Origin of the sequence: Streptomyces sp. NPDC048248 (assembly GCF_043201875.1) — a bacterium.
Classification (GTDB): Bacteria; Actinomycetota; Actinomycetes; order Streptomycetales; family Streptomycetaceae; genus Streptomyces.
Genome location: NZ_JBICZL010000009.1, coordinates 133,631 through 191,301, shown reverse-complemented (window position 1 = coordinate 191,301; position 57,671 = coordinate 133,631). Strand labels below are relative to the sequence as shown.

The following is a 57,671-nucleotide window of genomic DNA, read 5'->3' as shown; positions in this document are numbered from 1 at the left end:
TCGCGGGGTATTCGGCGGGGGCTCACTGCGCCACGAAGCTCGCGCTGGCCCACCCGGACCGCTACCGCGCCGCGGTTGCCATGTCCGGCTACAACGACCCGGCGATCGAGCGTGATTCGCTGGCCGGCAAGGACCCGAAGCTGCGCGTCGAATCCAACCCGATGAACATCCTGAGGTCGGCCAACGCGGCGGGTAAGCCGCCGCGTACGGCCCTGTACGTCTCGGGGGCGTCGGGCGACGGCTACCAGGCGGGCCTCGGGCTCCAGCAGATCGCGAGGAAGCCGACGACGGTGACCGTCCAGCAGATCCCGGCGGGCGCGGGCGGGCACTCCACGGCGGTGTGGAAGCAGCAAGTGCCGGTCACCTTCGCGTGGTTGGGCCGTCAGATCACCGCTTCGAACGGAACTCTCAGCCCATGAGCACCGCCGTGACGGGGGAGCGCAGCTGACGGTCGGTGGTCGTGGAGCGCACCGGGCCGGGGGCGCCCCGTGGGACTCCCACAGGTGGTCGCCGGAACCCCAAAGGCGCCCGCCCGGCCTCGAGCACCTCTCCGCCTGACCTCGACATGCAGGTCAGGCAGGGCGGGCGGCTCCAGCGAACGGCATCTGGTCGATCGGTGCGATGCGCACCGGCGCACCGGGATGCGGGGCGTGGATCATCTTGCCGTCGCCGATGTAGAGACCGACGTGGCTGATCCCGGAGTAGAAGAACACCAGGTCACCAGGGGCGAGTTGGGACCGCTCGATCCGGGAGCCCGCGTTGATCTGGGTGTAGGTCGTACGGGGCAGGGAGATCCCGCCGGCCTGCCACGCGGCCTGCGTCAGGCCCGAGCAGTCGTACGCGGAGGGGCCGGTCGCGCCCCAGACGTAGGGCTTTCCCAGTGCGGTATACGCATACGAAACTGCCTGCGCCGCACGGGGGTTGGGCGCCTGGGAGGCCGCCTCCCCACCTGAGGCGGCGGCGCCGCTCCCGCCGGAGCCGTCCTCGTTCGCCATCCGCTGCCGCTGCTCCTCGGTCAGCCGGTCGAGCAGGCGCTCCGCGGAGTCCAGCTTCCGCACCACCGTCACCCGGTGCTTCTTCAGCGCGGCCTCGGTGTCGGCCAGCCGTTCCGCGGTTTCCTCCGCCCGCTCGCGGACCTGTCGGATGCTGCCGAGCCGGCGCGCGTAACCGGCCACCGCGTTCGCCTGGTGGCTGCCGGCGCGCTCCAGGACGGTGGCGCCGTCGAGGTAGCGCTGGGGGTCCGCGGACAGCAGCAGGCGGACGGTGGGGTCGATCCCACCGGAGCGGTACTGGCCGGCGGCCATGGTTCCCAGGCCGGCCTTCGCGGCGTTCAGTTTCAACGTCCTGCGCGCGGCCTCGTCCTGGAGTTCGCTCAGTTCCTCGCGCGCGGCGTCGGCCTGCTCCTTCGCGCCGTTGTACTTCTGTGTCGCCACCTCTGCCTCCTGGTACAGCGTGTCGACCCGGTCCTGCACCTGGGCGGGGGTGAGTTCGGGTGCGGCCTGGCCGGTGCCGTCGAAGGCGGTGGCGGTGGCGGCTCCGGCGAGGGCCAGAACGGTGGCCGTACGGGCGGTGCGCGCGCCGCGCGCCGTGCTGCCGGTGAGGGCGAGCGGGGCGAGCGGGTGGTGCCTGGTCCTGCGGTGCGACGCCACTGTGGCCGTCACTTCCTTCCCTTCGGGCCGTGCGTGGCCCGGGTGGTCCGGGCGGGATCCGGTGGGTCAGGCGGCGGCCCGTGAAGAGGGGGAGCGGGCCGCCGCCATTCCTTCGGGCGGGGCGGTCGACGCGTCGCCGGGGCGGAGACCGGCGACAGCGGGGAGTCGACCGCCTGGAGGAGGACGCTAAACCTGCGCCTCCCCGGGGCGAGCCCGCTTGCCCGGCATTGCTCGCTTTCGACCGCCGATTGTCCGTAGCTGACCGCCCGGTCGCCGTGGCTGCGGTCGGCTGCCTGCCTGCCCTGACCGATGCGGCGATCGGGGGTGCCCTGCCCGAAGGCGCGTGCTATGCGGCGGATACGATCCAGCACTATGGACGTAGTAATCAATATCTTCGTCGGCCTGCACATCATCGGCATCGCCTCCCTGCTGGGCGGCTTCCTGACCCAGATGAAGGCGATGAGCGCAGGCGGGGCCCGGTTCGTGCCGGCCATGCTGCACGGCGCGCTGACGATGCTGGTCACCGGCATCGTGCTGGTCGGCCTGAACCAGGCGCAGGACCAGGACCTCAACAACATCAAGATCGGCATCAAGATGGCCGTCCTGGTGGTGATCCTGGCGCTGGTCTACGTCAAGAGGGACGAGGAGACCGTCGCCAAGCCGCTGTTCGGCGCGGTCGGCCTGCTCACGGTCGCCAACATCTTCATCGCGGTGCTCTGGACCTGATCCGGCCCCGTACGCCGCTCGCGCGCTCACGGCGTCATCCGCGCAAGGTCCGGCGGACGGCCCAGCAGACGGCTCACCGCGCGGTCCCCGCCTCCGGAGTCCGGTTCGGACTTCCGGGGCGGTGACCGCGCGGTGGCGTGTGGGGGGTGGCCGTGGGGGGTGGCCTTGGAAGAGCGGCGCCGGCGTCAGGCCGGGCGGACGCTCCCGTAGATCGGCATGTAGTAGATCGACTCCTCGCGGACGTTGGCGCCCGGTTTCGGTGCGTGGATCATCTTGCCGCCGCCTATGTACATCCCGACGTGGCTGATGTCGTCGTAGAAGAAGACCAGGTCACCGGGTTGAAGATCCTTGGTGGCCACCCGCTCGCCCACCTTCACCTGGTCCCAGGTCGTGCGCGGCAGGTCGACCCCGGCCGCCTTCCACGCCGCCTGGGTCAGCCCCGAGCAGTCGTAGGACGTGGGGCCGGTCGCGCCCCAGACGTACGGCTTGCCCATCTGTGCGCGGGCGAAGGCGAGCGCCTTGTCGGCCTTGGTCGAGTACGAACCGCCGGTGTCGCTGCCGCCGCCGGTCGAGCCGTCCGAGGTGCCGTCGCCGGGCTGCTTCTGCTCCTCGCGCTGCCGGCGCTCCTCCTCCGCCTGCTTGCGTGCCAGCTCCTCGGCCTTGCGCTCGGCCGCTGCCTCCCGCTTCCGCTCCAGCTCGGCCAGCCGCGCCTTCTCCTGGGCGGTCAGCCGGGACAGCAGTTGCCGGGCCTCGGCCAGCTTGCCCTGGACCGACTGCTTGGACTCCTTCAGTGACGTCTGGGACTCCTGCAGCCGCTCCAGACTGCGGGTCGCCTCCGCGCGCTGCCGGGTGGCCTCGGCCTGCTGCTCCTGGTAGTCGGTGACCGCCTGCTTCTGCCGGCCGGTCAGCCGCTCCATGAGGTGGCTGCGGTCGACGAACTGCTGCGGGTCCTTCGCGAGCATCAGCTGCGCGGTCGGGTTCATGCCGCCGGTGCGGTACTGGGCCGACGCGAACGTGCCCAGCGTGCGCCGGGACTCGTTCATCCGCTCCGCGCGCTTGGCGGCGGCGTCGAGGAGCTTGTCGACGGTCTCGCGCTGCTCCTCCGCCTTCTCCTTGGCGGCGTTGTACTTCTGGGTGGCGACCTCGGCCTGGCGGTAGAGGCCGTCGACCTTCTGCTTGACCTCTTCGATGGTGGGCTTGGGCGCCCGGGGCGCCGCTTCGGCGGACTGCGAGAGCAGCGTGACCGAGGCGAGGGCGGCGGTGGTGAGCCCGGCTGCCGTGCGGCGGCTTCCGGGCGAACTGAGCACGCGGGTGCGCGGCTTGCGATGCGACGCCAAGGCCGGCGACTCCTTCCGTGGACCGCCTACCGGGTTAGCTGTCGGGTTCGGGCGGGTGTCGCTGACGGAAGGCTTGCCCTACGGTCGCCGCGTCCGCCTCGGGCGGCCGCGCCGATCGATTCACCCCGGTGGTGCTGGTGGGTCCCCGGCTCCGGATGCCTTCGTGGCAGGGCCGGACTCGGCGGAGGCGGCCCGTGCTGACGCTGTCGTCTGCGGGGATGCGGGCTGCCCGAGCGAGCACGGTAGCCAACTCGTGTGGCTCCTGTGAAGGCTGATGTTCGATTTGCCCGAAACCTTTTCGTGACCTGAACGTGTGCCAGGCGTTGTTGCGACAGATGTCGGCTTCGTGCTGGTGGCGAGGGCCCGCTCCATGGCTCCGGGCTGTGACGATCCGGTGCACGACGGTGACGAAACGGGCCGAGGTGCCCCGTCGTCGACAACCGGCGCCGTCCCCGTCGCCCGCCGGCTCCCGGTTTCGGCGCCCCACGGCCCCGCCCGTCCCATTTCGGCCCCTGCGCGACCCGTCACCGGCTCCCGTTCAGCCGCTTCCCGGTCTCCTCCGGCGCCGCCCGGGCCGATTCGGACCCCACTATCGGCTACTCCGGGGCGGGCTGTCGGTGGGGCCGCCTAGACTCGGTGGGCGATGAGCAGCCTCTTTGACGACAGCTTCCTGGCGGACCTCGGCCCGAAGGGCGAGGAACCCCCGCCGCCTCCCGAGGACGAGGACGGTCCCGCACAGGAGGAGATCCCCGCCGACCTGTTCGGTGGCCGCTTCGACGTGCCCGGCGGGATCCCGCACGCCATCGGCCCGGGGCGCGACCTCTACTACCGCGACGGCGCCGCGCGCCCCGCGGTCGATCCGGACGCCCTCCTGGAGGGACTCAACGACCAGCAGAAGGCCGCCGTGGCGCACACCGGCGGACCGCTGCTGATCGTCGCGGGCGCCGGTTCCGGCAAGACCCGCGTCCTGACGCACCGCATCGCGCATCTGCTCGGCGCGCGCGGTGTGCACCCGGGCCAGATCCTCGCCATCACCTTCACCAACAAGGCCGCGGGCGAGATGAAGGAGCGCGTCGAGGAGCTGGTCGGCCCGCGTGCCCACGCCATGTGGGTCTCCACCTTCCACAGCGCCTGCGTCCGGATCCTGCGCCGGGAGAGCAAGAAGCTGGGCTTCACGTCCTCCTTCTCGATCTACGACGCGGCCGACTCCAAGCGGCTGATGGCGCTGGTGTGCCGGGACCTCGATCTCGACCCCAAGCGCTTCCCGCCCAAGTCCTTCAGCGCCAAGGTCTCCAACCTCAAGAACGAGCTCATCGACGAGGAGACCTTCGCCCAGCAGGCTGCCGACGGGTTCGAGAAGTCCGTCGCCGAGGCGTACTCGATGTATCAAGCACGCCTGCGCGAGGCCAACGCCCTCGACTTCGACGACATCATCATGACGACGGTCAACCTCCTCCAGGCCTTCCCGGATGTCTCCGACCACTACCGCCGCCGCTTCCGGCACGTGCTGGTCGACGAGTACCAGGACACCAACCACGCCCAGTACACCCTCGTACGCGAACTGGTCGGCCCCGCGGAGGACGCCGGCGAACTGTGCGTCGTCGGCGACGCCGACCAGTCCATCTACGCCTTCCGCGGCGCCACGATCCGCAACATCCTCCAGTTCGAGGAGGACTACCCGGACGCCACGACGATCCTGCTGGAGCAGAACTACCGCTCGAGTCAGACGATCCTCAGCGCCGCCAACGCCGTCATCGAGCGCAACGAGAACCGCCGCCCCAAGAACCTCTGGACGGACGCCGGAGCCGGCCCCAAGATCACCGGCTATGTCGCCGACACCGAGCACGACGAGGCCCAGTTCGTCGCCGACGAGATCGACCGGCTCACCGACGCGGGCGACGCCAAGGCCGGCGACGTCGCGATCTTCTACCGCACCAACGCACAGTCCCGTGTCTTCGAAGAGATCTTCATCCGGGTGGGGCTCCCCTACAAGGTCGTCGGCGGCGTGCGCTTCTACGAGCGCAAGGAGGTCCGCGACGTCCTCGCGTATCTGCGGGTGCTCGCCAACCCCGAGGACACCGTCCCGCTGCGCCGGATCCTGAACGTCCCCAAGCGCGGCATCGGCGACCGCGCCGAGGCGATGATCGACGCCCTGTCCCTCCGCGAGAAGATCACCTTCCCGCAGGCGCTGCGCCGGGTCGACGAGGCGTACGGCATGGCCGCCCGCTCCGCCAACGCCGTCCGCCGGTTCAACGTCCTCATGGAGGAGCTGCGCACCATCGTCGAGTCCGGCGCCGGCCCGGCGACCGTCCTGGAGGCGGTCCTGGAACGCACCGGCTACCTCGCCGAACTCCAGGCCTCAACCGACCCGCAGGACGAGACCCGGATCGAAAACCTCCAGGAACTCGCCGCGGTGGCCCTGGAGTTCGAGCAGGACCGCGGCGAGGAGAACCCCGGCACCCTCTCCGACTTCCTGGAGCAGGTCGCGCTGGTCGCCGACTCCGACCAGATCCCGGACGAGGACGAGGACGGCAGCGGCGTCATCACCCTCATGACCCTGCACACCGCCAAGGGCCTGGAATTCCCGGTGGTCTTCCTCACCGGCATGGAGGACGGCGTCTTCCCGCACATGCGCTCGCTGGGCCAGACCAAGGAGCTGGAGGAGGAGCGCCGGCTGGCGTATGTGGGCATCACCCGCGCCCGTGAGCGGCTCTACCTCACCCGCTCGACGATGCGCAGCGCCTGGGGCCAGCCGTCGTACAACCCCGCCTCCCGGTTCCTGGAAGAGATCCCGGACGACTACGTCGAATGGAAGCGGACCGGGCCCGCGACGCCGTCCGCCTCGATGGGCGGGCTCTCGTCGGGCGGCGGTTTCGGGAGCGGCATCGGCTCCGCGCTGTCGTCATCGGCGCGGGCGAAGGGCCCGAGCGGCTTCGCGACCCGCCGGTCGAAGGACCGCACGGTGGTCGCGCTGACCATCGGCGACCGTGTCACCCACGACAGCTTCGGGCTCGGCACCGTCGTGGGCGTCAAGGGCAGTGGCGACAACGCCGAGGCGACGATTGATTTCGGCGGCGAGAAGCCCAAGCGGCTGCTGCTGCGGTACGCGCCGGTGCAGAAGCTGTAGCGGCGGGGGCGGCGGAGACGTCGGAGTCATCGGGCCGGGGGCGCCGCCCTCGGCCCTCCGACGGGCCGGGATCCGGTCAGTTGGGGTCGAGGCCGTGGCTGCGCAGCCACGGCAGCGGGTCGACCGCCTCGCCGCCGCCGGGGCGCACCTCGAAGTGCAGATGCGGCCCGGTGGAGTTACCGGAGTTGCCCGAGTAGGCGATCTGGTCACCGGCCTTGACCGAACCGGAGCGGATCTTGGTGCTGCTGAGGTGGCAGTACCAGGTCTCGGTGCCGTCGGGCGCCGTCACGATCGCCATGTTGCCGTACGCGGAGTTCCACTGGGTGCGCACGGTGCCGTCGGTGGCGGCCATGACGGAAGTGCCGTAGCTGACCGGGAAGTCGATGCCGCTGTGCACGGACATCCAGTTGACGCCGGCCTGGCCGTAGAGCGCGCTCAGTCCGTGCTGCTTGACCGGCAGCAGGAACTTGGGACGGGCGGCCTCCTTGCGGGCCGCCTCCTCCGCGGCGCGCTTGCGCTCCAGGGCCTGGCGCTCCTTGAGGTCGATGCGCTCCTGGGTACGGCTGGCCCGGTCGCGGAAGTCGTCGGCGCCCCTGCTGAGTCCTTCGAGCTGGGTGTCGAGCTTGCTGTTGGCCAGGGCCGGTTTGATGCCGCCGGTGTCCGGCGCGGCCTGCGCGGTCGCCTCTTCCTTGTCGTCGCCCGTGAAGCCGCTGACGGACGCGGCGGCCACGGCGCAGACTCCCATGGCGGCGACCGAGGGGACGGCGACGGTCAGCAGGGCCGACCGCTTCACCGGCCGTCGGCGGCCACGGCCGCGTACCGACTTGCCGGCCTCCCGGCCGACGACGCGGGTGGCGACCGGAGGGGTGACGGGCATGGCCTGCGTCATCGCGTCGGCGACGGCCGCGGCGTCCTGGGAGACGGACGTCGACGCGGTGTGGGCGCCGGCCTCCGGCTCGTACGTCTCGTGCGCCTGCGCGGTGAACTCGTGGCCCGGGGTCTCCGGGGCTGCGTCGTGCCCGAAGGTCTCGTGCCCGAGAGCGTCGAGCCCGGGGGTGGCGTCGGGGGCCGCCCCGTAAAGGGCGCCCTCGTGGGACGTCGTCTCGAACTGGCCGGTCGCGTAGGGATCGGAGTCGTAGTGTCCGGCCCCGGACTGCCCGGCCTCGAACTGGGCGGCCTCGAACTGGCCGGTCCCGTAGCCCGTCGCCTCGCCCCAGGTGGTGGTGTCCCACTGGCCGGTGTCGGGCGGCGGGGGCCCTGCCTGGGCCGGGATGCTCGCGATCAGGCCCTGGTCCTCGGTCGACCAGACGGCGGTGGCGTCGAAGCTGCCGGTCTCCTGGAGCGCGTCGGCGTGATAGCCGGCGGGGTCGTAGCCGCTGGTGGGGTAACTCCCGCTGTCGTAGGCGCCGGTGGGGTAGCTGCCGGTGTCCCACCCGCCGTCGGACTGTGCGGGGACCCCGTAGCCGGTGTCGTACCCGGGGTGGCCGTAGGCGCCGGTGTCCTGCGCCAGGTCGTGCCCGGCGGTGTCGTACGCGGGAGCCCCGTAGGAGGTGTGTGCGTACGGGTCGTGTTCCGCGGCCTGCTGCTGCGTGCCGTAGGAGGCGTAGGCGCCGACGTCGTAGGCGCCGGTCTCGTGGCCGCCGGAGTCGTACTGGCCCGGGACGAAGGCGTCGGGATGGCCACTGGCGTCGTACCCGCCCTGGCCGTAGCCGGCCTGCCCGTATGCGCCGGTGTCGTACATGCCGGTGTCGTAAGTCCCGGTGGCATAAGGGTCCGTGGCATACGCGCCGGTGTCGTACTGGCCCGTTTCGTACGAGCCGGGAAGCGAACCGAAGAGGGGGTCGCCGCCGCCGTACTCGGCCACGGCATCCTGGGAGTGCTGCGGGGCGTAGACGTCGTAGCCCGGATAGTGCGCATGCGAGGCGTCGGAAGCGGGGCCTGTCGGAAGCGGAGCCCCCGATGGGTGACGGTCGTTCACCAACTTCTCTTTCGCCTCGGCAGCAGGAGAATTAGCGGCGACTGTACCCGGCGGTACGCGACGGCGACAATCTTCCACAGGTTTCAGGCTCGACGAGACCGGGCATTTGGCCGCCTTTCGCCAATCCACATGCGAGATATTGGCGCCACGTTCGATGTTTGTTCGATGTCGAGCCATGATCGCGTCGCGAATGCGGGGGCAATGCGACGCGGTGAGGGATCGGTTCAAGCCACCGAAAAGGCGCGCCCTGTCCCTTCCGCCTCCTCGACCGAGGTGAGTGCCTCGCGGATGCCCGCCGCGACCGTGCCGTTGACCGGTAGCGCGAGATGTCCGACACCGGTGACATGCACGTTGTGCGCACTCAAATCGGGGTGTTCGACGCAGGCCGTCCGGGGTGGCGCCATCACCTGGTCGTCCTCGCTCCAGAACGCGACGAAATGCGTCCGGCAATGCGGGGCCGGAAGTGCCAACTCGGCGATCACATCGGAATCCGGCCGCATCTGCCGGATGACGGGGTGCGCCGACATCAGCGGCGCCACTCTCGTGCCGGAGTGCGGTGTGCCGAGAGTGATTACCGTGCGCACCCGGGAGTCACCACCCAGTCGCTGTACGTAATACCGCGCGATCAGCCCGCCGAGACTGTGCCCGACGATGTCCACTCGGGTGTGCCCGGTCCGCAGGCACACCTCTTCCACATGCTTGCCCAGCAAATCGGCGGCCTTTCGGAGGTCGCAGGTCAGCGGGGAGTAGTTGAGCGCCTCGACATGGCGCCAGCCGTGCCGCCGCAGCGATCGGCGAAGCAGCACGAAGACGGAGCGGTTGTCGATGAAGCCGTGCAGCATGAGAACGGGCGGATGGGCGCGCCCTTCCGTCGGCAGCACCGCGGGCGCGTCGGGGTCGGTGGCGGTGCCGGTCTCCTGCCCCGCGCGACGGGGAGCGTGGCCCGGTGCGGGCTGCTCCTGGGAGATGCCCGTCGGGTAGAGGATCAGATGCCCGGCGAGGACCGCGAGGTCCATGAACATGCTGAGCGGGAGCAGCGAGGAGACGCGCGTGGAGAGCATGCGCGTGCATTCGAGCGGCGCGAAGCGGAGGTGCGCGAGAAGAGCGGCTGCGGAGAGAAGGGGCATGGCCGACATGGCGGACCTCCCGAACGGCATCCGGGAGGCGTCTCTGACTCCCGGTCGCCCTCGTGGGAAGCCGTAGTCGGCCTGGAGCGTGCTGCTCCGGCCTTGGCGCGCGCCCTGCGGCGTGGAGGCCCGGCTGCGGCTCCCCATGCGCCGGGCCCGCGCGGCGACTCCCGCCACTGGGCCGCGACGGTGCGACACGCGGGACGCGACGCTTAGCGAACGTGTCCCATGTGTGATTTCCCCCTCCCTGCATGTCACGAAACAGCTGGGTACGGGATGCTGGCGATAACGTTCGTTCACACTCGTGGCCGCCGGATCGCGGTCGCGCGATCGATTGTCGGCTCTGCGGCATCGCTACAGCGCGTGCCGTGCATGGCTTGGAGGCAGTGATGGGTGTGGCGCGGCAAGACGGAGCGCAGGCGAAGAGCCCGAGCGCGACGGGCAGGTCGGGGCCGATCCGGGTGGTGGTGGCCAAGCCGGGGTTGGACGGCCACGACCGGGGTGCCAAGGTCATCGCGCGGGCGCTGCGCGACGCCGGTATGGAGGTCATCTACACCGGTCTGCACCAGACCCCTGAGCAGATCGTCGACACGGCCATCCAGGAGGACGCCGACGCGATCGGGCTGTCCATCCTCTCGGGCGCCCACAACACCCTCTTCGCGAAGGTGATCGCCCTGCTGGAGGAGCGCGACGCGGCGGACATCAAGGTCTTCGGGGGCGGCATCATCCCCGAGGCGGACATCGCGCCTCTGAAGGAACAGGGCGTCGCGGAAATCTTCACGCCGGGCGCGACGACCGCCTCCATCGTGGAGTGGGTCAACGCGAACGTCCGATCGCTGGCGGTCTGAGGCAGAGGGATCTCCGAGCCCGAGCCCGAGTCCGGACTCTGAGGCTTAGGGGTCTCTGAGGCAGAGGGGTCTCAGAGCCTGAGTCCGGTCCTGAAGCTGATGGGGCTTCTGGCGCTGAGGGGCCTCTGAGGTTGAGCGGGGCTCTGACGCTGAGCGGGGCTCTGAGGCTGAGGGGCAGTGGAGTGGGCCGCCGGCCCGAGCGGAGGGGGCTGCGCGGCGGCGCGGCGGCGGGCCGAGCGGTCCTGCGTGCGGCCGGGGTCTGGCCTGCGTGCAACCGGGGCCTGGCCTGCGGTCGGAGGTGGCGCGTGGGCCTGCTGCCGGAGGCGCGGCCCGATCCTGGATCCCGGGTCCCGACCCGGGCTTCCACCCCAGCTGCCAGGCGCCAGCCGCCAGCTGCCAGGCGTCAACGCCAGACCTCGGCCCCGCGCCGATCAGCGACTCCGGAGCCCCGGAAGACGCTCAGGCCTCGGCCTCAGCCACGTCGGCTGCTCAGGCACGGCGGCTTCAGCCTCCGGGTTCAGCGCTTGTCCCTAAATCCCTCCGTCCGAGCTTCAGCCTCTGCGGCCCCGCAGCTGCCGAGCTTCGGACCCGTACTCCCCAGACAGGTGCGCCTGCGCTCAGGCCGCTCGGTCTCAGACCCGTGCTCGCGCCCAGGCCGCTCGGTCTCAGTACCCGTGCTCCTCAGCCCCGGGCCGCTCGGACTCAGCCCAGGGGCCTGGGAAGACCTTTCGCGACGGCCGGGTCACTCGGCCGAGGCGGGCGCAGTCCTGGAGCAGGTGGGTGAGCCAGGGCTTCGCCTCTGTCGGTGACCTCATCGCCTCGATGCAGCGGTGGGGGCGGTGTGGGCGCGGTGTGGGCGCGGTGGGGGCGCGGTGGGGCCCTTCGGGCCGGGCTCGATCCCGGCCTCGCGATTCCGACCCCAGCCCCTACCTCGATCCCCACCCCCACCTCGATCCCCACCCCACCCCACCCCGATCCCCACCCCACCCCGATCTCGATCCTGGTCCCGGCCCCGATCCCTGGGCTGCGGCGCGGATGGATACGGCGTGCCTGGGCTCGGCGTGGGGTGGCGCGTGCCCGGGGCGTGTGATGCCGGCCCGTCCGGGGCGTCTGACCTGTCGGTGATGGCGGCTGGCGCGGTCGCGTCTGCCGGGGCAGCGATCGCGACGACGTGGCGGCGTCGGCCGCGCGTGTTGGGTCGGCCTAGTCGGTGTGTTCCGTGAGTGGGGCGTGGGTGTTGGGTGGCTGCTGGGGGTGCACAGGGGCGGTGGGGTGGCGGAGTTCCGCGTGCATGGTGGCGCGCAGGCGCAGGGTTCCTACCAAGCGCTGGAACGCCTCGGACCAGTAGCCCCCGGAGCCGGGCGAGGCGCCTTCCGGCTCGTCCGTGAGCGCGGTGAGCTTGTCGAGGTGGTCCGCAGCCGCCGGGTCCAGGCAGCGTTCCGCCAGGCCCATCACCCCGCTGAAGCTCCAGGGGTAGCTGCCCGCGTCCCGGGCGATGTCCAGCGCGTCCACGACCGACCGGCCCAACGGCTCGGACCAGGGCACCCCGCACACGCCGAGCAGCCGGAACGCCTCCGAGAGGCCGTGTGCCGCGATGAACTCCGCCACCCAGCCGGCGCGTTCGTCCTCCGGCAGCACGGTGAGCAGCTTCGCCAGATCGCGGGAAGAGCCGCTCGGTGAGACCTCGGCGGCCTGCGACGGAGCCGCGGGGGCGCCCAGCAGCGCCCGCGCCCAGTCGGCGTTCCGCTGGCGCACGGCGGCGCGGCACCACGCGTCGTGCAGCTCCGTACGCCAGTCGTCGGCCACCGGCAGCGCGACTACCGCCGCCGGGTCCAGGCCGCCGAAGCGTTCGCGCCAGCCGTCGAGGGGCGCCGCCTCCACCAACTGGCCCAGCCACCAGGAGCGTTCGCCGCGCCCGGACGGCGGTTTGGCGGCCACGCCGTCCCGCTGCATGCCGGCGTCGCACTCGTGCGGAGCCTCGACGTGGATGGCCGGGCCGACCGGTTCCGGCGTGGTGCCCGTAGGAGGGCTGGGAGTTCCGGCCGGGGCTGCCAGCCGGTCCAGGCTGACGCAGGTGCGGGCGCGCTGTGCCATCCGGGCCGCCAGTGCGGAGCCGGGCAGCGCGGACAGCAACTCGGCGGCCGTCGCACGAACGTTACGGCTGCGGTCGGACAGCGCTTGTTCAAGGAACGGCTCGTCGCCCGCCGAAAGGCCCTCGCGCAAGGAGTCCAGGAACATCAGCCGGTCCTCGGCCCGCTCGGTGCCCCAGGTCGAGGCGAGCAGGTCGAGACCCGCCTGCGGGTCGCGGCGGCGCAGCGCCGTCAGCACCGCGACCCGCTCCGCGAACAGGCCCTCTTCCCACAGTGCCCGGACGCTCTCCGGGTCCTCGGCGCCGGGCAACGCGGGGCCGCCGATGCCGCGGAGGGCGTACTTCCAGTCGTCGTTGAACCGCGCCAGCCACAGGGCGCGCGGCCCGGCCAGGGAGAGGGCGGCGGACCGCAGATCCGTCCGGGCGCGGGCGGCGTCGAGCAGCGCGGGCAGCAGCGCCTCGGGGGCGCGGTAGCCGAGCTCGCCTGCTGCGGCGAGCCACTGGGGCAGCAGTTCGGTGAGATCGGGCGCCGGGCCGCGCCGACTGCCGCCTGCGCCGCCGCGGTCGGCGAGCAGCAGGGAGAGCCTGCGCCGGGCGGCGGTCGGCAGTGGGGGGCGGGGGTCGGCGGGGGCCGGGACGGGTCGCTCACCGGCCGGTGCGGGGCGCAGCGCGGCGCGGCGGCGCACCGTGCTCACCGCGGCGGCGTCGAGCAGAGCGGTGGCACTTCCCTGGCCGGGCCGTATGGCAACCGGGGGGTCGCGCCGCTCCGTACCGAGCAGCGCGGCGCTGACCAAGTCGGACCAGGCGGCGTGGGAGGCCCCGGCGGGGGAGGCGGTCCCGGTCGCTCCCTCAGGTGCGCCCAGATGCTCGGGCGACGGGCCGTTGGTCGGTTGCGCGCGGGCGTCGCCGGTCGCACCGGACGGTGTGGTGGTCAGGGGGCTGCGGGTGCTTGGCATGGCGTTCCTCCAGGGGTGGGGCGGCGCGCGGGAGAAGGCGGCGTCACGGCAGGGCCGGGACGGGGCGCACGGGCACGGTCATGGGGGGCACGGTCACAGGGACACCGGGGACGTGTCCCCGTCGGTGGCCGTGCCCCAGGCGGTGAGCGGCAGGAAACCGCGGTGCCCGCATTCCCCGAAGACGGTGATCGGAGCGCCACCGGACAGGGAGGCCAGCTGCCACAGGCCCGTACGGCCCACGAAGCGCGGGTCGAGCGGGAGCGCCGACTCGCCATCTGCGTCGGCCAGTTGCCAGCCGGAGCCCTCGCGCCCCGGTATCGGGGTGACGTCCGCGAGCACCACCGGCCAGGAGTCGAGCCAGGGGTCGTCGCGCAGCGCGTCGCCGTACGAGGCGAGGGCGGCGTCGATGCCGTTGCCCGGTGGGACCGGGCCTGGCGTCGCCGGGGCGAGCCGTTCACCCAGGGTGGCGCGCAGCGGGCGGGCGCCCGGGTAGTAGGCCAGCTCGGCGTCGAGGACGAGGCCGGGCGGGAGGGCCGTTTCCAGGGGCCGGTGAGCGCCGCCGAAGGAGAGGTGCAGGGCCATGCGTCCGGTGCGCTCGCCACGCAGGAAGATCCGGCGGGCGACCAGCTTGCCGTCGTCGGAGTCCTGTTGGGCCAGCACCAGCCAGCGGTCGCGGACCGTGGTCGCGTCGGGGCCGGTCAGCAGGTCCGCCGCTTCCGTGGTCAGTCCGACGCGGGAGCGCACCGTCGCCGCGAGCGGGGCGGGCAGTCGCTCGATCCCCAGGAAGCTCCGGTCGAGGAGGTGGAGCAGCGCACACTCCTCCAGCAGCCGGGCGGGCCAGTCGGGGCCGGAGGCCGCGACCGACCCCAACTCGCGCACCCGAGCGGCGAGTCCGGGCGCCTGGGCGTCCACCATGCGGGCGGCCGTCTCGTCCCAGGAGCCGTAGCCGGCACGGTCGGCCGCGGCCAGGCCGGTATGCAGCAGGTCCTCCAGTCGCTGCTCCAGCTCCGAGGCGCCGGCGCCGATCCGCTGCAGCCGGCGCTCGGCGCGCCGCCTGGCGGCCTCCGGATCGGCCGGTGCACGCGAGGCACCGCCGCCTTCGCCGCGTGCCTCGGCGGACCGCTCGGCGCGCGCCCGCCGCCCGGCCAGCCATTCATCCGCCCACTGCGGCGGATCCCCGACCGCCACCACGTCGTCACCGCCGGCCCAGAGCAGCAGCAGCCCCAACGCGTGCTTGCACGGGAACTTGCGACTCGGGCAGCTGCACTTGAAGGCCGGCCCTGTGATGTCGATGACCGCTTCGTAGGGCTTCTTTCCACTGCCCTTGCACTGCCCCCACACCGCGCCCCCGGCCGCCCCCGCCTCCGACCACGGACCGGGCGCCGCGAGCTTGCCGCCCGCCTTGCGTGATGCCTCGTCAGGTGCCAGTGCGAGCACCTGATCCGCCGTCCAGCGTTCCCCCTGCGAATTCATGTCCTCGAAGCTACGACCCCCCACTGACAACGACCGCAAGTCGAGGTGAAGTGGCAGGTCACAGGCGGTATTTCGGGCGTTGTCAGTGGGGTGGTGCAGGCTTGGTTCTGCAAGCGGCCGACGGGATTTCGGGGTGCCGGCCGCACATCTTGCGACGAGGGGGAGCGATGTACGCGAACAGCGCAGGGACGACGGATGACACGGCAGCGACGGCAGGTCCCGGAGAGGCGCTGCGGCCGCACGCGGAGGACACTTTCGCGGCGGAACTGAAGGCCCTCGCGGCGGCCGACGACCGGCCACGGCCGGAGCGCTGGCGACTCTCGCCCTGGGCGGTCGCGACCTACCTGCTCGGCGGCACGCTCGCCGACGGCACTCTCATCACACCGAAGTACGTCGGCCCGCGCCGGATCGTCGAGGTCGCCGTGACGACCCTCGCGACGGACCGCGCCCTGCTGCTGCTCGGGGTGCCCGGCACGGCGAAGACCTGGGTCTCCGAGCATCTGGCGGCGGCCGTCAGCGGCGATTCCACCCTGCTCGTGCAGGGCACCGCGGGCACCCCCGAAGAGGCGATCCGCTACGGCTGGAACTACGCCCAGCTGCTCGCCAACGGCCCCAGCCGTGAGGCGCTGGTGCCCAGCCCGGTGATGCGCGCGATGGCGCAGGGCATGACCGCGCGGGTCGAGGAGCTGACCCGCATCCCGGCCGACGTCCAGGACACACTCATCACCGTCCTGTCGGAGAAGACCCTGCCCATCCCCGAGCTGGGGCAAGAGGTGCAGGCCGTCCGCGGCTTCAACCTGATCGCCACCGCCAACGACCGCGACCGCGGCGTCAATGAGCTCTCCAGCGCGCTCCGCCGCCGCTTCAACACCGTCGTCCTGCCCCTGCCCGCGACGCCGGACGAAGAGGTGGACATCGTCTCGCGCCGGGTCGAGCAGATCGGCCGCTCGCTGGACCTGCCGGCCGCGCCCGAGGGCATGGACGAGATCCGCCGGGTCGTGACGGTCTTCCGTGAGCTGCGCGACGGCATCACCGCCGACGGCCGCACCAAGCTCAAGTCGCCCTCCGGCACCCTGTCCACGGCCGAGGCCATCTCGGTGGTGACCAACGGTCTGGCCCTGGCGGCTCACTTCGGGGACGGCGTGCTGCGTTCCGGAGATGTGGCCGCCGGCATCCTGGGCGCGGTCGTCCGTGATCCGGCAGCGGACCGCGTCGTCTGGCAGGAGTACCTGGAGGCGGTCGTGCGCGAGCGCGACGGCTGGAAGGACTTCTACCGCGCCTGCCGTGAGGCGAGCGCATGACCGGGGGACGCGAGGCCGCCCCGGAGCGGGCGGCCGAGAAGCCCTCGTCCGGCGGTGAGCCGGTGCTGCTCGGGGTGCGGCACCACGGCCCGGGCTCCGCGCGGGCCGTGCGGGCGGCACTGGAGCAGTGCGCGCCCCGCGCCGTACTGATCGAAGGGCCGCCCGAGGCAGACGAGTTGGTGCCGCTTGCGGCGCAGGACGGTATGCGGCCGCCCGTCGCGCTGCTCGCCCATGTGCTGGACGATCCGGGCCGGGCGGCGTTCTGGCCGCTGGCCGAGTTCTCCCCGGAGTGGGTGGCACTGCGTTGGGCCCTGGAGCACGGCGTCCCGGTCCGCTTCATCGACCTGCCGGCGGCGCACTCCCTGGCCATGGCCGAGGAAGAGCGCCCCGAAGAGGGCGAGAGGGCTGAGGGGCACGGGAGGCCCGGGGCGCCGGAGGGACCGGGGAGGCCCGAAGAGCCGGCGAAGGCGGAAGCGGCGGCGAAGGACGGGCGCCCAGGAGAGGCTCCGGGGCGCCCGGGAGCGCCCGAGCCGGACGACAGCGATCCGGACAGCCCCGCCGACGTACGCGTCGATCCGCTCCGTGTGCTGGCCAGGGCCGCGGGCTACGACGACCCCGAGCGCTGGTGGGAGGACGTCGTCGAGCACCGCGGGACGAGCGGGCCGGAGGCCGACGCGCTCGCGCCCTTCCACGCACTGGCCGAGGCGATGGCCGCGCTCCGCGAGGTGTACGGCGACGGCGGGCACGACCGCGACCCGGTGCGCGAAGCCCATATGCGGCTCCGGCTGCGGGCCGCGCGCAAGGAGTTCGGGGACGACATCGCCGTGGTGTGCGGGGCTTGGCACGTACCGGCGCTGGCACGCCGCAGCACCGTGACCGCCGACCGGGCACTGCTCAAGGGCCTGCCGAAGGCCAAGGCGGCGCTGACCTGGGTGCCGTGGACACACCGGCGGCTCTCCCGCCGCAGCGGCTACGGCGCCGGTATCGCCTCGCCCGGTTGGTACGGCCACCTCTTCAATGCCCCCGACCGCCCCATCGAGCGCTGGATGACCAAGGTCGCGGGCCTGCTGCGGGAGGAGGACTACGCCGTCTCCTCCGCGCATGTCATCGAGGCCGTACGGCTCGCCGAGGGACTGGCCACGGTGCGCGGTCGGCCGCTGGCGGGGCTGGCCGAGACGGACGACGCGATCCGGGCCGTCATGGGCGACGGCTCCGAGGCGCCGTCCTCCCTCATCCACGACCGGCTGGTGGTCGGTGACGTGCTCGGCGAGGTGCCGGAGGACGCACCCGCCGTCCCGCTGGAACGGGACATCGCCCGCATCCGGCGGGCGCTGCGCCTCAAGCCGGAGGCGCTGGAGCGGGAGATGGAGCTGGATCTGCGGAAGGAGACGGACGCCGGGCGCAGCCGGCTGCTGCACCGGCTGCGGTTGCTCGGCATCCCCTGGGGTGAGCCGATCCGCTCCCGCGGCAGCACCGGCACCTTCCGGGAGACCTGGCGGCTTCGTTGGGAGCCCGAGCTGTCCGTGCGGGTCGCCGAGGCCGGCATCTGGGGCACGACCGTGCTCTCCGCCGCCACCGCCAGGGCCGCGTCCGACGCGGTGGGCGCCGGCGATCTGGCCGCGGTGACGGCGCTGGCCGAGCAGTGCCTGCTCGCCGAACTCCCCGACGCCCTGCCGGTGGTGATGCGGGTCCTCTCGGACCGTGCCGCCCTGGATGCGGACGTCGGCCATCTCGCCCAGGCGCTGCCCGCCCTCGTGCGGTCGGTGCGGTACGGCGACGTGCGCGGCACGGACGGTGCGGCGCTCCGTGAGGTGGCCATGGGCCTGGCCGAGCGCGTCTTCGTCGGACTGCCTCCGGCGTGCGCGGGGCTGGACGCGGACGGAGCGTCGGAAATGCGCGGCCATCTCGACGCCACCCAGCGGGCCGTCGCCCTCCTCGGCCGATTCGAGGCCGATGCCGCCCCGGCTTCCGATGCGGCTGCCGGGTCGGCGACGGACGCAGCTGCCGAACGGACTGCAGAACGGGCTGCCGGGTCGGCGACGGGCTCGATACCCGAGCCCGCCACCGGCCGGGGCTCGGGACCGGCTTCCGGGTCGGTTCCTGGACCGACCTCAGGGGAGGGTCCCGGAGGGGCTTCCTCCCCCGATCCTGGGCCGGCTTCCGTAACGGCAGGCGGACCAGCCTCGCAACCGGACCGTGGGTCGACCGTGACTGCACCGGCCGGGTCCGCGCCGACCGGCACTGCGCCGGCCGGCCCCGCTCCAGGCGGGGGCGGGCAGGGCTCGGCGACCGGCGCGGTCGGGGGCACGGGGCTGCGGGCGCGGTGGGCAGGGGTGCTGCGGGCGGTATCGGGGCGGGACGCCGTTCCCGGGCTGATCCGGGGGCGAGCGGCCCGACTGCTGCTCGACGAGGGTCAGTTGGGCGAGGGCGGCGCGGAGCAGCTTATGGGCTTGGCTCTGTCGCCCGGTACTCCGCCCGCGGACGCCGCGGGGTGGATCGAAGGCTTCGTCGGTGGCGGGGACGGCGGCATGCTCCTGGTCCACGACGAACGGCTGCTCGCGCTGGTGGACGGGTGGCTGAAGCGGGTGCCGGGTGCCGCCTTCACGGACGTACTGCCGCTGCTGCGGAGGACGTTCGCTGAGTACGAAGCGGGGGTCCGCCGCACGCTCGGTGAGCTGGTCCGGCGTGGTCCCACAACCGGCCCCCGCCGTCCTGCCGACACCGGCGAGGAGGCGGCGGCCCCGGGCTTCGGCCCCGGCCTGGACCGTGACCGCGCCGCGGCCGTCCTCCCCACCCTGCGCCTGCTGCTGGGCCTCGAGGAACCGGGCTTCGGTGAGCCGGGCCTTGGCGAGCCGGGCACCAGCGAGCCGGGCCTCGGCGGGGCGGAGCTCGACCGGCACGGCTTCTGGCCGGGGAGCGGTGGGAGTGCGTTCGGTGAAGGGTCGTGGGAACAGCGCGGTACAGGCAATGACCGCAACCCGGACGAGCCACAGCCGGCGGACGCAGCGAGCACGGCAGGCACGGGAGGAAGGGCAAGCACGGCCGGACCGACAGCTGCGACAAGCACGGCAGGACCGACAGGCGGACCGACCGGCACGGCACACGCAGCATTCGGCAGACGAGACAACGAGCACGCGGGGGCGGCCGGATGACGACTAGCAAGACCCACACGACGGCGGCCGGAACGACGGCGGCCGGAACGACGGCGCCCGGATCGACGGAGACCGTCGCGACGGCGGCCGGAACGACGGCGACCGCGGCCGGATCGACGGAGCCCGCCGCGACCGCGGCCCCCGACGCCTCCGAGCCCCCCGCCTCCGGTGTCGTCCTCTCAGAGGAGGAGCGGTTGCGGCGTTGGCGGTTGGTGCTCGGTGGGGGAGAGGCGGACGGTACGGGGTGCGCGTTGCAGGGACGGGACGTCGAGATGGATGGTGCGCTCGCCTCGCTCTACGGACGCGGCAAGGGCGAGCAAGGGGCGGGCGGCAGGCAGCGTTCGGCGGGGCTCGGGGCGTCGGCGCCCGCGGTGGCGCGCTGGCTCGGGGACATCCGTACGTACTTCCCCTCCTCCGTCGTGCAGGTCATGCAGCGGGACGCGATCGACCGGCTCGGCCTGTCCGCGCTGCTGCTGGAGCCGGAGATGCTGGAGGCCGTAGAGGCGGATGTGCACCTGGTGGGCACCCTGCTCTCGCTCAACAAGGTCATGCCGGAGACGACCAAGGAGACCGCTCGCGCCGTCGTCCGCAAGGTCGTCGAGCAACTGGAGAAACGGCTCGCGACCCGCACCCGGGCCACCCTCACCGGCGCGCTGGACCGTTCCGCACGGATCAGCCGGCCACGCCACCGTGACATCGACTGGGACCGCACGATCCGGGCCAACCTGAAGAACTACCTCCCCGAGTACCGCACCGTCGTGCCCGAGCGGTTGATCGGATACGGCCGGGCCGCGCAGTCGGTGAAGAAGGAAGTGGTGCTCTGCATCGACCAGTCCGGCTCGATGGCCGCCTCCGTCGTCTACGCCTCGGTCTTCGGCGCGGTGTTGGCCTCCTTGCGGGCCATCGACACCCGCCTGGTCGTCTTCGACACCGCGGTGGTCGATCTGACGGACCAGATCGACGACCCCGTCGATGTCCTCTTCGGCACCCAGCTCGGCGGAGGCACGGACATCAACCGCGCGCTCGCCTACTGCCAGTCCCGGATCACCCGGCCCGCCGAGACCGTCGTCGTGCTCATCAGCGACCTCTACGAGGGCGGTATCCGCAACGAGATGCTCAAGCGCGTCGCCGCGATGAAGGCGTCCGGGGTGCAGTTCGTGACGCTGCTCGCACTCTCCGACGAGGGAGCGCCCGCCTACGACCGTGACCACGCCGCGGCCCTCGGTGCCCTGGGCGCACCTGCGTTCGCGTGCACACCCGACCTCTTTCCGGAGGTGATGGCGGCCGCGCTGGAGAAACGGCCGCTGCCCATACCGGACATGGCGGAGCAACGGTGACAGGAACGCCGGCAGGACTTGCGCGGCACCTGGCTCGTCGTGCAAGTATCAGCACCATCGCTCGATCCATCGCTTGATCGCCCGTGACGCGAGTGACACCGAGGCCGTACGCCCGAGTGTCCCCGTCCGACTGGGAAGGTCCCCTCCGTGTCCGCTGTGTCCGTGCTGCCTGCCGCCGTGCGCTTGCCGCGCTCGGTGGCCGTGCGGCGCGCACTGCTCGCGGGGCTCTTCCTGGTGGGCTTCGTCGCCCTCGGCTTCGCCTTCGGCCCCGGCGCCCACGCCGAAGACCGCACGGCGACGCGGGACCTCCCCGGGGCTACAGCCCCGGTCGAGGGCCGGGCCGTCGATGAGAGCGCATCCCTCTCGACCGGGGCTCCTGCCACGGGCGAGACGTCCACCCCGGCCCGGGCCGCCACCCGGGGCGGGGCGACGGACCGACTGTCCCGCTCCGAGACCGAGTTCGCGCAGCACCGCGAGACCGCCCGGACGGAGGTGGCGGCGCACAAGGACGCCGCGGACGGCGCGCTCGCCGAAGCCGTGCGGCCCGCCGCCGAGCAGGCCGCCCGGGCCACCGACCCGGTCGCCGCGCCGGTGGCCGGTGTCGTGGGCGAGCTGCGGGAAACGGCCGATCCGGAGCTGCCCGTTCAGCTTCCGACCTGCGAAACCCCCGGTCAGCCCGGCGGTGTCGGTAACCCCGGCCAGGGCAGCGCCCCGTACGGCGAGCAGTCGGCCGGTTCGCGGGCCGATGGGGTAGCCGGTTCCGCCGCGCAGGCGTACGCCGATGCGGCCCACGGCCTGCGCACCCCGGCTGATCAGGCCCGTCCCGCCGTGCAGGAACAGCGGGACCAGGGGCCCCACGGCCTGCCGGGGCAGCTCCCGCAGAGCCCCGTGGCGCCGTCCCCGCACACCGCGGGCGATGGCCACAGTCCCCGTGGTGGGGACCAGAACGCCGTATCGACGGCGGATTCCCCGCGCTTCCGGCTGCTGCCGGGTGGCGTGCGCACGGCCGATGGCGCTCCGACGCGTCGGCGTGCCGAAGAAATCCTCGAATTCCCGGGCTAGGGCAGACCGCTCCGCGTCTGTAACCGACCTGCCGCGCGGGGGCGGGACAGGTCTGCCCGTCAACACCCTCTGAATTCGAAGGACTTCCTCATCATGCGCACCAACATTCGCCGTTCCATCGTTGTCGCCGCCGCTGCCACGGGTCTGTGGGCCCTGGGTTCCGTCACCGCGAACGCGGCCGAGCTGCCCGTCAGCCCGGATCTGTCGGCCACCGACACGGTGACGGACGCCGCGAAGCGGCTGCCCGCCGGTGACCTGGCCGGTACCGCGGAGGAGACCGTGGGCGGGGCCGCCGACAAGGCGACCGGTGCCGTCGACGGCGCGTCGACGGACGCTCTGCCCACCGGCGCACTGCCCGCCGCCCCGCAGCTGCCCTCGGCCGACCGCCTCGGCTCCCTGACCGGCGCGCCGGCCGGTGCGCAGGACCTGCGGAAGGCCGCCGACCTGAAGAAGGCCAAGCACGCTGCCAAGGCCGCCAAGGCCGAGAAGGCGGCGAAGGCCGCCCTGAAGCGGGCCGGCAAGCTGACGGACGGCAAGCTGCCCGCCGTCCCGTCGCTGCCCGCCACCCCGGGCCTGCCGTCCGCCGGTCTGCCCGCCGCCCCGAAGCTGCCCGCGACGCCTGAGGTGCCCAAGGCTCCCGCGCTGCCGAAGGCTCCCGGCTCGGTCGAGAACCTGCTCGCCGGTCTCGCCGGTGCCGGTGTCCGCCCCGAGCAGCTGACGGGCCCGGCCCAGGGTGGCCTGAGCACCGTCCGTCCGGCTGTCGACAAGGCGGCCGCCGATGTGCTGCCGCCCGTCGCCCGCCGTGTCGTCGTCAAGGTGGTGCCCGTCGCCCAGGGGACCGTCGGTGGTGCAGGTCAGCTCGTCGGTGACGCCGCTGCCCACACCACCCCCTTCGTGACCACCGTCGGTGGCCGCGCGCAGGTGTTCGTGCAGGGTGTGACGGCGGATGCCACTCCGTACGTGCAGGGTGTGGCTGCGGATGCGGTTCCGTTCGTGCAGGGCGTGGCTGCGGATGCCGCCCCGTTCGCGCAGGGTGTCGCCGCTGATGCCGCTCCCTTCGCACAGGGGCTGGTCACCGTTGTGGTGACCGACGCGCAGGGCGTCGCCGCCACCGCTGCCACCGGCGCGCAGGACCTGGCGCCTGCTCAGGTGCCCGCGCACCTGACCGACCTCACCGCCCTCCCGGCCGTGCCCGCCACGCCCGCCGTCCCGGCCAACCTGACCGACGTCACCGCCCTCCCGGCCACCCCGGCCCTCCCGGCCGTGCCCGCGGCCCCCGCCGTCCCGGCCCACCTGGTGGCTCTCCCGGCCGTGCCCGCCGACCTGACCGACGCCGCCAACATCCCGGCTCTCCCGGTCCTCCCGGCCGTCCCGAGCCGTCCGGCCCTGCCGACCCTGCCGGCCCTCCCGGTCCAGGGCGTCTGAGACCGAGCCCGCGGGCACCGGTCGGGTAGGGCGCGGCTGTCAGCCGTGGCGCCCCGGACGGTGACCTTCCATCAGCCGTAGCTCCTCGGGCGGTCACCTTCCGTCCGGCGAGCCCCGGCCGTACCACCGGCAGTACCGGAACGCTCCAGGTCGGGCCGACCCCACGCGGGGCCGGCCGACCGGCTGCGGCGGCAGCCATCCGGGACGCTCACGCTTCGATGCGGAGTCCCGCGGAGTCCGGTCATGCCGTACACCCATGAACAGCCGGGCGGTCCTCTGTGGGGGAGGACCGCCCGGCCTTGTGTTTTCCCGGAGCCGGAGCCGGAGCCGGAGCCGGGGCCGGGACCGGCCGGGACGGGCAGGGCTCCCCCGCGGAGGTCCGCCCGACCCGGCTGGTCCCCCCCCGAGCGGCCCGATCGGCTGGTCCGACCGGTCCGGCTCGTCCTCCCGGTCCGCCGGTGCCCGCTAGGAGTGCGGCACCTGCAGCCGGTCCCAACTGACCCTGCCCGGTACCCCGTCCGCGTCCCGGCCGGAGAAACCGAGCTTGCGCTGCCAGGCCGCGTACGACTTGCGGTCCGCCTCGGTCCACTCAGGGCCGGGGCCGCTCCTGTAATGACCGCAGTCCTCCGCGACCAGCCGCTTGCCCATGGCCGTGATCACCGCGCTGCGTGCGCCCGCGTGGAAGAAGCCGCTGCCGGGGAACGGCTCGTACGGCGGGTGCTGCGGCTTCGGCGGCGGCGGGGAGCCTGCGGTGTCCTCGCCCTTGCCGCCCGGATCGGCGCTGCCTTCCGCGGCCTTTGCCAACCGCTTCTTGATGCGCCCACGCATCGAGTCCATGGTGAAGCCGCGCGGGTCGACCTTCCCCGGCTGCCACTCCTTGTGGCCGATCACCGAGCGCTCGGTCCAGTCGTGCGCCCGGCAGATCGCTGCCGAGACCTTCTCGATCGCGAGCTTCTGCGCCTCCGGCCACGGGTCCTTTCCGTCACCGAGGTTGATGCACTCGAAGCCGTAGAAATGGCGGTTGCCGTCGGTGTCGGCGGAGTTGTCGTTCGGCAGCTCGGACTCATTGATCACCGCCCGCAGGACATCGCGGTCGCCGAGCCCCGCGTGGTTGGCGCGGCCGTTGCCGACGAGGTGGATCTCGCCCTTCTTGTCGATCACGCCGTGGCACAGCGGGCCCGGCAGATTCGAGTGCCCGTCGTAGCAGAGGTCCACCGAGCCGGCGGTGCCCGAGGTGACGGTGTGGTGGATCATCACGCCGTTCACCGGGCCCCACGGGCCCTTGGAGTTGCGGTTGTGCGTGCGCCAGTTGCGGACCTCGTGCACGACCAGGCCCTCGTCGCGCAGGGCCTTGAGCAGCCGGGTCGCGGTCAGCGGAGTGGCCATCAGCCAGCACCTCCCTCGTCCGCCGCCGCCTCGGCGGCGGCGGTCGTCTGGGACCTGCTGACCGCGGGGCCCGCGGCCTCGGTCGCCGTCGGGGCGCCGTCCGTCTCCTCCGCCCGCGCCTCGGCCTCGGCGGCGAGCGCCGCCTCGTCCGCGGCCGGAATGCCAGCGGACAGCGGCCGGAAGGCCAGCCGCAGGTCGGGGGCGGCCTGTTCACCTTGTACCCACGCCAGCGGCGCGTAGTGCACCTCGATGCCCGCGGGTGCCTGCAGCAGCGGCCGGCGGGCCGGGTCCGTCGGCCACTCGACGCCGCCGGTGGCGGTACGGGCCGGGATCAGCCAGAAGTCGCCGGTGCGGTAGGTGCCGCCGGCCGCGAAGTACACCTCGACGCCGTCCTCCAGCGGCAGCCAGCGGCCCTCCTCGATGCGCAGCGCGCCGTGCCGGAGTCCGCCGGTCCGCGAGCTGTCCTTGGTCCGGCGGGCGCTCTCGTGGTGGTCCCAGCGGCGCAGGAAGGGGTGCAGCTCGGGGCGTCGTCCGACGCCCGGTACCGGCTCGTCCGAGAGCCGTACCCGCCGCCCCGGGAGGTCGAGCTCCTCCACCCGCAGCAGCGGCTCCGCCTCGCCCCGGCTGGTGTACGCGGTGTCCACGAACTCGACCCGGTCGCCGACGTTCAGGTCCAGCTTGTCGTCGCTGCCCAGCGTGGCCAGTTCCACCCAGGTGCCGTCCAGGGCGTCGACCGGGAAGGTCACCGAGCCGTTCTCCCGTGACCATTTGAAGGTGGCGTCCTTCGAGGTGCCCGCTTCGTGCACCTCGACCCGGTAGAGCTGGTTCTCCGGCCCCCGGTAGCGGGCGTCCGGCATGACCAGGCACGGCTCGTCGTCGGCCTGGTCGGGGCGTTCGCTGCGCGCCGCGAGCCGGGAGGCCGGGGTGCCGGCCTTCTTCGCCCAGCGTGCGAACGCCGCGCGCACGTCGTCGACCGGCGGGCTGTCGTCCTCCAGGTCCAGCTCGGAGGCGGGCAGCGGCAGCACCTGCCACACCACCTTGGTGCGGGCCGCGGTGTCCGGCATGGCCGAGCCCAGCGCGACCTCGCGCAGCGCCGGGTCCTCGGCAGCGGTGACGGTGCGCTCCCACACCTTGAGGTAGGCCAGGTACGGGAACCGGGTGGGCAGCCGGTCACCGGGCCTCTCGGGGTCCCGGAAGCCGTCGGGCTGGTCCCAGTACGTCCAGGTGGCGGGTGTGGCGGCGGGCTCGTCATCATCCGCGCCCGCGCCGTCCTTGCCGCCCGCTTCGGCGGCGCCGTCCGCGGGCACCGGCACGCCGGGCTCCGGGCGGGTCGCGTCGCACAGGATGCCGTCCACGTAGTAGCGGCCGCCGCTGATGATCAAGTCGTCCAGCTCTCGGCTGCCGCCCTGCATCTCGATCTTGAAGCCGGTGGCGCCGCGCGGCCCGCCGTGCTGCCCGATCAGGTCGGCGGCGAGGGTCCTGGCCTGGAACAGCTGGATCGCGGTCTGCTCATTGGCGTCCGCGTCCAGCTGGACGCGGCCCTGCTGGGCGACGACCGCGGAGTAGTGACGCTCCGGCCGGTGGGTGATGCGGGAGAGATCGGCGTGCATGGAAGGGGTCCCCCTCGTACGGGATGCTCAGAAGGTCGGGAGTCGGGTGGTCGCGGGCGGTGGGCGGATCGGGTCCTCCGGGCGGGGAGTTCACCTCACGAACGAATCGGTGCGTCACGTCACGAACACGATTCCGGCGTCGGTGCCGGCGGGTGTGTACTCGGCGAGCCTGGCCCGCAGGCTGTCCTCGCGTTGTGGCTGGTAGAGGTCGTGCCAGGCGCCCATCTCCGCGCCGTCCTCCGCCCCGCGCCGGATCTCATCGGCGCAGCCGTCCGCCAACTGCGCGTATTCCGGCGTTCCGTAGCGCTCGCTGCGCAGCAGCGGCCGCACCCGGGCGGCTCCCCCACTCTCGGCTCCGCCCGAGCGGGAGGTACCCCCATCCGGGCCCGCCAGGTCGGGTTGGCAGCGGTAGCGGCGCGGGGTGCGCGAGCCCGGCGGGACGTAGGAGAACCGGACGCAGCCGATGCCCCGCCGGGCGACATGCATCCGCCCGGTGAAGATGCTGTTCTCGGCGATCTGCACGGCGTGGGTGTGCACCTCTCCGATGACGGTGCTGCGGTGCGCGTGCAGCACGGCGTGCGAATGCCGGCAGTCCGGCGCGGACAGCGCCTCGCGGTCGTGCCCGGTGGCGTCCAGGATGCTGTCGCGCAGGTGGATCGGCAGCGGATCGGTGCTCACCTCCTCGCCGATCACCTCGATGGTGCCGAGGATGCTGCGGTCGATCTCGACGCAGGCGGTGGTGCGGTCCAGGACCAGGCTCGGCTCCTCGGGGGACGCCGGGTCGCACTCGGGCTCCAGCGACCAGCCCGGCACCAGCGTGCAGTGCCGCAGCACCAGTGCGCCCATGGGCCCGCTGACGTGCAGTCCCCGGCCGGTGACCAGCAGCCCGTCGAGCACCATCCGCGGCCGCTCGCCCGGCGGGCAGTCGCCGTCCGCCGAATCGGCCGTCCTGGCACGGATGTTGAGCGCGTCGGGCCGGTTGCTGTACCAGTCGAGGAGCCGGATGACGGGCCTGGTGCCTTCGGCGGCGCGCAGCTCCAGCCGGTCGCCCGGGTCCAGGTCGAAGTCCAGCTGCTCCTGGTAGGCCCCGCTGTGGGTGATCTCGATGAGGCCGTCGGGGCCGCAGCGCCCGGCCCGGCGGTCGTGCTGCCACGCCCCGTACGCGTCCATGATCCGCTGGTAGGTCTGGCCGGGCCCGACGCGGTAGACCGCCGTGTCCGGTGGCGGCGCGTGGCGTTCGCGGTCCGCACGGTCCTCGCGAAGGTACTCGCCGCCGCCCAGGTCGTCCGCGAACGCGTAGTGGTAGTCCACCCACACGCCCTGCCGCGGCGCGGACCGCGAGCCGAAGGCCATCCGACCCAGCTCCGGGTCGACGGCGACCTGGCCGTGCTTGGGCCGGTAGCGCCAGTCGCTGAGGTCGGCGACGACGACGTCGGACAGCGGGATCGGGGTGTCGTGGCCGTCCCGCCGGATGGTGAAGCTCTTGCCGGGGCCGTAGTAGTCCGCGAGCCGGTCGTGCAGCTGGCGGCGCCGGATCGCGGCCGGCACGTTGTCGATGGCCGCGATGTGCGTCGCGGACGGCTCCGGCTCCGGCCGGGTCACCAGCGGGGTGTCGTTGCCCAGGATCGAGAAGGTGTAGAGGTGGCGGGCCCGGTCGATGCAGTACGCGGGAGCGTGCGTCACCGCGTACGGCTTCAGCCTCCAGACGAAGAGACCGACGCCGGCCGGGGTGTAACCGCCCTGCGTACGGCGGGAGTTGACGCTGCGCACATCGACCGACCTGGCGACGGTCCCGAACGGGCCGCCCGCCAGGTCGAGCGCCGAGCTGTCCCGCAGGTCCACCAGCCGCCCGCGCCCGCGCCGCCGCGCGTTGCCGGCCTCGGTGCCGGACCCGTACAGCTTCACCGGCTGCTGGTGTGCCACCAGCCGGGAGAACTCCACGGCCCTGGCCGGCCAGCCCGCGACGCCCTCGGACAGCTCCTCCAACAGTGCGAGGGTGCCCTTGCGTCGGCGGTTGCCGACGGTGGCCGCCACGTCCCGGCGCGGCGCCAGCGCCTCGGCGAGCCGCCGCCGCGAGGAGTCCGGCAGTCCGCCGTCCCGCAGCCCGGTCGCCAGTACCCGTTCGTAGCCGGGCAGCGGCCGGTAGCCCACCAGGTCGCCGAGGTAGGGCAGCACCCACTCGGCGGCGCTCTCCACGAACCAGTCGTCGTACTGCTGGGCGACGCCGTCGCGCACCAGATCCACCTGCTCGGCGATCACCGCCAGCAGTGCCCGCAGGGGTTCCCCGGCCTCCGCGTCGCGCAGCCGGTGCCACTGCGGCAGCAGCTCCGCGAGTCCGTCCGGCTCCCTCGTCGCACTCATGCCGCCACCTCGCTTCGCTCGGCCCCGCATGCGCGAGGCGTGCACCTCCCGATGATCCACTCATGACGTTCGCTCATCGGGTTACCTCCGTGAGGATCAGCGTGTCCGCGACCTGCGGTGAGAACAGGGCGAGTTGGGCAGGGCGGATACCGCGGAAGACGCAGACCGCGCGGCCCTTGTCCAGCGGACGGGTGTCGGTGATGTCGGGATTCAGGCGGAGGAGTTCGGCCAGCGCGATGCCGTGGCGCGCGGCGACGGCGAACAGGGTCTCTCCGTCGTCCTCGGTCACCACGTGGACCTGTTCGTCATAGGTGGCGAGCCGGGACGGCACCGTGGTGGGGGGCGGTTCGGTGAACCGGTCCGCGAGCCCGGCCAGTTCGTCCGGAGTGACGGAGGCCGGGACGCCGGTGAAGACATCGACGTCCACATGGTCGACGCCGGGCACCGCCTGCGCGGTGGCCAATACCTCGGAGAGGCGGGCCGGCTGGCCCAACTCCCGTCCCGAATAGCCGAGTTCCGTCAGCAGGGCCCGTCGGACCCGTGGTTCGACCAGCGGCCAGGAGTGGTCCGCCGTCACCTTGATCTTCGCCATGAGGAGCAGCAGCACCGGCTCGCGTACGTCCACCCGGACCGGCAGCCGGGCGTCGCCGTACTCCGCGAGCGAGGAGCGCAGCGCCCGCAGCACCTCGGCGTCCTCGCCGAGCGGGGTGTCGTCCACCCCGGCCACGGTCAGATGCAGGACCTTGCGCCGCCCGTCGTGGAGTTCACGTGCCGAGGCCCTGCCGATGCCCGCCCGGGAGCGCGCGAAGTCCTCGTAGTCGCGCAGCGAGACCAGCCGGTCCAGCGCGGAGACCGCGAGCGGGACGGTGCGGCGCGTCAGGCCGGGGCCGTCGGCGTCCGCGCCGCCGGTCGCCGGCTGCGGGTTGGTGACGCCGGTGACGCCCAGCGGCCGGGTGATGGCCTGGGTAATGCGGTGCGCCTTGACGTTGGCGGCGTGCCCGGTGCCGAAGCGGTAGCGGGCACGGACGTTCTCGTGTCCGGTGGGCAGCCGGGCGCCGTGCGTGCCGTCGCCGAAGGTCACCGTCGTACGGCCTCCCCCGCTCTCGGCTCCGCTCGACCGGGAGGTGCCACCGGCCGCTGCGCCGAGCACGTACACCCGCTCGCGCGGGCCGCGCCCTGCCAGGCTGTCGACCGGGTGCCACAGCAGCCCGTCGACCCGGATCTCCAGCTCGGGCGTGGCGCCCAGAGCGTTGTCCGCGGGCAGCCAGGTCAGCGGGGACTGCCACAGCGCAAACGTCTGGTTCGCGCGGTTCGCGTCGCCGCTGCCCAGTGGCTCGTCACGGAACTCGCCGTGGGTGGCGGCCACGACGTTGCCCTGGACGCGGACGGTGTCGCGGCGGTAGCGGTAGGCGAGGTCGGCGGTGAGGGTGAGCGTCGTATGGACGTGATCGCCCGGCAGTGCGGGATCGAGGCGCTGGTCGACGGCGGCGATCACCGCAAGTTCGGTGCCCCGGACCCCGGCCGAGCCCGGGATGTCGGTGCGCTCGCCGGAGACGATGAGGTGCCGGCCGGGCAGCAGCCCGTCGTGGAGACGGTCCAGTTCGAGTTCGTTGCCGTGCACGTCCTCGCCCAGCGGCTCGTCCGCCATCCGCAGCGGCTGCCCGCCCGCGTGCACGGTGGTGTCGCGGATCGCCGAGAGCGTCACGTCGTGCTCGTCCAGCCAGGGGTCGGCCAGGGTCAGTTCGGTGCCGCGGCCGGTGATGCCGTAGTTGGTGTACGCGGCGGTGCGCACGGCCTTGACGCGGGTCGTGACGAACGCCAGCTTCTTGTCGCCCGGGATGCCGTCCGGGCCCTCCGCGCCCTTGCGGGGGCGCTGGATGGCGACCCAGCTGCCGACCGTGATGCCGTCCTGGGCCGACTCCAGGGCCAGCACATAGCGGTTGGCGGGCGCCGGGACCGTCGCGATGCCGATCTCGACGGACGGCGGTTCGCTGCCCGGGGCGCGGCGCACGGTCACCTCGTACTCGCCGTGCCTGATCTGCTGCTTGTCGCCCGGGGCGAGGTGCCATTCCTTCGTCTCGCCGTTGTGGATCGCGACCTGGATCTTTCCTTCGTCGTCCGGCCGGGACACGAACAGGCTGCGCTCGGGCAGGCCCGAGAGCAGCCGGGCGGTGATCCCGGCCTCCTGCGAGTCGGTCGGACGACGGCCCAGCCAGCTCAGGTCGTGGTCCTGGGCCACGCGGGTGGACAGCTCCACGCGCCCCGGGCCGAAGTCGAAGGCGGCGTCGGACGGCAGGTTCTCGGTCCGCTGTACCGAACTGCCGGTCTCGGTGTGCTGGAACTCCGCCTTCACCGGCACCCGGCCGGCCGTGTCGAACAGGATTCGCACGCTGGACAGGATGCCCCCGGTCAGCGGCCAGTCGGACTGCCGGATGACGCGGCCCTTGTCGTCCTGCACGGGCTTGAGCGGAGCGGTCGACCCGAAGGGGGCGGCCGTCACCCGCATCGCAAGCAGCGCGCGCAGCGCGGCGGGCACCTCGGGCGCGGCCTGCCGCCACGCCGCGTACATCCCGTCGGCCAGTCGCGGATCCAGCGCGGACAGCAGCCGCGCGGTCAGGTCGGAGCCGGGCGCGAACAGCCTGCCCGGGTCACGCGAGACGGCCCGCGCGCCGGACGGCGGACGGACCACGCTGGTGCGCAGCGCGGGCAGTACGGCACCGAGCGCCCGCAGCGCGGGGGAGGGCTCCGCCCCCGCCGCCTTCGGCTTGGCCGGTACGCTCCGCACGGGTTCCAAGTCCCGCGCACGCTCGCGGAGTTCACCGACCACGGCCGCCAGCTGCTCGAACCAGGCCGACACCTCTTCGTACGCCTCGGCCAGCACCTGCGCCTCGACCAGCCGCTCGTGCGGGGCGACGAGCCGCTCGGCGAGGGCCGCGGGCGTCTTGATGCCGTCGAGGTCCTTGCGGAGCGGCGCCAGTACCTGCGCGTCGAAGGTGGCGATCAGTTTGCTCACCGGACGCGGGTTGGGCGTCTGCGGGGTGGGCGGCCCGGGCTCGTCCGGGTAGTCGGGATCCCCGCCGTCCTCCGGCTCGGTGATCCACTGCCGCAGCTCCACCACCAGCTCCTTCAGGGTGGGCGGCGCGGACTGCGGGAGCTCGACGGCGGTGATGTCCTCCTCCCGGTCCGTGCGCACCTTCGCGACGGGCAGCAGCAGCTGCTTGTTCCCGAAGTCGAAGAGCAGCTGGTCACCGGTCTGCAGTGAAGTGGAGGTGCCGGAGACGTACAGCTCCGAGCGCTTCGCCAGATCCTCGGCCGTGATCAGAGCGGGCCGGCGCCTGCGCACCTTCAGCTCGTTCCACGCCCAGCGGGCCGTGAGGTCCTCGCTCGTCTCGAAGGTCTGCGACTCCTCGCCGGTGGCGGCGGGCACGCTGTGGCTCCGCGCGCCCCGCGGGATGACCACCGGCAGGTCCTCGGCGCGCGGGTCCTTGTCCAGGGTGTACGCGAGGTGCGTGTCGGCGGCGACGCCCGGCCGCGGCCGGTGGCCCACCAGCCGGCCGAGCAGGGCCAGTGACCGGTGTTCGTTGGCGGTCCGCAGATAGCCCTCGTCCGCGATCCGCTCGGAGTGGAACGTCAGCACGTCACCGAGGACCGCCCAGGCGTCGAGCAGGCCGATCGCCGGGTCGTCCGGGGTACGCACGGTCAGGCCGCGCAGCGCCGGGTAGGCGGGCGACGCGAGCCGGTCCAGCATCCCGGCCAGGAACGAGCCGTAGTCGCCGACGCGGTGTTCCAGGGCCGTGCGGCCCGGCGGGTTGTAGAGGGCGTCGGGGGCGCGGCGCTCATCGCTCGTGCCGCCCCCGCAGCCGCATCCGCAGGTAGCGCTCATCGGGCACCCCCGAGCTCGATGACCAGCCGGCCGTTCTCGGGCCGGTCCGGGTCGTTGTCACACACGGCGATCTCCAGCGGGCCGAGCCGCAGCACACCGTCCTCCAGTGCTCTGTTGTCGATGTGGTCGGCGTTGTCCGTGCGGTCCTGGGAGAAGAGCCGCTGCAGCCGGGTCACCCGTACGCTCCGCACGCCGGGCACCGCCGCGGCCACCGCGACCAGCCGGGACAGCCGCACCGGCTCGCCGAACGACAGCGCGTCCGGGTGGAAGAAGCCGAGCCGGCCGCCGGACAGCCGCCGGCTGCTCAGCACCCGCGTCAACTCCGCCAGGATCTGGCCGTGTTGGTGACCGGGCGCGGCGCACACCTCGATCTCGATGTCCAGCGGCACCGTGCGGGCCGGCTCGACCACCAGGTCGTGTCCGATCCGCCGGTAGCTCTCCAGCGCGTATGCGACGGAGTCCAGCAGCTGCGGGCCCGGCTCGCCGGACCCGGTCGCGTCGACGGCGACATGCGCCTCCTGGAAGCTGCCGGTCCAGCGGATCTCCGCCGCGGCCCGCTGCACCCCGGGCAGCACCGAGGCGAGCTCGGCGTAGTCCGCCGCGGTCACCGCGCGCAGCCGCGTCCGCTTGAGGTCCAGCGGAGCGAGCTGGCGGACCTGCTCGATCGGCTCCGGCTCGGCGCCGCCGGTCGCGGGCAGCGGGTTGCGTACGCCCGCCACCGGCATCGGCTCGCCGGCGTCCGACAGCCGTGGAGCACGGCTGAGCACCAGATGGTTGATCGCCTCGGCGCCGACGTTGCCCGCCGTGCCGCCACCCAGCCGGTAGTGCAGCGTCAGGCGGCTGCCGGGCACCGGACGGGCGCCGTACCTGCCGTCACCGAAGCGCAGCGCGATCCGGCCGTCGTCCTCCAGCTCGCCCACGAAATGCCGGTCGCGGGGGTCGCTCCCGAGCAGGTCACGGCGCGGGACCCAGGTGTCTTCCCCGTCCCGCAGACGTACGGCAGGGAGCGCGGCCCGTGGATCGGGCAGCAGAGCGGACGCCGGGCCGTGCAGCACCGGCTCGTCCGGGTGCAGCCCCACCGCGTACGCGGGGCCCCAGGTGTGCGTGATCTCCCACGCGATCCGGCCGTCCAGCACCGTACCCGCGCGGGCCCGCGCGGTCAGCACGTCCAGCCGGCGCAGCTTCGTGCTCAGCAGCCGGTCGCAGCGGTGCAGCAGCTCACGCAGCGCCCGCACGGGGTGGTGGCGCAGCTCCAGCCGTTCCAGGACCTTGAGGCCGAAGACCACCGTCAGCTCGGCGATCTCCTGATCCGACAGCCCGTCGTGGTCGCGGGCGCTGCGCCACAGCTCCACCAGCCGCGCCCGCACCCGCTCCCGGATGCCGGCCAGCCTTGTCGCCTGCCCGGCCGCGACCTGCGCGGGCTGCGGGAAGGCAACGGTCTGGGCGACGGGGGAGCGGTGCAGGACGGGGCGGAAGCGTGGCGTGATGCCGGGGTAGACGGACTGCGCAAGCAGCGTGCGCAACGCCTCGGCCTGCGCGTAGGCCGTACCCGGTACGACCTTCTCGCGCCGCTGCCCGGCAAGCTCCAGGCCGAGCCCGGCCCGAACGGTCTCCGCCTCACCGACGACCGTGAACAGCTCACGGACGTCGTCCGCGGTCAGCGCCTGATGGCAAGTGGTCTTCTTCAGCAGCGCGTTGATGGTGCGAGCGGTGGCGTTGCCGCCGTCCTTGACGTCGTCGCAGCCGTAGGCGGGCGGCTCGCAGGATCCGGCCACAGCCGGCACGGGCGGCACGGTCAGCGTCTCCGGAACGCCCTTCGGGCACTCCCCGAAGGTCAGCGACCTCCCGTGGTCGACGAGCGCCACATTGCCGCGCGCGACGCTCACATCTTCCACCGGTCGGCAGTCGCTGCCGCACCGCGTGGACAGGCACAGCGCGAATGTCAGCGCGTCCTCCGGCGCCCAGGTCACCTCCAGCACCGGCTGGTTGTCGAGCTGGTCGACAGCAGGGGTCACGGAGGTCAGCCGGACGGCCTGGCGGTGGCTCGGGTCCTGGTCGCCGGGCGTACCCGTACGCGGCCCCTTCACTTCCTCGAAGAGCAGCAGGTCACCGGGGGAGAGCTGCAACGAGCGAGCCTCGCACGCCTCGTCGGTCCACTCGTCCCGCAACGTCGCCGAGGTCGCGCCCTTCGGCAGCGCGCACACCTCGTCGCCCCAGGTCCACAGCCGGATGACGTTGTGCTCGGGGCGCAGGCGGAGCGGTGCGTCCCAGACCGGCTCGAAGACCGCGACGGAGCCGCGTTCGTCCAGCACGGCCAGATCCCGGTCGTCGATGACGGTGCCGACCTCCGGCCGGTCGTGCGGCCCGTACGTACGGACATCGACGGCGGCGAAGCGGAACTCGCCCGGCAGCAGATCCAGTTCCTCGGTGGCCTCGACGGCGACGAAGGCCCGCGCGCTGCACCCGTCATGCATCGGATAGTCGATGAGCCGTACGTGACGGCGTACCGACACCCGTCGGCGCGCGGTGTCGAGATACGCCTCCGTCGCCACCGCGTCCTGCTGGTAACTGATCTGGTCGGCCGTGTACGCCAGCATCTCGACCAGCGTCATCCCCAGGTCGGCGGGATTGCGCTCGACCCAGTCGGGGGTGGTCAGCCGCATCCGGTCCAGGACCAGTTGCCGCAGCGTGTCGTAGTCGCGCGCGGTGTAGTCGATGACCGGGGCGGGCCGGAAGGTGTCCGGGCAGTCGGCGCCGGTCTCGTCGACGCAGTCGAAGGGGCTCGGGCAATCGGCCCGGAAACGGAACTCGGCACCGGAATACCGCTGGTCGAAGCCCTCGTACGGCTCGGTGCCCGGCCGCCCGTACGGGTCGGTGGTGACCAGGGAGAGACGGTAGGTGGAGGTATCGCCGGTCCGGTCGAGGACCACATGCAGCCGGTCGTCGAGCTCGGGATCCTCCTCCCGCTCGACCGACACCTCCAGAGCCTCCAGGCCGGTGATCCGCCGCCCGCCGTCGATGCGTACGTTCTCCGGGCACAGCCCGTGGGGCGCCTTGCCCAGGAAGGTGACGGTCAGCGTCACCCCGTCGTCGGCGACCTCGACCGCGTCGATGCCGTTCAGCCGCGCGGCCCTGATGCGCCCACGCCGCTGGTCGGTACGGCACACCAGCTCACCGCTGATGAGCTGCTGCTCACTCATATCTCGCCCCGTCCCTCGAACACTTCATCGCGCCGGCTCGCGGTGGAGCGCACCACATAGCGCAGATGGACCCGTACGACGTTGTCCTCGCTCACCACGTCCAGCGACTCGACCTCGATGAGGTCCCCCAGCCAGCGCTGCAACGACGCCTGAACGGAGAGCTCCACGGCCGACGCCAGCTCCGGACTGTTCGGCGTGAAGACCAGATCCAGCAGCCCGCAGCCGAAGTCCGGCCGCATGACACGCTCACCAGGACTGGTGAACAGCAACTGCTCGATCAGATCCCGCACATGCTCATCGTGATCCGCATGCGCGGTCCGTCCCCGCCGGTCGACCCGGAACGGGAACGCCACTTCGGTACGTATTTTCTTCGCAGCCCTCATCGGCTGGACACCCCCTGGTGGACGGGCGCCACGACCGGCGGGCCCTGCGGCACCAGCCCGGCGCTGAAACACATCGCCGCCGAGGTGTCCAGCAGGACCGGCACCCCGTCGATCCGTACCTCGTCGCGGCCGCCGGCCGGCGTCCAGCGCACGCTGGTGCACGGCTGCGGCCGGCCGCCGACGGAGTGTGGGCAGCCGCTGACCGTGAAGAGGTCGGCGGCGGTGGCCACGGGCACACCGTCGACGCGTACGCCCGTGCCGGCGGCCGCGGTGGACACCGCGCGGCCGCCGTGCGGGCAGCTGATCACGGCACCCCCGTGGACGAGATTCCCGGTCACCACGTCTCTTGCTCCCCCGTCTTCGCTATCGCTTCTTGGGCACGGTCAACCGGCCCTCGTTGATGTCGACCTGGTCGCCGACCAGTGAAATGGACGCCCCTGCACCGTTGTTGATCTGCACGCCCGCCGCGTTGATCCGTACGTACGCACCGCCCGGTGCCTGCAGCAGAATCCCTTCCTCCGGCACATCGGACAGCACGATCTTGTGATGCCCCTGCGTCTCGATGACCACCGGCTCGGCACCGGCCCGCGCCCCGGCCTGCGCGTCCACCGGCAGCTCGGCCTCGGCCCCGTACCAACAGCCCGTCCACACCGGGAAACTGGGATCCCCCTGCTCGAACTCGATCCACACGCCCGCGCCCTCGCTCGGGATCACGTACTGGCCCGCCTGCGCGCCCGTGAACGGGAAGCAGGGCATGGCCCAGGTGGACACCTCGTCGCCGAGCACATCGGGCACAGAGGCGGTGATCCGGCCGATCCGCATCGGATCGTTGTTGCTCGCCACCCGGCCCCGGAACTTGCCGAGGAAGCGATTGTTCGATGCTGGCGCCATGCGGGCTGCTCCTGGTCGTGGTGCGGGGTCTGGAAAGGATGAGGTACGGGGCTACGGCCGGACGCGGTCGCTCCGGGCGATCAGCCCCTCCCGCGACAGCGTGAAGTTCTGCTGGTAGGACCCCGGCCGGAGATTGTGCGTCACGCTCTTCACGTAGTAATCGCCGTCGTACGTGACCCCCGCGCCCCGCACGCCGACCAACTCCCGCGGCCGCAGCAGGTATCCGTGCCGGTTCACGTCCAGCTGCCCCGACCCGCTGATCGCATCGGCACTGGTGGCCGCGCGCCCCAACGCCTCCGCCTTCGCCAGGGCCTCATCCTTCTTCGCGGTGCCCGTGAGCGTCCTCCGCTTCAATGCCGGGGAGGCCCGCCGCCCGAGCGGCGGCCTGAGGGGACTGATGTCAGGCTGCGCGAGGAGCGGGGCCCGCCGCGTCACGGGATCCTGCACCCGAGCCTGCGGCTCCTCCCGGGCCGTCCCGTCGTAGGCGAAGGTGAGCTGATCAACGGTCGAATTCACATCCATGTTCACGTTCAGCGCGTGCTGCCGCTGCCCGAGCCGCTGCTCCGGCCCCCAGAACGCGGTGGACCGTCCGGGAACGGGCCCGGGGTCGAGGTAGAAGGTGTAGCCGTTGGCCCTCGCCAAATCATTCACATACTGCAGATCGGTCCCCGTCTGGTAGTCCACCCGCAATTGCTCCCGCGGAGGCTGCGGCACCTGCTCCCGAATGATCCGGGCGTCGATCCCGTAATCCGCGTACTTCGACAGAACCCTCTCCACACGCTGCGAAGGCGCAAGATTCGGATACCGGTCGGTCCGCTCCTCAAGGTCCATGAGAAGACTGAGATCCTCACCCGTGACCGTCAGAGTGGTCTGCCCGGGCTGATTACTGGCCCCCACCTCCTGCCGCACGATCAGCCCGTCCAGCAGCACCACGGGCGTCCCCTTGACCGCGACGGTGAGAATCACCCGCGTCTTGGGATCGAAGAACCCCTCGGGCAGCAGCCGCTGAATAATCGCGCCCTTCTTCGTCAGGTCAAACGCGAGCTGGAACCCGCTCCGCTCACCCGCAGTACTGGTGATCTGGGCGGACAGCAGCGCCTCCGTCACCTCCTGCGGCACCAGCCGCGCCAACTTGGGCCCCATGTAGAGCGACACATGAATGGGCCCGCCGCCCACGGGCAGATCATCAGCCATTCCGCACCCCCGGCCCACCCATGCCACCGGGGAACCCACCGGGCAACGGCACGGCTATCTCCTCACCCGGCTCATCGGTCAACTCCCGGGGCCCGAGCACCGGGTTGGCATCCGCGATCCGCCACCACTGCCCCGAGTCCCCGAAATACCGCTGCCCGAGATGATCGGCCCGCTCCCCGTCACTGACGATGTGCGGCACGGTCTCGTCGTCTCCGTGCTCCAGCGGCGGCAACAACCTCCGCTTGGCGTACTTCACTTCACTGCCGTCGGCCGCCCGATGCACCCCGATCTCCACATCGTGATACCGACTGCTCCGCGGATACGGATGCGCCCCCGGCACATCGTCCAACGCACTCTCATACGGCTCGATCACGCTCAGATCCCTCCCCCGAGCCCAAGCTGCGCCAGGCTCCCGCCCCGCGCCCGCCGAGCCAACTGCTCCTTCTGCGCGAGGTGGGCGAGATACAACTCGGCCCCCCGATGCCCGGCCGGCAGGTCGCTGACCGTCAGAATCTTCATGCCGATACTGAGCGAGGCCCGAATCGGATTGAGATTCACATCGAACGCCGACTCGTTCACCGACAGCTCTGTGAGCCTGACCGGCATCACCCGCTTGCTCCCCCAGGTGAACAGCGTCAACGGCATCTCGATCGGACTGATCTCGATGGTCCCCTTCTTGCTCAACTTGGACGCGGCCCTCAACTGAGCGGTAGTCGGCTGCACGAGCATTTCCAGCACGGCAAGTTGAGGGTGAATCCCGTCAGGCGCGGCAACATCGAGCTGGTCTGTCGCATCAATCTCGGCGGTGAACTTCCACGACTCCTGCGCCGGCCCCTTCAGCCGCAGAGCCTCGTTACGGTCGCCACCACTCCCGCCTCCGCCACCACCACCTTCTCCACCGGCGGCTTGAGGCGCGACGGAACGCTCCAGCGTGTCCGGGTTGAACTGCAGCACGATGATGCGCTGGGGGGTGCCGCGCTCGGGGTCGACGATGACTATGCCGGAACGGATGGGCTTGGGGATGTCGGCGTAGCGGGTCACAGGCGGGCCTCCAGACGCTGGGTGAGTTCCGTGTAGTCCCAGTCAGGGAAGAGGCGCGGGAACAGCTGAAGCATTGTTGTCAACTGATTCCTGACATCTTCGAAGTCTGGATGTCCGATCGTGATTCCTTGGGTGAAGAGGTACTGCCATCCCAGGGTTCCCTTGGTGATGGCTAGTTGTTCCATGTAGTCGGTGTAGGTGAGGTCCAGGGGGACGTACTGCCGGGTCCGAGTCTCGACGCTGGTCAGCTCCATGTCGTAGTACCAGATCTCCAGAGGATCGACCTCGGGTTGGATACGGATAGCTGCGAGTTGGCCCAAGGCTGACAACGGGGTGTCGTCGATGACGCGCCACTGTGTGAAGAACTCTCTCTCGTCCTCCGTGGAACCTTGCCACGCCAGGTCAGGCGGGTGCTTGAGAAGAGCGGTGAACAGATCAGTCACTCGGAACTCGCCGCTGAGCCCGGCGGTGTCGGACGCCTGTCCGTGGTGCCAGAAGTTGGCGAGCTCGGAGATGCGGGGGCTGCCCACGCAGAGTCGATCGCTGAGCTGCACACCCTGCCAATCCGGGAGATAGGAAAACAGTGCAGGCGCCTCACTGAATTTTTCCCCGAGATCTCCTGTTGTTGAGCGCTCCACTGTGAACTCGGGGCAGTCGAGGAGCTCCATTTGTGCCTGCAAGAGACGCTGTTCGATTCCTGTTGGGGTGCGCATAGATTTCACTCTCTATCTCATGCTAGTCGTCGTATGACAGGCGATTCTCTTGCTCCGCTACGGCAAGTGCCACCATCCCCGAGGCGAAGTCACGAATCTTCTGCTTGCGTTCCGTCGGCAAGCCGTCGAGCCGTTGGGTAAGTTCCGTGGTGTTGCTTGGCTTGGCGGTAACCGGTGTTCCGTCACCCAGATGCCCACGGACGTATTCGACCGCTTCGGCGAACGCGGGCGAGATATGGAGCATGCGTATCATCCGTCGGGCCGTGTCGCGCTTGATGCGGACCAAACTGCGTTGGCCTTGAGGCTGGGGTGGCTTCTCGAGCGGCCCGACGGAGAGGGCCAGAGGTCCGCGATTGACGGGCTGCTTCTCCCCCCACTTTCCGGCGCTGCGATTGTATTCGTAGGTGCCCCAGGTGGCTGAGATCGAATGCGGAAACCCCTTTACCGGCCCGGTGTGCCACGTCAAATCCATCTTGTACCAGACCATGCGCAATTTGTCGTCCCGTGTATCATCCTTGCGCTGCATTTCATCCTCGGGGAACCGCTCGATGCCCCGCTTGAAGGCCGGGTTGTTTACGACGTTGCGGGCAGGTACAAGGTTGGATCCGAGGAATGGTCCTCCCAGCTTTTCGGTCAGTAGGTGCATCCGCACCCACCGGGTGCTGGCGTCGGTGTTGAGGTCGTGCTTATTGAGGTAACGGAAGCCAATGGGTTCATGAACCAGTCTGGAGTGGGCCTTCTGGCCGTTGGCTTTCGCGAACTTCGCGTTGAGGAATTCGGCTTTGAAGTTCTTGGCGAGCACGCCGTTCGTGAAATTGGGTATGCGGGGGGACGGCAGATCCGGGTCCGGTTCATTCTTGAGGTAGTCGGTGTGTTCCTTGTAGTCGTTCGTATCGAGATCTTCGGCTTTTGTGTATCCGGGGGTCACCGGGGCCTGTGGATTGAGCTTGGCAGTAATGGTGAAATTAGGGCTGCCGGACTTGGTGAGGCTAGTGAGCTGGTACCAGCGACGTAGTCCTGCGAGCAGGTTCCGGTGGGCGGCCGGTTCCATCCCTTTCTCCAGCCGCTTACGGATTAGGGGTCGGATCCGGGCGATGATCTTCGCCAGCCGCTCGGCTTTGGATTCCTCCTCCTTTTTCTGCCTGTCCTTGTCCGGCTTGGATTTGGGCCTGCCCGGCCCGCGCTTGTCGGGGCGAGGCCTGGGCCTCCCCGGGCCCTTCTTGCCGTCCTTGGGTCGGGGCTTGCGAGGGTCGCCGCGGTCCGGCCTCGGTCGACGCTTGCTGTCGTCGTCCTTGCCGTCCCGGGGCTTCTTGCCTTCGGCGTCTTTGCCCTTCGGCTTGGTCGGGTCCTTCGGCTTCGTGGGGTCGTGATCCTTGGGTTTACCCGGCCCGCCCTTGTCGTCCTTCGGCCTGGTGGTGTCGGGCGTGTCCTGGTCGCCCTTCGTCTTGTTCGGGGCCTTGCTGTCCGTGTCCTTCGGCTTCGGCATCGCGTCCGGGTCGGGCTTCGGCTTCGGCTGGGGCTCCGCCTTGGGCTTGGGCTTCGGGGCCGGAGTCGGGCGCGTGTCCTGCTTGTCGGGGGTGTCCCTGTCGGTCTTCGACCGGCCGGGCTTGCCGGGGCCGTCCTGGTCCTTGGGCCTGCCCGGAGCGTTTTTGTCGGACTTGGGCTTGCCCGGGGCGTCCTGGTCCTTGCCTGGGCGCGTCTCCTTGTCGGGAGCCTTCGTCGTCGGCTTGTTCGGGTCGGCCTTCGGGGACGGCTTGGCGTTCGGCTTGGTGTCCGGGCCTGTGCCCTTGCCCGGCTTCGGGAGGGTGGAGGTGGGGCGGGGGGCTTCCTTGTCGGCCTTCGGCTGTTCCTTCTTGCCGCCCTTGTCGTCCCCTGCGCCGTCCTTCTTCTTGTCGCCCTTCCCGCCCTTGTCCTTCTTGCCGAGCTTCGCCGCCACCGCCTTCAAGCGGCGGCCCACCTTCGCGACGTACTTGCCGATGCCGTTGAGGAGGGCCTCGTAGGCCAGTTCCAGGAGGGCGACGATGCCGGCCGCCACCGCCTTCGCGAAGAGGACGCCCGCGCCGCCCTTTCGAACCGCCTTGAGCCAGTCGAGGACAGCGCCCATCGCGCGGAGGATCTCGCCCAGGGCGCCGATCGCCGTGCGGATCGCGTCGATCACGGCCATCACCCAGCCCGCGCCGGGGATCAGCTTCGCGATGACCTTGGTGATGACGATCTCGCCGATGATGAAGGGGAGCTGGGGAACGATCGCGTCCCAGGTCTCCTTCACGATCTTCTCGAGGGTGAAGCCACCCTTGATGAGCTTGTCGATGATCGCCTTCGGGATGCCGATGATCTCTTCGATCTTCGACTGGAACCATGCCTTGACCGCGTTCTTGACCTCGCGGAACAGGTGGTTCTTCGCGCCGTCGACCGCCGAGTTCTTCGCGCCGCTCAGCCAGCCGCCCGGATCGTCCATGAAGTCGACCGCGATCATCATGAACTCACCCAGCGCGCCCAGGAGTTTGGACGCGTACTCCAGAACCGTCCTGATCGCGTCCACGACCGCCTTGATGACGTCCATGAGCATCTTCTTCAGGACGTTCAGGATGTTGCTGAGGAGCTTGGCGATGCGGTTGAGGAGGTCGGTGATGATTTTCTTGAGGAGAGTCGCCAGCTTCGTGACCAGGGCGATCGCCGCCGCGATCAGGTCCGTGATGAACTTCCTGATGCTGTTGGCGAGTTCGATGATCGCCTTGACCATGTTCTTCGCGAACTCGATCAGGTCATTGATCAGGGTCTTGATCGTGTCGACGATGAACTTGCGCGCCTCGTTGATCCAGCGCTCGACGTTCTCCTTGAAGTTCTTGATGAAGTTGACGACCGCGTCACGCGCATCCCGGATGACCCGCACGATCGCGTTCTTGATCTCACGGACCTTTTCCTTGATCCAGTCGAAGGCCTTCGTGAGCCAGTTGCCCGAGTCGTCGGCCGCGGTGTCGGTCTTCTTCTTGGCGTCCGTCTCGGCCTTGTCGCCCTTGTCCTTTATTTTCTTGTCGCTGTCCTTCTTTTCCTTCTCCGTGTCGTCGTCGGTCTTCTTTTCCCGGTCCTTGACGTCCTTACGGACCTTGTCGCGCTTCTCCGATTTTTTCGTGCCGAGCTTCTTGAGCTCCTCGTCCTGCTCCTTGCGCCAGTCGCTGCGCTCCGACGAGACCTCCGACTGGGCCTTCGTGCGCTCGCCCGTCTGCTCCGCGGTGTTCTTGGCCACCTCGCCGGCGACCTGCTGCTTGTGCTTCGCCTGCGACTCGCGGAAGCCCTTGTCCTTGGTCTGCCGACCTTCGGACACCCCCTTGTGGCCCTTGCTGAAAGCCTGTTGGAACTGCGGCTTCCGGTCATGCTCGGCCACGGTCGAGGCCGCCTCCGCGGGGACCGCGCCGGTCGACGCCTTCCCTGTGCGCACCCCGCCCTTGCCGCCCTCGCCGCTGGGCACCTTGCCCTTCAGCTCCTCCTTGGGGGCATTGGGGTAGACCTGGTTCTCGCCCATCGGGCGCCCGGCGTCGTCACGGCCCGTGGTGACGGCGTCCTGGCCCTTGGCGTCGACCGCCTCGCCTTGCTCACCGGCCTTCTCGTCGGCGGCGCCCTGCATGTTCACGCCCGGCGCGTTGCCCGCCTGGGCCTGCTTGAGGGCCTCGTCCTTCGTCGGCAGCCCCGCGAACTTGGCGGCCAGCTCCTCCTTGTCCACCTTGAAGCCGAGCTTCTCCGCGACCCAGCCGACACCGAAGCCGAGGGCCATCTTGAAGGTGTCCCAGCCGCCCGGCTCCTCCGCCTTCTCCGCCTCGATCTGGCCCTCGGGCTTCTTCTCGCCCTTGACCTCGGCCTTCTCGTCCTTGGGCGCGTCGGACTTCTTCGCCGGATCCTGGGAGTACTGCGCCGCGGCGTCCGCCTTGGGCTTTCCTTCCAGGGTCTGGGGCGCGCCTGCCGGGCGCTGCATGTTCGGCGGTGCCTGGGCGAGCTGCTTGTGCTCGTCGCCGACCGTGCGGTCCACCGAGCCGCCCACGCCGCCCATGGCCTCAAGCGCCCTATGGGGCTTGAGCTTGGCAGCCGAGGACAGGCCCGCTTCGGGAGAGACCTGTGAAAGGTTCGGCGCGGGGCCCGAGTCCTTCTTCTTCCCCTTGCCCGGTGCGCCGCCCTTGCTGCCTCCGCCGCCTCCACCGCCGCCGCGCGGCGCCTTGGGCGCGGGGGCCGCCTTGGGCGTGGCGGACTTGGCGCCCGGCTCCTCCTTCGCCCCCGGTTCTTCCTTGGGCGCCTTCGACGGCTGCGGGTTCTCCTTCGGAGCGGGCGCGGGACCCTTCGCCGGTTCCTTGGCGGACTCCTTCGCCCCTTGAGAGTCCGCCCCCTGGGAGTTCGCGCCCTGGGAGTTCGCCCCCTCCGAGGGTGAGTTCTGCCCGGCCTTCTCCGTCTCCGAGGACGACGTGTCGCTCTGCGCGCCCGTGGACGCCTGGCTGCTCGCACCACCCGGCGTATCAGCGTTCGAGCCACCCGAGACATGTGTATCCCGCGCGGGCGACGGCGACTTGCTGTCCTGGCCGGTGTCACCGCCCTTATCGGACGTGTCGCCGTCGCCTTGGCCCGCGGTGGCCGGTTCCGCCTTCTTCTGGCCGTCGTTCTTCTGCTCGTCCTTCTTCGGCTCGTCGCCCTTGCCGGCCGTCTCAGGTGCCGCGGACCTGCCGCCCGCGGCCTGCTGGGACTGCTTCTCCTGGGCGCCCCCGGCCTTGTCGCCCGCGCCCTTGGCGCCCTTCTCCTCCTTGGCGGCGGTCTCCTTCGCCTCGCCGCCGCCCTCCGTCCTGCCCGGTGACTCCTGCACCGCCTTCTGCGCGGCGACGGGGCCCGCCTTCGGGTCGTCCCCGCTCTTCGGGTCCTTCGACGGCGCGCCCGCGCCCGGCCGGGAGTCGGCGACGCGCTCCGCGTCCGGGTCACCGGAGAAGGCGTCGTCGGGCCCGCCCTCGGTCTCCACCGACGGTTCGGACTCCAGGGGCGCCTCGGCCTCGGCCTCTTCCGGCTCGGCCTCGGCCGCTTCGTCCTCGGCGTCCTCCGCGTCCCGCTCGGCCTGCACCTTGTCGGCCCTGGTCGGCGGGGGAGCGGGGAAGGAGGGCACCGCCTGGGCGGCGGACGAGGACGGATCGAGTGTCTCCGCCGTCGGCACACCGGATACGTCGAGGTCCTGCTCGGGGAGGAAGTCCTCGGGCTGGAGCTTGGTGTCCCAGGCGCTCTTCTCGGCGCCGCCGACCTCCACCTCGGACGCGCTGCCGGAGCCGAACGGATCATCGTCTACGGCCTCTTCCGGGCCGTCGAGGTCCTGGTTGCGTACGCCGTCGAGCCTGCTGGTCCTGCCGGGCAGTTCGGTGTCCCTGCCCGCCGCGGTGGGGGAGCCCTCGGGCTGGTCCTTGCCGCCCTTGGCCTCCTGCCTCACCGGCTGGCCCGCGGCGTGCTGCTCGGCGGCTCCTGGGCGGTTCTTCGCCGCGGACTCCTCCTGGCTCGCGACCGCTGCGCCCTGCTGGCCGGCCTCCTCCTTGCCCGCCGCGCCCTTCTTGTCTTCCCCGCTCTTCTTGTCCGCGCCGTCCTTCTTGCCTTCGCTGTCCTTCTTGCTCTCCTGGGCACCCTCGGACTTCTGCTGACCGTCTTCCTTGCCGCCCTCGGCCGCCGCGCCCGACGAGTCCTTCTCCTCGGAGGCCTGGCCTCCGGCGGAACCCGACTGCTCCTTCCCGGCGGACGACGCACCGTCCTTGCCTCCGCCTGCCGCGGACTCCTGCTTGCCGCGCGGCGCGCCGCCCCCCTGCGGAGTGCTCCCGCTCTGCGGCGTACCGCCGTTGCGCGGCGTACTGCCGGGCGTGACCGGCGCCTCGGCCCGGTCCTTCTCGGGGCCCGGCGCCACGGCGGGCTTCTCCTGCCGGGCCCGGTCCTCCTCGGCCGTGCGTCGCTCGCTGTCCCGCTCGATGCGCAGTTCGTCGGCCGCGTCGGGCTCCACCGCCGGGGCATCCTGCGCCGCCCACTCGGCCGTATCGGCCCCGAGGTCACCCTGCTCCTCGATCTCCTCGACCAGGTCGAGCACCCGGTCGTGCTCCGAGCCGAGCAGCCGGTGCTCCAGGCGTACGAGTACGTGCTCGCGCAACTCATCCGGCAGTCGGGCCAACTGGATGCGGGTGCGCTTCGACAGGTCCTCGGGGTCCCCCCGCAGCGACCGGACGATGCCGTTCGTCATGCGGTCGACCAAGGTCGCCGGGTCGATCTGCTCCAGCCGCATCCGGTCCGCATCCACCGTCGCGTACCGCAGCCACCCCGGCGTCGCCTGGCCCTCCTCGACCTCTGCCGCGGGCTCCTCGCGTACCGATTCCCGCAGCGCCCCCAGCACCGAATCCTGCGCCGCCGACTCCGCCTCCCGCTCGATGGATTCCTGGGGGAGGGATACGGACCCCAGGTCGCGCCCGGCCCGCAATGCGCCCAGGCCGTGCGGGTTCTGGACCGTGTGCAGGAGTTCGTGGGCGAGGAGTCGCTGGCCGTCGGCCGTGCCAGGGCGGTAGGTGCCCTCGCGGAAGAAGATGTCCTGGCCGACGGCGAAGGCGTCGGCGCCCATCATGTCCGCGAGCTGTCCGGAGTCACGGTCGGTGTGCAGGCGGACCTGGCTGAAGTCGTGGCCGAGCTGCTCTTCGAGGTCGCGGCGGACGCTCAGGTCCAGGGGCTGGCCTGCGCCGCTGACGATGTCCTTGGGTTCAGGGGTACGGGACTTGGCGTTCCGTTCCCTGCGCTTGCGGCGCTTTTCCGCGGCGGTGGACCGGCCGTTGTCCTGGGTGGGGGAGTGGGACGTGCTCATCGGGACTCACCTCGTCCCATGAGGCCGGCGTGGACCGAGCGGGCCAGGGCCTCGCCCAGGCGCGCCGGTGAGGTCGTACGCGGTAGCGGCGGCAGGCCCGCGAGCTCGTCGAGGGATACCGGGGAGCCGTCGGCCGCCAGGGGAACGCCGCGTTCGTGGACCAGGCGGGCCAGCTCGCGTTCGAAGGACGCCGATACGCGGTCCGGGTCGACGCGGGCGTCGAAGCCGTCCAGGACCAGTTCACCGATGTCGATGCGGAAGGTGCGCGGGGGCTCGGCTGCTGTTGCCGGGCGGGGCATCACGCCGCCGTCCGGCCCGTCGGGGCGGGCATGCCCGCGGTGCTCGTTCAGACCCATCCGTGGACCTCCGACGGCGTCAAGGAGCGTTCCAGCTTCAGGTACTCGGTGCGTGCGGCCGCCAGCATGTGGCGCATCTGGAGGCGGTCGCCCTCCTCGGCGGCGAGGAATGCGCCGGAGAGCGCGATGTTGCGGATCGAGCCGCCGGCGACGGTGAGCTGGGCGAGCAGGGCCGGGTCGATGCCCTTGGTCGGGGCCTGGGCGGGCAGCACCCGGCTCCAGATCTCCGCGCGTTCCTTCTCGCCGGGGAAGGGGAAGTCGACGACGAAGCGGATGCGGCGCATGAAGGCGGAGTCGAGCGCCTTCTTCATGTTGGTGGTGAGGATCGCCAGGCCCCGGTACGCCTCCATTCGCATCAGGAGGTAGCTGACCTCCAGGTTCGCGTACCGGTCGTGGCTGTCCTTGACCTCGCTGCGCTTGCCGAAGAGGGCGTCCGCCTCGTCGAAGAGGAGCAGGGCGCCGCCGCGTTCCGCCGCGTCGAAGACGCGACTGAGGTTCTTCTCCGTCTCGCCGATGTATTTGCTGACGACCTGGGACAGATCGATGATGAAGAGGTCGAGGCCGAGCTCCTTGGCCATGACCTCCGCGGCCAGCGTCTTGCCGGTGCCCGAGCCGCCCGCGAAGAGGGCGGTGACGCCCAGGCCGCTGCGCAGCGCCTTCGCGAAGCCCCAGTCCTGGTAGACGGTGCTGCGCCGGCGTACGTGCGCCACGACCTCCTGGAGGATCCTCAACTGCCGCTCGGCGAGGACGAGATCCCGCCAGCCTGCCCGTGGCTCGATGCGCCGTCCCAGCTCGTCCAGGCCCATCCGCGCCTCGGTGAGGCCGGCCTGCCAGGCCAGCTCCCCGGCATCCGCGGCGTCCGCGCCGGGCAGATCGCGGCGGACCGTCGCGGCCGCCGCCCGTACGACGTGGGGCGGGAGCTGGAACTGCGCTACCAAGGACTGTAGGTGACGGGCCGTCACCTCAGGAACGTCGGCGAAGGCGTCGGACCACAGGCCCAGCTGCTCCTCGGTGTCCAGCTTCGGTACGGTCACCCGCGCGCCGCGCGGCTGTCCGGTCTGCCTGGGGTCCGGGCTGGAGACGACGAGGGGTACGGCCGTGCCCGCGATGAACGCGTCGGCGGCGGCGTGCTGGTCGCGGTCCATCTCGCCGACCTCGATCAGGAGCGCGGCGGGCAGCAGGATCGCCTCGCGCTGCCAGAGGCGGGCGAGGCGGTCGCGTTCGGCGGCGTCGGTCGGTACGTCGTCGGCGGCCATGGAGTACAGACCCAGGCCGGAGCGGCGGGCCGCGGTGGCCGCGATGTCCGCGCGCGTGCGCAGATCCCCGCCGACCAGCTCCACGCGCAGCGGCGCGTCCGGCCCGGTGCCCGCCCAGCCCGCCGCGACCCGTGCCGCGGCCCGTTCGTGCGAGAGGGGCAGGCTCCCGGGAGCGGAGGTGCGACGCAGCAGACCGTGCAACTTGGCGTCCAGATACGGGGAGCCGACCAGGAAGTGCAGGATGCGCTCGTCCAGGCGGAGCCGGCTGGTGGTCAGCCGGGTCTCGTCGTCCAGTTCGATCAGGCGCCAGCGGCGCAGCGGTGCGACGGGGGTCAGCGCGCTCCAGTGCGGTGCGCCCAGGGCGGCCAGTGCGAGGGAGAAGGTGGGGTGGGTGCGGCTCGGGTCGCCGCTCGCCGCGGCGCAGCGGGCGCCGGTGGTCGGATCGAGCTCGGCCGCGGCGGCCAGCAGCACGATCTCCCGCTCGAAGGGGCTCAGGCCGAAGCAGGTGGTCAGTGCGTCGAGGGTGGGGAGCGGGTCGTCGGAGTTCTCGGGGGACGGCCCGGACGGTGCGGGCCCGGGGTCTTCCGACGGGGTGCCCGGCACGTTCGTGCGGGCACGCGCGGCGTGGGCGTCCAGCCGAACCAGGACGGAACGCAGCGCGGCGGCAAGCGCGGCGCCGTCCGTCTCCCCGCCGGCCCCGCTGCCCGCCGCGCCGCCGTTCGCCGCATCCGGCCCGTTGCCGCCGCCCATGTCCTTCTCCGCCCCCGTGCCGCCCATCGCGCCTCAGCTCTCCTTGCCGTCGTCCGTGCGGGCCGCTCCGTCGGTGGGACCCGCACCGTCCGTAAGGTCGGCGTCCGCGCGGCCCGCCTCGTCCGTACGGCGCGCAGCGCTCGTACGGGGTCGGCCGCCGCTCTCCCGCTTGGACCCGCCCGCCGCCTTCGACGTACGCGAACGGGCGGGCGCGGCCCCCGATGCGCTGCCGCCACGGCCGCCTGCTGCACCGCCTTCCGCTTTCTTCACGGCACGTGTGCCGCCGGCGCGGGCGCCACCGGACGATGCGGCCTTCGCCACCGTGGACCGCACGTTGGTGGTCGCACCGTCGTGGGTGACGGGCTTCGCACCGGCCGCCTTCGAGCCGGAGGCCCCGGTGGTCTCGGTGGCGGATGCCTCGGCCTCGTCCGGCTTCGCGTCGGACGCCTTCGCCTCGGAACGCGCGTCCGGCGCCTTCACCCGGGACGGGTTCGTGCCCGCCGGCGTGCCCTCGGCCCCCGCCGTCGTGCCCTCGTCGGCCTGCCCGGGCGCCGGCCGCTCCGGGGCTCCCGGTGCCCCGAACGGCAGGACCTTGACCTCCGGCTTGCGGACCGGCTTGGCGGGCGCCGGCCTCTGGTGGCCGTCGAGCAGCACCAGCGACGCCTGGTAGACGACCGAGAGCGAGTACGGCGTGTTGTGCAGCATGCCCCAGAGCTTGGAGGTCTCGTCGACGTCCATCTGGGTGGGCGTGAAGCGCACCCGCTGCAGGGACTCGGCGAGGTCGCTGCCGTCCAGATACGGCCGCTGCGCCGCCTCCTCGATCAACTCCTTGGGCAGCACCGGGATTTCGTGCAGCGTGCGCACCACGCTGCCGATCAGCCGCTGCCCGACCAGCTCGGTCTCCTCGCCGTACGCGCTGATCACGAAGTGCAGGTCCAGTGCCGCGGCGGGGCGCTTGAGCAGCGTGCCGTCGGAGGCGCGGGTGGCGAGGTCGTTGTTGCGCATCGAGGGGTTGTGCGTGACCTGGTAGAGGAAGACCGTGATCGTCGGGTCCGTCGGCGGATCGGCCGGCGGCTTACGGGTCTCCACCGAGACGGCCATGTCGATCTCGGGGTGCAGATTGTGCTCGATCAGCAGGGCAAGGGCCTGTGTGACCGTCGCGACGGCGAGTGCGTTGCTCATGAGATCCCTCCCTGTGAAACCTGCGAAGTCGTCGTCGAACGCACCGTCGTCAAAGCCCCCGTCACCCTCACCGTCAGGCCGCCCTCCGCCGGGCCGTCCCCCGTCATGTCGCTCCCCGTCACGTCGTCCTCTCCCCGCGCGCCAGATAGTCCGCGAGGCTCAGCGACGGCTCCCTGCGCTCGGTGCGCCCCGCCCGGCCGTCGGCAGGACGCTCCGCTCCGGCCGCGCTGACCTCCAGCCGCCCGATCTGTACGTGCACCACCCGCTCGGCCGCCCGCGGCCCTCGCCGCCCGGCCGCCGCCCGCGCCGCACCGCGGGCCGCCGGCACCTCGTCGGTCCGAGGTCGCAGTGCCGGAGCCGCCGCGAGGGGAGCCGCAGCTCTGCCCTGAGGGCGGGGCACTGCCGCCGTCCGGCCGAAATCGTCCGCCTCGGACGCCCGCGCCGCGGCCCGCCGCTGCGGACGGACCGCGTCGGGCGACGAGGTGCGCGACGCGGGAGGCAGCGGCGCGGTCGGCCGCAGCAGCTCGGCCGAGGGCCGCAGGGGCCGCTCGGCACCGTCCGGCCCGTCCTCGCGCGCGCTCCGGGTGCGCAGCACGGTCTCCCTGTCGGTGGTCCTGATCTCCCGCTCGTACCGGACCCGTTCGCCCTCGAAAGGGGTCGCCCGGGGTGCCTGCGGGAAGAGTGGCGCCGGTTCGTCCGGCTCCGTGGGCGCGCCCCGCAGCGCCTCGACACGCTCGAACGGGCCCGGGAGGCGCGGCTGTACGAGGACGCGCCGGGACGCCTCCGGGCGGTCGCCGGACGCCGCCGCGAAGGGGTCGGCGGGCGGCGGCGGTAGGTGCCGCGCCAGCAGCCGGCCGAAGTAGTCGTCAGACATCCGCGCACAGCTCCAGGTAGTAGCGGCGCCGCAGCGGGCTCAGCGCCAGGATCTGGGGCTCGCTCCAGCCGTAGGCCGAGGCGAGCAGATGGACGTCGAGCATCACGTCCCGTGCCCAGGCGTCCAGTTCGGTCCACAGGTACGCGGCGATGTCCAGCTCGGCCGGAGTGGCCGCGCCGCACTCGGGACAGGCGACGTTGAGCGTCACCTCCGCCGTCGGGTCGGCCTGCTCGGCAGCCTCGGCGAACCGCTTCAGCACCGCATCCGGCAGCCGGGACAGCTCGTCCCGCTCCACCGCCCGGCCGCCCCGTACCGCCGTGAGGGCACAGCGGGCGCCCAGCAGTCGCCGGGCGTCCTCCGCGTCGGCGGCCCGGGACGTGATCGCGTCGAGGTCGGCGGGGCTGGGCAGCCGGAACTCCAGCGACCACTCGCCCTCCGACACCCGCAGACCGCCCTCGGGCAGCCGTGGCCGGGCACCGAGCCCGGCCGCGTCGAGCTCGAACTCCATCGCCTCCCCGCAGTCCGGGTCGGCGCAGCCGATCGTGACCTGCATGCGCTCGCCGAACAGCGCCCGGCGCAGCGCGAACAGGTCGGCGGCCCGCTCCCCGAGGGGCACCGACAGCAGTTCGTCGGTGCCCGCCTCGGGACGGGCAGCCCGGTGCAGCAGCAGAGCCCGGCCGCTGCCCTGCTGGGCCAGTCCGGCCTCCCAGGTGGCCAGCAGTTCCGCGGGCCCGGTGACCGCCATTCCTCACCTCATCCGGTGCCGTCGTGCCCCGCGCACGCGTCAACGCTGCGCACGCGGTGTGTTCCGCCGCAGAAGCGGACTCACGCCGGATGCGTGAACGACGGCTCCTGCGGCTCCGGCACCTCGTAGTCCCGCTCCCAGCCCTCGCACTCCAGCTTCAGGCTCTGGATGGCGACGGCGTTGGCGTTGGCGTCCATCTCGCCCAGCACCTGGTACTCGCTCGGCCAGGCCCGGTAGATCTTGTGCGAGACGGCGACCTGCCCGGCCTCGTTGAGCACCTGGATGACGATGTCCTTGCGGAAGTCGGCCAGCGACACCTCGGAGCCGAGCCCGGCGCCGACCTGCCAGACCTTGTTGGCCCAGCGGTCGAACTCCGGGTCGTGCGTGACACCCCGCTCCAGGGTGATTCCCTCGAACTCCGAGCGGCCCGGGGACTTGCGCGGCGAGCTGGGGTCGCCACCGTGGCGGTGCTTGACGACCTCGGTGGTGCGCTTCAGCGGGCTGATCTTGCTGATGCCCGCGACCGTACGACCGTCCCACAGGACCAGGAACTTGAAGTTCTTGTACGGGTCGAAGCGATGGGCGTTGATCTGAAACTCAGCCATCGGATTCCTTCGGTTCCATTCCTTCGGGTTCCTAGATGTCGAACTGGCCGGCCATCTGCTGGATCTTGACGATGACGAACTCGGCGGGCTTGACCGGCGCGATGCCGACCACGACGTTGACGATGCCGCGCTCGATGTCCTCGTCGGTGGTGGTGTCCTTGTCGCACTTGACGAAGTACGCCTGGCGCGGGGTGCCGCCCTTGAACGCGCCCTTCTCGAACAGCGCGTGCAGATACGCCGAGGCGTTCAGCCGGATCTGCTGCCACAGCTGCTCGTTGTTCGGCTCGAAGACGACCCACTGCAGACCCCGCAGCAGGCTCTCCTCGACATGCAGGGCGAGACGGCGGACCGGGACGTACTTCCACTCGCTGTCCAGCGCGTCGGAGCCCTCCAGGGTGCGGGCGCCCCAGACCAGCGGGCCCACCATCGGGAAGGTGCGAAGGCAGTTGATGCCCAGCGGGTTGAGCAGGCCGTTCTCCCGGTCGGTGAGCTTGACGGCGAGCGAGTGGACACCCGCAAGCCGCGCCTCGGTGCCGGCCGGCGCCTTCCACACCCCGCGCTCGCTGTCCGTACGGGCGATGACCCCGGCGACGGCGCCGGAGGGCGGGAAGGACCGCAGCCGCCCGGTGAGCGGGTCGGTGAGTTGCAAGTGGGGGAAGTACAGGCCGGAGTGGTTGCTGCGGACCGGCTCGAAGGCGGCGATCCCGGCACGGGCGGCGTCCACGCTGCCCCAGGCGGCGGGCGCGTCGACGAGCAGGAAGATCCGCCGCTCCCGGCACAGCCGCTCGGCCGCGGAAAGGACGGTGACCATGTCGTCGGTGGACTCGTACGAAGCGAGCTCGGGCAGCGCCAGCAGATTGACGTCGTGCACATCGCGCAGCGCCTGCAGGCCGCTCTTGCGGGCCTCGCTGCCGATGATGTCGCGCGGGCCGGGCGCCTCGCCGTCCTCGCCGCCGCACAGCGGGAAGACCGGCGGGTTGACGGAGGCTTCGAGGCCCAGGTCGTTGGCGCACTCGCCGATGAAGCGCACCACGTCGTCGGGGTCGGTGGAGCCGGCGACGACCTGGAGGCGGCGTCCGAACGCGGTGACCTGGGCGCCCGCGAAGGCGTGCTTGCCCGGGGCGTCCGGCAGAGCGCGCAGCTTGTGCTCAAGCAGCAGCGCGAGTTCGGTGACGTTGCACGGCGCCTCGCCGTCGCAGTCCGGGTCGTAGAGCGTGAACTCGCGCTCGACCTCGCCGATCTTCACCGTCAGATCGACGGTCAGTTCGGGCAGCTCGTGGTGGAAGGCCTTGGAGACCGTGCCGGACGGGTCCGGGCGGCCCTCGCCGACGACGGCGACGCGGATCAGCGACGACCCGGCGTTGATGATCGTCTCGGCGTACCGGCCGTGGTCGGCGTCCATCGACAGGCCGGTGAAGGACTCGCGGGCGGTGCCGCGGGCGTCCAGGACCTGGAGGTTGAACGTCTCGTCAGGGCAGGGGGTTTCGTGGTCGACGGCCACCCGCAGGCCCGAGCCCCAGACGCCGGGCTCCTTGGCGTGCACCTCCAGCACGGGGCACTCGCTGTGGCCCTCGGTGGACTCCAGGGTGACGTGCGCTTCCTTGCCGCTGCCGGCCTTGGCGACCCGGACGATCACCGCGACGGTGCCGCCGTTGCCGAAGAACTGATGGACGGCGTAGGCGACCGGGCTCTGCGAGGTCAGCCCGCCGAAACGGCGCTCGAAGTCGGCGAAGCTGGTGATCCGTACCGGCTGGTTGAGCGGACCGCGCCGGGTGTGTCCGACGAAGGCGGTCACGGACGTGGTGACGGTGGTGATGCTTCGGATGCTGCTGGGAAGCTCTTCGACATAGACGCCGGGATAGGTCGTGTGTGTCGGCATTCCCCCTCCAATCCCTTCAGGCACCGAGTGCGTGGACACCAAGAAATCCGGGAATGCCCGGAAAGAAGGGGAGGAGAGGGTGCGGAAGAGCCCACGGCCGCCCTGTGCCCGCGGTCGTGCATCCCCCCACCACCCATCAAGTTCCCCCGTCATCACCCGGTGCGGAACGGTCGGCCGACCGACCTGCACGGGTCCAAGCCCAAGCTTGTGACTCCTGATGCGTAAGTGCTCAACGCAGTCTCCGACGCTGACAGTTGGAGGGTCAAGGGGCCTTTCAGGACACCCCGTTGGGAGCTCTTGTGAGAATGCGTTGCACGTTCTTCCCACACGGATTCCCTCACCTCCTCAACCGGAATCACGCGAGAAGGGGCGCTCGGGGACGTACCGGGAGGAGCGCCCGAACGGCGTGCGGCGGGGGAGTGCACGGCGCGTGACCCCGGCGCCGCCGGACTCTCCGGCCGTCGTCGAAAACCAGCCGGGGGCCGACGCGGGCGGAAGTCGGCCAAAAGATCTGTGACTGTAATCACCGCCGGAGTGTGATCTGCGATTTAGGGACCTCGGTGCTGCGGCGATAACCTGCGGGACGGACATGCCGCGTATTCGGACACCGTGTACGCCTCCCCTGTGACAGCGCCGTCACGTTGCCCTTCGCGGCACGCCCATCGCAGAGAACGACCCGCGATCACTACGGCGATTCTGAAAAGACAAGGGACGGACGCGCGTGGACCTGTTCGAGTACCAGGCGAGGGACCTCTTCGCCAAGCACGGTGTACCGGTGCTGGCCGGTGAAGTCATCGAGACGCCTGAGGCGGCGCGCGAGGCCACTGAGCGGCTGGGCGGCAAGTCGGTCGTCAAGGCGCAGGTGAAGGTCGGCGGCCGCGGCAAGGCCGGCGGCGTCAAGCTTGCCGCCACCCCGGACGAGGCCGTCGCCCGCGCGACGGACATCCTCGGCATGGACATCAAGGGCCACACGGTCCACAAGGTGATGATCGCCGAGACCGCGCCGGAGATTGCCGAGGAGTACTACGTCTCGTACCTCCTCGACCGCACCAACCGCACCTTCCTCGCCATGGCGTCCGTCCAGGGCGGCATGGACATCGAGGAGGTCGCGGAGAAGACCCCCGAGGCCCTCGCGAAGGTCCCGGTCAACGCCGTCGAGGGTGTCACGATCGAGAAGGCCCGCGAGATCGTCGCCCAGGCGAAGTTCCCGGCCGAGGTCGCCGAGCAGGTCGCCGAGGTCCTGGTGACGCTGTGGGAGACCTTCGTCGCCGAGGACGCGCTCCTGGTCGAGGTCAACCCGCTCGCGAAGGTCGCCGACGGCCGCATCATCGCGCTGGACGGCAAGGTGTCCCTCGACGAGAACGCCGACTTCCGCCAGCCGGAGCACGAGGCCCTGGAGGACAAGGCCGCAGCCAACCCGCTCGAGGCTGCCGCCAAGGCCAAGGGCCTGAACTACGTCAAGCTCGAGGGCGAGGTCGGCATCATCGGTAACGGCGCCGGGCTCGTCATGAGCACCCTGGACGTCGTCGCCTACGCCGGTGAGAACCACGGCAACGTCAAGCCCGCCAACTTCCTCGACATCGGTGGCGGCGCCTCCGCCGAGGTCATGGCGAACGGCCTGGAGATCATCCTCGGCGACCCGGACGTCAAGTCCGTGTTCGTCAACGTCTTCGGTGGCATCACCGCCTGTGACGAGGTCGCCAACGGCATCGTCCAGGCCCTGGAGCTGCTCAAGTCCAAGGGCGAGGAAGTCAACAAGCCCCTGGTCGTGCGCCTCGACGGCAACAACGCGGAGCTGGGTCGCAAGATCCTGTCCGACGCCAACCACCCGCTGGTCCAGCGTGTGGACACCATGGATGGCGCGGCCGACAAGGCCGCCGAGCTCGCGGCTGCGAAGTAAGGGACGAGGGACACCACAACCATGGCTATCTTCCTCACCAAGGACAGCAAGGTCATCGTCCAGGGGATGACCGGTGCCACCGGCATGAAGCACACCAAGCTCATGCTGGGTGACGGCACCAACATCGTCGGTGGCGTGAACCCCCGCAAGGCCGGCGAGAGCGTCGACTTCGACGGCACCGAGGTGCCCGTCTTCGGCTCCGTCGCCGAGGCGATGGAGAAGACCGGCGCCGATGTCTCCGTGATCTTCGTTCCGCCGAAGTTCGCCAAGAGCGCCGTCGTCGAGGCGATCGACGCCGAGATCGGCCTGGCCGTCGTCATCACCGAGGGCATCGCGGTGCACGACTCCGCCGCCTTCTGGGCGTACGCGACCAGCAAGGGCAACAAGACCCGGATCATCGGTCCGAACTGCCCCGGCCTGATCACCCCCGGTCAGTCCAACGCCGGCATCATCCCGGGCGACATCACCAAGCCCGGCCGCATCGGTCTGGTGTCCAAGTCGGGCACGCTGACCTACCAGATGATGTACGAGCTGCGTGACATCGGCTTCTCCTCGGCCGTCGGCATCGGTGGCGACCCGGTCATCGGCACCACCCACATCGACGCCCTCAAGGCGTTCGAGGCGGACTCCGACACCGACCTGATCGTGATGATCGGTGAGATCGGCGGCGACGCCGAGGAGCGTGCGGCCGACTTCATCAAGGCCAACGTCACCAAGCCGGTCGTCGGCTACGTCGCGGGCTTCACCGCGCCCGAGGGCAAGACCATGGGCCACGCCGGCGCCATCGTCTCCGGCTCCTCCGGCACCGCCCAGGCGAAGAAGGAGGCCCTTGAGGCCGCCGGCGTCAAGGTCGGCAAGACCCCGTCGGAGACCGCGCGCCTGGCGCGCGAGATCCTCGGCGGCTGATTGCGCCTCCCGGCACCGCCGGACCCCGTCCGGCGCATACGGCCGCGGGGGCGGGCCCCCCCCCGGGGGGGGGGGCGCGGGCCGGGGGGGGGGGGGGGCGCGGGGCCGGCGCGGGAGAGGGT

Annotated in this window: 37 protein-coding genes and 1 riboswitch (1 of these 38 cut by a window edge); of the genes, 11 read left to right on the top strand and 26 right to left on the bottom strand. The window is 71.6% G+C overall.

The annotated features are described in order from the left end of the window. A protein-coding gene (locus tag ACGFZW_RS21070) for an alpha/beta hydrolase (RefSeq protein ID WP_393894684.1) crosses the window boundary here: on the top strand, positions 1 to 419 show its end. The gene continues 727 nt to the left of window position 1, outside the view; the window shows 419 of its 1,146 coding nt (coding positions 728-1,146); its start codon lies beyond the left edge, outside the window; its stop codon occupies positions 417 to 419. A gap of 153 nt (positions 420 to 572) precedes the next feature. On the opposite strand, the gene ACGFZW_RS21065 is transcribed toward ACGFZW_RS21070, so the two are convergent. Next, a complete protein-coding gene (locus ACGFZW_RS21065) occupies positions 573 to 1,661 on the bottom strand; it encodes an NlpC/P60 family protein (protein ID WP_393894683.1) in 1,089 nt (362 codons plus the stop codon). A gap of 360 nt (positions 1,662 to 2,021) precedes the next feature. Between ACGFZW_RS21065 and ACGFZW_RS21060 the strand changes: the two genes are divergently transcribed. Beyond that, positions 2,022 to 2,375 carry a hypothetical protein gene (locus ACGFZW_RS21060; RefSeq protein WP_393894682.1) on the top strand — a complete coding sequence of 118 codons (354 nt, stop codon included), beginning with the start codon at positions 2,022 to 2,024 and terminating at the stop codon, positions 2,373 to 2,375. Between the two features lie 185 nt (positions 2,376 to 2,560). Here the strand turns inward: ACGFZW_RS21060 and ACGFZW_RS21055 are convergent, their stop codons facing one another. Beyond that, on the bottom strand, positions 2,561 to 3,712 hold the full coding sequence (locus ACGFZW_RS21055; protein WP_393894681.1) for an NlpC/P60 family protein: 1,152 nt from the start codon (positions 3,710 to 3,712) through the stop codon (positions 2,561 to 2,563). A gap of 7 nt (positions 3,713 to 3,719) precedes the next feature. Continuing rightward, a riboswitch (cyclic di-AMP (ydaO/yuaA leader) is annotated at positions 3,720 to 3,906 on the bottom strand. A gap of 449 nt (positions 3,907 to 4,355) precedes the next feature. On the opposite strand from ACGFZW_RS21055, the gene pcrA reads away from it, so the two are divergent. Beyond that, positions 4,356 to 6,839 (top strand): DNA helicase PcrA, encoded by a 2,484-nt coding sequence (gene pcrA, locus ACGFZW_RS21050; protein ID WP_393894680.1) that lies wholly within the window; start codon positions 4,356 to 4,358, stop codon positions 6,837 to 6,839. Between the two features lie 76 nt (positions 6,840 to 6,915). Here the strand turns inward: pcrA and ACGFZW_RS21045 are convergent, their stop codons facing one another. Further along, entirely contained in the window at positions 6,916 to 8,817 is a 1,902-nt protein-coding gene (locus tag ACGFZW_RS21045) for a M23 family metallopeptidase (protein WP_393894679.1), read from the bottom strand. Positions 8,818 to 9,041: 224 nt separating this feature from the next. Continuing rightward, positions 9,042 to 9,953 (bottom strand): esterase/lipase family protein, encoded by a 912-nt coding sequence (locus ACGFZW_RS21040; RefSeq protein WP_393894678.1) that lies wholly within the window; start codon positions 9,951 to 9,953, stop codon positions 9,042 to 9,044. A 380-nt stretch (positions 9,954 to 10,333) separates the two neighbouring features. Here ACGFZW_RS21040 and ACGFZW_RS21035 point away from each other — a divergent pair, with 380 nt between their 5' ends. Next, the gene (locus tag ACGFZW_RS21035) at positions 10,334 to 10,792 is read left to right on the top strand and encodes a cobalamin B12-binding domain-containing protein (protein WP_393894904.1); all 459 of its coding nucleotides are present in this window, start codon (positions 10,334 to 10,336) and stop codon (positions 10,790 to 10,792) included. A gap of 1,203 nt (positions 10,793 to 11,995) precedes the next feature. On the opposite strand, the gene ACGFZW_RS21030 is transcribed toward ACGFZW_RS21035, so the two are convergent. Continuing rightward, complete coding sequence (locus ACGFZW_RS21030) at positions 11,996 to 13,837, bottom strand: DUF5691 domain-containing protein (RefSeq protein WP_393894677.1); 1,842 nt, start codon at positions 13,835 to 13,837, stop codon at positions 11,996 to 11,998. A gap of 93 nt (positions 13,838 to 13,930) precedes the next feature. Continuing rightward, positions 13,931 to 15,310 carry an SWIM zinc finger family protein gene (locus ACGFZW_RS21025; RefSeq protein ID WP_393894676.1) on the bottom strand — a complete coding sequence of 460 codons (1,380 nt, stop codon included), beginning with the start codon at positions 15,308 to 15,310 and terminating at the stop codon, positions 13,931 to 13,933. Between the two features lie 167 nt (positions 15,311 to 15,477). On the opposite strand from ACGFZW_RS21025, the gene ACGFZW_RS21020 reads away from it, so the two are divergent. The 5 genes from ACGFZW_RS21020 (at position 15,478) to ACGFZW_RS21000 (ending at position 23,587) form a co-directional block, all read left to right on the top strand. After that, entirely contained in the window at positions 15,478 to 16,611 is a 1,134-nt protein-coding gene (locus tag ACGFZW_RS21020; RefSeq protein WP_393894675.1) for an AAA family ATPase, read from the top strand. Next, a complete protein-coding gene (locus ACGFZW_RS21015) occupies positions 16,608 to 19,763 on the top strand; it encodes a DUF5682 family protein (RefSeq protein ID WP_393894674.1) in 3,156 nt (1,051 codons plus the stop codon). The genes ACGFZW_RS21020 and ACGFZW_RS21015 overlap by 4 nt, the downstream gene beginning before the upstream one ends. Next, positions 19,760 to 21,100 carry a VWA domain-containing protein gene (locus ACGFZW_RS21010; protein ID WP_393894673.1) on the top strand — a complete coding sequence of 447 codons (1,341 nt, stop codon included), beginning with the start codon at positions 19,760 to 19,762 and terminating at the stop codon, positions 21,098 to 21,100. The genes ACGFZW_RS21015 and ACGFZW_RS21010 overlap by 4 nt, the downstream gene beginning before the upstream one ends. A 147-nt stretch (positions 21,101 to 21,247) precedes the next feature. After that, positions 21,248 to 22,162: a hypothetical protein gene (locus tag ACGFZW_RS21005; protein WP_393894672.1), complete on the top strand. Its 915-nt coding sequence runs from the start codon at positions 21,248 to 21,250 to the stop codon at positions 22,160 to 22,162. A gap of 93 nt (positions 22,163 to 22,255) precedes the next feature. Next, positions 22,256 to 23,587, top strand: a complete 1,332-nt coding sequence (locus tag ACGFZW_RS21000; protein WP_393894671.1) for a hypothetical protein — start codon at positions 22,256 to 22,258, stop codon at positions 23,585 to 23,587. Between the two features lie 465 nt (positions 23,588 to 24,052). Here ACGFZW_RS21000 and ACGFZW_RS20995 read toward each other — a convergent pair whose 3' ends face one another. The 20 genes from ACGFZW_RS20995 to ACGFZW_RS20900 all read right to left on the bottom strand — a co-directional run bounded on the left by ACGFZW_RS20995 (position 24,053) and on the right by ACGFZW_RS20900 (position 54,743). Next, positions 24,053 to 24,973 carry a peptidoglycan-binding protein gene (locus tag ACGFZW_RS20995; protein ID WP_393894670.1) on the bottom strand — a complete coding sequence of 307 codons (921 nt, stop codon included), beginning with the start codon at positions 24,971 to 24,973 and terminating at the stop codon, positions 24,053 to 24,055. Next, entirely contained in the window at positions 24,973 to 26,583 is a 1,611-nt protein-coding gene (locus tag ACGFZW_RS20990; RefSeq protein WP_393894669.1) for a DUF6519 domain-containing protein, read from the bottom strand. Before ACGFZW_RS20990 ends, ACGFZW_RS20995 begins: the two co-directional genes overlap by 1 nt. A gap of 114 nt (positions 26,584 to 26,697) precedes the next feature. After that, on the bottom strand, positions 26,698 to 28,944 hold the full coding sequence (locus ACGFZW_RS20985) for a hypothetical protein (RefSeq protein ID WP_393894668.1): 2,247 nt from the start codon (positions 28,942 to 28,944) through the stop codon (positions 26,698 to 26,700). A gap of 73 nt (positions 28,945 to 29,017) precedes the next feature. Then, complete coding sequence (locus tag ACGFZW_RS20980) at positions 29,018 to 32,827, bottom strand: putative baseplate assembly protein (protein ID WP_393894667.1); 3,810 nt, start codon at positions 32,825 to 32,827, stop codon at positions 29,018 to 29,020. Beyond that, positions 32,824 to 36,027, bottom strand: a complete 3,204-nt coding sequence (locus tag ACGFZW_RS20975; protein ID WP_393894666.1) for a putative baseplate assembly protein — start codon at positions 36,025 to 36,027, stop codon at positions 32,824 to 32,826. The genes ACGFZW_RS20980 and ACGFZW_RS20975 overlap by 4 nt, the downstream gene beginning before the upstream one ends. After that, positions 36,024 to 36,410 (bottom strand): GPW/gp25 family protein, encoded by a 387-nt coding sequence (locus tag ACGFZW_RS20970; RefSeq protein WP_393894665.1) that lies wholly within the window; start codon positions 36,408 to 36,410, stop codon positions 36,024 to 36,026. The genes ACGFZW_RS20975 and ACGFZW_RS20970 overlap by 4 nt, the downstream gene beginning before the upstream one ends. Next, on the bottom strand, positions 36,407 to 36,751 hold the full coding sequence (locus ACGFZW_RS20965; protein ID WP_393894664.1) for a hypothetical protein: 345 nt from the start codon (positions 36,749 to 36,751) through the stop codon (positions 36,407 to 36,409). The genes ACGFZW_RS20970 and ACGFZW_RS20965 overlap by 4 nt, the downstream gene beginning before the upstream one ends. 22 nt (positions 36,752 to 36,773) lie before the next feature. After that, a complete protein-coding gene (locus tag ACGFZW_RS20960) occupies positions 36,774 to 37,301 on the bottom strand; it encodes a phage baseplate assembly protein V (protein WP_393894663.1) in 528 nt (175 codons plus the stop codon). 51 nt (positions 37,302 to 37,352) lie between these two features. Then, a complete protein-coding gene (locus tag ACGFZW_RS20955) occupies positions 37,353 to 38,495 on the bottom strand; it encodes a hypothetical protein (RefSeq protein ID WP_393894662.1) in 1,143 nt (380 codons plus the stop codon). After that, positions 38,488 to 38,874: a hypothetical protein gene (locus ACGFZW_RS20950; protein ID WP_393894903.1), complete on the bottom strand. Its 387-nt coding sequence runs from the start codon at positions 38,872 to 38,874 to the stop codon at positions 38,488 to 38,490. Before ACGFZW_RS20950 ends, ACGFZW_RS20955 begins: the two co-directional genes overlap by 8 nt. Continuing rightward, the gene (locus ACGFZW_RS20945) at positions 38,871 to 39,536 is read right to left on the bottom strand and encodes a hypothetical protein (RefSeq protein WP_393894661.1); all 666 of its coding nucleotides are present in this window, start codon (positions 39,534 to 39,536) and stop codon (positions 38,871 to 38,873) included. Before ACGFZW_RS20945 ends, ACGFZW_RS20950 begins: the two co-directional genes overlap by 4 nt. Further along, the gene (locus ACGFZW_RS20940) at positions 39,533 to 40,249 is read right to left on the bottom strand and encodes a hypothetical protein (protein ID WP_393894660.1); all 717 of its coding nucleotides are present in this window, start codon (positions 40,247 to 40,249) and stop codon (positions 39,533 to 39,535) included. Before ACGFZW_RS20940 ends, ACGFZW_RS20945 begins: the two co-directional genes overlap by 4 nt. Positions 40,250 to 40,271: 22 nt before the next feature. Beyond that, on the bottom strand, positions 40,272 to 47,096 hold the full coding sequence (locus ACGFZW_RS20935; protein ID WP_393894659.1) for a DUF4157 domain-containing protein: 6,825 nt from the start codon (positions 47,094 to 47,096) through the stop codon (positions 40,272 to 40,274). Further along, complete coding sequence (locus ACGFZW_RS20930) at positions 47,093 to 47,452, bottom strand: hypothetical protein (RefSeq protein WP_393894658.1); 360 nt, start codon at positions 47,450 to 47,452, stop codon at positions 47,093 to 47,095. Before ACGFZW_RS20930 ends, ACGFZW_RS20935 begins: the two co-directional genes overlap by 4 nt. Then, positions 47,443 to 49,485: an ATP-binding protein gene (locus tag ACGFZW_RS20925; RefSeq protein ID WP_393894657.1), complete on the bottom strand. Its 2,043-nt coding sequence runs from the start codon at positions 49,483 to 49,485 to the stop codon at positions 47,443 to 47,445. Before ACGFZW_RS20925 ends, ACGFZW_RS20930 begins: the two co-directional genes overlap by 10 nt. Positions 49,486 to 49,491: 6 nt before the next feature. Continuing rightward, positions 49,492 to 50,640, bottom strand: a complete 1,149-nt coding sequence (locus ACGFZW_RS20920) for a Pvc16 family protein (RefSeq protein WP_393894656.1) — start codon at positions 50,638 to 50,640, stop codon at positions 49,492 to 49,494. 118 nt (positions 50,641 to 50,758) lie between these two features. Then, entirely contained in the window at positions 50,759 to 51,514 is a 756-nt protein-coding gene (locus ACGFZW_RS20915) for a hypothetical protein (RefSeq protein WP_393894655.1), read from the bottom strand. Further along, on the bottom strand, positions 51,507 to 52,259 hold the full coding sequence (locus ACGFZW_RS20910) for a hypothetical protein (protein WP_393894654.1): 753 nt from the start codon (positions 52,257 to 52,259) through the stop codon (positions 51,507 to 51,509). The genes ACGFZW_RS20915 and ACGFZW_RS20910 overlap by 8 nt, the downstream gene beginning before the upstream one ends. Positions 52,260 to 52,339: 80 nt before the next feature. Further along, positions 52,340 to 52,864 carry a phage tail protein gene (locus ACGFZW_RS20905; RefSeq protein WP_393894653.1) on the bottom strand — a complete coding sequence of 175 codons (525 nt, stop codon included), beginning with the start codon at positions 52,862 to 52,864 and terminating at the stop codon, positions 52,340 to 52,342. Between the two features lie 31 nt (positions 52,865 to 52,895). After that, a complete protein-coding gene (locus ACGFZW_RS20900; protein ID WP_393894652.1) occupies positions 52,896 to 54,743 on the bottom strand; it encodes a phage tail sheath family protein in 1,848 nt (615 codons plus the stop codon). Positions 54,744 to 55,464: 721 nt separating this feature from the next. Here ACGFZW_RS20900 and sucC point away from each other — a divergent pair. Then, positions 55,465 to 56,643, top strand: coding sequence for an ADP-forming succinate--CoA ligase subunit beta (gene sucC / locus ACGFZW_RS20895; protein WP_393894651.1), 1,179 nt, complete (start codon positions 55,465 to 55,467; stop codon positions 56,641 to 56,643). Positions 56,644 to 56,664: 21 nt separating this feature from the next. After that, positions 56,665 to 57,549, top strand: coding sequence for a succinate--CoA ligase subunit alpha (sucD, locus tag ACGFZW_RS20890; protein ID WP_393894650.1), 885 nt, complete (start codon positions 56,665 to 56,667; stop codon positions 57,547 to 57,549). Positions 57,550 to 57,671: the final 122 nt, after the last annotated feature.

Bases quoted from the DNA above. Each gene is read 5' to 3' on its own strand.
- ACGFZW_RS20940 (WP_393894660.1), bottom strand. From the start codon at position 40,249: ATGCGCACCCCAACAGGAATCGAACAGCGTCTCTTGCAGGCACAAATG.
- ACGFZW_RS20905 (WP_393894653.1), bottom strand. From the start codon at position 52,864: ATGGCTGAGTTTCAGATCAACGCCCATCGCTTCGACCCGTACAAGAAC.
- ACGFZW_RS20955 (WP_393894662.1), bottom strand. From the start codon at position 38,495: ATGGCTGATGATCTGCCCGTGGGCGGCGGGCCCATTCATGTGTCGCTC.
- ACGFZW_RS21010 (WP_393894673.1), top strand. From the start codon at position 19,760: ATGACGACTAGCAAGACCCACACGACGGCGGCCGGAACGACGGCGGCC.
- ACGFZW_RS21035 (WP_393894904.1), top strand. From the start codon at position 10,334: ATGGGTGTGGCGCGGCAAGACGGAGCGCAGGCGAAGAGCCCGAGCGCG.
- ACGFZW_RS20920 (WP_393894656.1), bottom strand. From the start codon at position 50,640: ATGAGCAACGCACTCGCCGTCGCGACGGTCACACAGGCCCTTGCCCTG.
- ACGFZW_RS21030 (WP_393894677.1), bottom strand. From the start codon at position 13,837: ATGCCAAGCACCCGCAGCCCCCTGACCACCACACCGTCCGGTGCGACC.
- ACGFZW_RS20930 (WP_393894658.1), bottom strand. From the start codon at position 47,452: ATGGGTCTGAACGAGCACCGCGGGCATGCCCGCCCCGACGGGCCGGAC.
- ACGFZW_RS21015 (WP_393894674.1), top strand. From the start codon at position 16,608: ATGACCGGGGGACGCGAGGCCGCCCCGGAGCGGGCGGCCGAGAAGCCC.
- ACGFZW_RS20925 (WP_393894657.1), bottom strand. From the start codon at position 49,485: ATGGGCGGCACGGGGGCGGAGAAGGACATGGGCGGCGGCAACGGGCCG.
- ACGFZW_RS21025 (WP_393894676.1), bottom strand. From the start codon at position 15,310: ATGAATTCGCAGGGGGAACGCTGGACGGCGGATCAGGTGCTCGCACTG.
- ACGFZW_RS20910 (WP_393894654.1), bottom strand. From the start codon at position 52,259: ATGGCGGTCACCGGGCCCGCGGAACTGCTGGCCACCTGGGAGGCCGGA.
- ACGFZW_RS20980 (WP_393894667.1), bottom strand. From the start codon at position 32,827: ATGAGCGCTACCTGCGGATGCGGCTGCGGGGGCGGCACGAGCGATGAG.
- sucD (WP_393894650.1), top strand. From the start codon at position 56,665: ATGGCTATCTTCCTCACCAAGGACAGCAAGGTCATCGTCCAGGGGATG.
- pcrA (WP_393894680.1), top strand. From the start codon at position 4,356: ATGAGCAGCCTCTTTGACGACAGCTTCCTGGCGGACCTCGGCCCGAAG.
- ACGFZW_RS21000 (WP_393894671.1), top strand. From the start codon at position 22,256: ATGCGCACCAACATTCGCCGTTCCATCGTTGTCGCCGCCGCTGCCACG.
- ACGFZW_RS20915 (WP_393894655.1), bottom strand. From the start codon at position 51,514: ATGTCTGACGACTACTTCGGCCGGCTGCTGGCGCGGCACCTACCGCCG.
- ACGFZW_RS20995 (WP_393894670.1), bottom strand. From the start codon at position 24,973: ATGGCCACTCCGCTGACCGCGACCCGGCTGCTCAAGGCCCTGCGCGAC.
- ACGFZW_RS21020 (WP_393894675.1), top strand. From the start codon at position 15,478: ATGTACGCGAACAGCGCAGGGACGACGGATGACACGGCAGCGACGGCA.
- ACGFZW_RS20970 (WP_393894665.1), bottom strand. From the start codon at position 36,410: ATGAGGGCTGCGAAGAAAATACGTACCGAAGTGGCGTTCCCGTTCCGG.
- ACGFZW_RS20935 (WP_393894659.1), bottom strand. From the start codon at position 47,096: ATGAGCACGTCCCACTCCCCCACCCAGGACAACGGCCGGTCCACCGCC.
- ACGFZW_RS21040 (WP_393894678.1), bottom strand. From the start codon at position 9,953: ATGTCGGCCATGCCCCTTCTCTCCGCAGCCGCTCTTCTCGCGCACCTC.
- ACGFZW_RS20900 (WP_393894652.1), bottom strand. From the start codon at position 54,743: ATGCCGACACACACGACCTATCCCGGCGTCTATGTCGAAGAGCTTCCC.
- ACGFZW_RS21060 (WP_393894682.1), top strand. From the start codon at position 2,022: ATGGACGTAGTAATCAATATCTTCGTCGGCCTGCACATCATCGGCATC.
- ACGFZW_RS20975 (WP_393894666.1), bottom strand. From the start codon at position 36,027: ATGAGTGAGCAGCAGCTCATCAGCGGTGAGCTGGTGTGCCGTACCGAC.
- ACGFZW_RS20960 (WP_393894663.1), bottom strand. From the start codon at position 37,301: ATGGCGCCAGCATCGAACAATCGCTTCCTCGGCAAGTTCCGGGGCCGG.
- ACGFZW_RS20990 (WP_393894669.1), bottom strand. From the start codon at position 26,583: ATGCACGCCGATCTCTCCCGCATCACCCACCGGCCGGAGCGTCACTAC.
- ACGFZW_RS20985 (WP_393894668.1), bottom strand. From the start codon at position 28,944: ATGAGTGCGACGAGGGAGCCGGACGGACTCGCGGAGCTGCTGCCGCAG.